This window comes from Marinomonas spartinae (assembly GCF_016461715.1).
Lineage (GTDB): Bacteria > Pseudomonadota > Gammaproteobacteria > Pseudomonadales > Marinomonadaceae > Marinomonas > Marinomonas spartinae_A.
On sequence record NZ_JAEMUI010000009.1, the window covers coordinates 1 to 57671 of the forward strand.

At 43.2% G+C, this 57671-nt stretch carries 46 protein-coding genes and 1 tRNA gene (1 of these 47 running past the window's edge); 21 read left to right on the forward strand and 26 right to left on the reverse strand.

The features are described from left to right. Positions 1–54: 54 nt before the first annotated feature. Positions 55–130, reverse strand: a tRNA-Glu gene (locus JHD45_RS09960). Between the two features lie 139 nt (positions 131–269). Between JHD45_RS09960 and JHD45_RS09965 the strand changes: the two genes are divergently transcribed. From JHD45_RS09965 to JHD45_RS09980, 4 genes are all read left to right on the forward strand, one after another. Further along, positions 270–842, forward strand: coding sequence for a YajG family lipoprotein (locus JHD45_RS09965; protein ID WP_199476370.1), 573 nt, complete (start codon positions 270–272; stop codon positions 840–842). A gap of 185 nt (positions 843–1027) precedes the next feature. Continuing rightward, a complete protein-coding gene (locus JHD45_RS09970) occupies positions 1028–2245 on the forward strand; it encodes a pyridoxal phosphate-dependent aminotransferase (protein WP_325097283.1) in 1218 nt (405 codons plus the stop codon). Between the two features lie 67 nt (positions 2246–2312). After that, positions 2313–3191, forward strand: coding sequence for a protease HtpX (gene htpX, locus JHD45_RS09975; RefSeq protein ID WP_199476371.1), 879 nt, complete (start codon positions 2313–2315; stop codon positions 3189–3191). 162 nt (positions 3192–3353) lie between these two features. Further along, complete coding sequence (locus JHD45_RS09980; protein WP_199476372.1) at positions 3354–4193, forward strand: MOSC domain-containing protein; 840 nt, start codon at positions 3354–3356, stop codon at positions 4191–4193. Positions 4194–4282: 89 nt separating this feature from the next. On the opposite strand, the gene JHD45_RS09985 is transcribed toward JHD45_RS09980, so the two are convergent. Continuing rightward, positions 4283–5869 carry an ABC-F family ATPase gene (locus JHD45_RS09985; RefSeq protein ID WP_067017976.1) on the reverse strand — a complete coding sequence of 529 codons (1587 nt, stop codon included), beginning with the start codon at positions 5867–5869 and terminating at the stop codon, positions 4283–4285. 330 nt (positions 5870–6199) lie between these two features. Between JHD45_RS09985 and JHD45_RS09990 the strand changes: the two genes are divergently transcribed. Next, positions 6200–6691, forward strand: a complete 492-nt coding sequence (locus tag JHD45_RS09990; protein ID WP_199476373.1) for a Crp/Fnr family transcriptional regulator — start codon at positions 6200–6202, stop codon at positions 6689–6691. Positions 6692–6753: 62 nt separating this feature from the next. Here the strand turns inward: JHD45_RS09990 and JHD45_RS09995 are convergent, their stop codons facing one another. The 10 genes from JHD45_RS09995 to JHD45_RS10040 form a co-directional block, all read right to left on the reverse strand. Then, positions 6754–7107 carry a RidA family protein gene (locus JHD45_RS09995; protein WP_199476374.1) on the reverse strand — a complete coding sequence of 118 codons (354 nt, stop codon included), beginning with the start codon at positions 7105–7107 and terminating at the stop codon, positions 6754–6756. A gap of 98 nt (positions 7108–7205) precedes the next feature. Next, a complete protein-coding gene (gene cobO, locus JHD45_RS10000) occupies positions 7206–7814 on the reverse strand; it encodes a cob(I)yrinic acid a,c-diamide adenosyltransferase (protein WP_199476375.1) in 609 nt (202 codons plus the stop codon). A 110-nt stretch (positions 7815–7924) separates the two neighbouring features. Beyond that, positions 7925–11659 (reverse strand): methionine synthase, encoded by a 3735-nt coding sequence (gene metH, locus JHD45_RS10005; RefSeq protein ID WP_199476376.1) that lies wholly within the window; start codon positions 11657–11659, stop codon positions 7925–7927. 293 nt (positions 11660–11952) lie between these two features. Continuing rightward, a complete protein-coding gene (locus JHD45_RS10010; protein WP_199476377.1) occupies positions 11953–13662 on the reverse strand; it encodes a hypothetical protein in 1710 nt (569 codons plus the stop codon). A 192-nt stretch (positions 13663–13854) separates the two neighbouring features. Further along, the gene (pepN, locus tag JHD45_RS10015) at positions 13855–16488 is read right to left on the reverse strand and encodes an aminopeptidase N (protein ID WP_199476378.1); all 2634 of its coding nucleotides are present in this window, start codon (positions 16486–16488) and stop codon (positions 13855–13857) included. Between the two features lie 10 nt (positions 16489–16498). Next, entirely contained in the window at positions 16499–17323 is an 825-nt protein-coding gene (locus tag JHD45_RS10020) for a DUF2797 domain-containing protein (protein WP_199476379.1), read from the reverse strand. Next, complete coding sequence (locus JHD45_RS10025; RefSeq protein ID WP_199476380.1) at positions 17323–17604, reverse strand: YeaC family protein; 282 nt, start codon at positions 17602–17604, stop codon at positions 17323–17325. The genes JHD45_RS10020 and JHD45_RS10025 overlap by 1 nt, the downstream gene beginning before the upstream one ends. Positions 17605–17719: 115 nt before the next feature. Continuing rightward, positions 17720–18601 carry a rhomboid family intramembrane serine protease gene (locus JHD45_RS10030; protein WP_199476381.1) on the reverse strand — a complete coding sequence of 294 codons (882 nt, stop codon included), beginning with the start codon at positions 18599–18601 and terminating at the stop codon, positions 17720–17722. A 51-nt stretch (positions 18602–18652) separates the two neighbouring features. Continuing rightward, positions 18653–19534, reverse strand: a complete 882-nt coding sequence (locus tag JHD45_RS10035) for an NAD(+) kinase (RefSeq protein WP_199476382.1) — start codon at positions 19532–19534, stop codon at positions 18653–18655. A gap of 136 nt (positions 19535–19670) precedes the next feature. Continuing rightward, positions 19671–20666 carry a 1-aminocyclopropane-1-carboxylate deaminase/D-cysteine desulfhydrase gene (locus tag JHD45_RS10040; protein WP_233407748.1) on the reverse strand — a complete coding sequence of 332 codons (996 nt, stop codon included), beginning with the start codon at positions 20664–20666 and terminating at the stop codon, positions 19671–19673. 130 nt (positions 20667–20796) lie between these two features. Here JHD45_RS10040 and JHD45_RS10045 point away from each other — a divergent pair, with 130 nt between their 5' ends. Continuing rightward, a complete protein-coding gene (locus JHD45_RS10045; RefSeq protein WP_199476383.1) occupies positions 20797–23877 on the forward strand; it encodes an FAD-binding and (Fe-S)-binding domain-containing protein in 3081 nt (1026 codons plus the stop codon). An 86-nt stretch (positions 23878–23963) separates the two neighbouring features. Beyond that, positions 23964–24710 (forward strand): spermidine synthase, encoded by a 747-nt coding sequence (locus tag JHD45_RS10050; protein ID WP_199476384.1) that lies wholly within the window; start codon positions 23964–23966, stop codon positions 24708–24710. Between the two features lie 105 nt (positions 24711–24815). Here JHD45_RS10050 and pgm read toward each other — a convergent pair whose 3' ends face one another. Continuing rightward, a complete protein-coding gene (gene pgm / locus JHD45_RS10055; protein WP_199476385.1) occupies positions 24816–26462 on the reverse strand; it encodes a phosphoglucomutase (alpha-D-glucose-1,6-bisphosphate-dependent) in 1647 nt (548 codons plus the stop codon). 216 nt (positions 26463–26678) lie between these two features. Between pgm and JHD45_RS10060 the strand changes: the two genes are divergently transcribed. Next, positions 26679–27851 carry a patatin-like phospholipase family protein gene (locus JHD45_RS10060; protein ID WP_199476386.1) on the forward strand — a complete coding sequence of 391 codons (1173 nt, stop codon included), beginning with the start codon at positions 26679–26681 and terminating at the stop codon, positions 27849–27851. Between the two features lie 95 nt (positions 27852–27946). On the opposite strand, the gene aceF is transcribed toward JHD45_RS10060, so the two are convergent. Together aceF and aceE are read right to left on the reverse strand one after the other, a co-directional pair. After that, positions 27947–29926: a dihydrolipoyllysine-residue acetyltransferase gene (gene aceF / locus JHD45_RS10065; protein ID WP_199476387.1), complete on the reverse strand. Its 1980-nt coding sequence runs from the start codon at positions 29924–29926 to the stop codon at positions 27947–27949. Positions 29927–30015: 89 nt separating this feature from the next. Beyond that, positions 30016–32682, reverse strand: coding sequence for a pyruvate dehydrogenase (acetyl-transferring), homodimeric type (gene aceE, locus JHD45_RS10070; protein ID WP_199476388.1), 2667 nt, complete (start codon positions 32680–32682; stop codon positions 30016–30018). 990 nt (positions 32683–33672) lie between these two features. Between aceE and nadC the strand changes: the two genes are divergently transcribed. The 12 genes from nadC (at position 33673) to JHD45_RS10130 (ending at position 44892) form a co-directional block, all read left to right on the forward strand. Further along, positions 33673–34521, forward strand: coding sequence for a carboxylating nicotinate-nucleotide diphosphorylase (gene nadC, locus JHD45_RS10075; protein ID WP_199476389.1), 849 nt, complete (start codon positions 33673–33675; stop codon positions 34519–34521). 2 nt (positions 34522–34523) lie between these two features. Then, entirely contained in the window at positions 34524–35714 is a 1191-nt protein-coding gene (locus JHD45_RS10080) for an acetate/propionate family kinase (RefSeq protein WP_199476390.1), read from the forward strand. Between the two features lie 38 nt (positions 35715–35752). Further along, positions 35753–37873: a phosphate acetyltransferase gene (gene pta / locus JHD45_RS10085; protein WP_199476391.1), complete on the forward strand. Its 2121-nt coding sequence runs from the start codon at positions 35753–35755 to the stop codon at positions 37871–37873. Between the two features lie 125 nt (positions 37874–37998). Further along, positions 37999–38835, forward strand: a complete 837-nt coding sequence (locus JHD45_RS10090; protein ID WP_199476392.1) for a putative metalloprotease CJM1_0395 family protein — start codon at positions 37999–38001, stop codon at positions 38833–38835. Between the two features lie 71 nt (positions 38836–38906). Further along, on the forward strand, positions 38907–39365 hold the full coding sequence (locus JHD45_RS10095; protein ID WP_199476393.1) for a pilin: 459 nt from the start codon (positions 38907–38909) through the stop codon (positions 39363–39365). Beyond that, the gene (locus JHD45_RS10100) at positions 39366–40322 is read left to right on the forward strand and encodes a GspE/PulE family protein (RefSeq protein ID WP_199476394.1); all 957 of its coding nucleotides are present in this window, start codon (positions 39366–39368) and stop codon (positions 40320–40322) included. Further along, entirely contained in the window at positions 40309–41373 is a 1065-nt protein-coding gene (locus tag JHD45_RS10105) for a type II secretion system F family protein (RefSeq protein ID WP_199476395.1), read from the forward strand. Before JHD45_RS10100 ends, JHD45_RS10105 begins: the two co-directional genes overlap by 14 nt. Next, positions 41374–42168, forward strand: a complete 795-nt coding sequence (locus JHD45_RS10110) for a prepilin peptidase (RefSeq protein WP_199476396.1) — start codon at positions 41374–41376, stop codon at positions 42166–42168. Next, positions 42165–42776, forward strand: coding sequence for a dephospho-CoA kinase (coaE, locus tag JHD45_RS10115; RefSeq protein ID WP_199476397.1), 612 nt, complete (start codon positions 42165–42167; stop codon positions 42774–42776). The genes JHD45_RS10110 and coaE overlap by 4 nt, the downstream gene beginning before the upstream one ends. A 23-nt stretch (positions 42777–42799) precedes the next feature. Then, a complete protein-coding gene (locus JHD45_RS10120; protein WP_418903778.1) occupies positions 42800–43000 on the forward strand; it encodes a DNA gyrase inhibitor YacG in 201 nt (66 codons plus the stop codon). A gap of 25 nt (positions 43001–43025) precedes the next feature. Then, positions 43026–44258 (forward strand): response regulator, encoded by a 1233-nt coding sequence (locus JHD45_RS10125; protein ID WP_199476399.1) that lies wholly within the window; start codon positions 43026–43028, stop codon positions 44256–44258. Next, the gene (locus tag JHD45_RS10130) at positions 44239–44892 is read left to right on the forward strand and encodes a sensor histidine kinase (protein WP_199476400.1); all 654 of its coding nucleotides are present in this window, start codon (positions 44239–44241) and stop codon (positions 44890–44892) included. Before JHD45_RS10125 ends, JHD45_RS10130 begins: the two co-directional genes overlap by 20 nt. A gap of 95 nt (positions 44893–44987) precedes the next feature. On the opposite strand, the gene JHD45_RS10135 is transcribed toward JHD45_RS10130, so the two are convergent. The 8 genes from JHD45_RS10135 to ehuB all read right to left on the reverse strand — a co-directional run bounded on the left by JHD45_RS10135 (position 44988) and on the right by ehuB (position 52349). Next, positions 44988–45686 (reverse strand): sensor histidine kinase, encoded by a 699-nt coding sequence (locus JHD45_RS10135; protein ID WP_199476401.1) that lies wholly within the window; start codon positions 45684–45686, stop codon positions 44988–44990. Positions 45687–45688: 2 nt separating this feature from the next. Next, the gene (locus tag JHD45_RS10140; protein WP_199476402.1) at positions 45689–47344 is read right to left on the reverse strand and encodes a tetratricopeptide repeat protein; all 1656 of its coding nucleotides are present in this window, start codon (positions 47342–47344) and stop codon (positions 45689–45691) included. A 10-nt stretch (positions 47345–47354) separates the two neighbouring features. Next, a complete protein-coding gene (locus JHD45_RS22530; RefSeq protein WP_325097284.1) occupies positions 47355–47972 on the reverse strand; it encodes a GntR family transcriptional regulator in 618 nt (205 codons plus the stop codon). Between the two features lie 21 nt (positions 47973–47993). Continuing rightward, a complete protein-coding gene (locus tag JHD45_RS10150) occupies positions 47994–49166 on the reverse strand; it encodes a benzoate/H(+) symporter BenE family transporter (protein ID WP_199476403.1) in 1173 nt (390 codons plus the stop codon). 208 nt (positions 49167–49374) lie between these two features. Beyond that, on the reverse strand, positions 49375–50148 hold the full coding sequence (ehuA, locus tag JHD45_RS10155; RefSeq protein ID WP_233407750.1) for an ectoine/hydroxyectoine ABC transporter ATP-binding protein EhuA: 774 nt from the start codon (positions 50146–50148) through the stop codon (positions 49375–49377). Continuing rightward, entirely contained in the window at positions 50145–50822 is a 678-nt protein-coding gene (gene ehuD, locus JHD45_RS10160; RefSeq protein ID WP_199476404.1) for an ectoine/hydroxyectoine ABC transporter permease subunit EhuD, read from the reverse strand. The genes ehuA and ehuD overlap by 4 nt, the downstream gene beginning before the upstream one ends. After that, on the reverse strand, positions 50822–51481 hold the full coding sequence (ehuC, locus tag JHD45_RS10165; RefSeq protein WP_199476405.1) for an ectoine/hydroxyectoine ABC transporter permease subunit EhuC: 660 nt from the start codon (positions 51479–51481) through the stop codon (positions 50822–50824). The genes ehuD and ehuC overlap by 1 nt, the downstream gene beginning before the upstream one ends. A gap of 19 nt (positions 51482–51500) precedes the next feature. Next, positions 51501–52349: an ectoine/hydroxyectoine ABC transporter substrate-binding protein EhuB gene (gene ehuB, locus JHD45_RS10170; protein ID WP_199476406.1), complete on the reverse strand. Its 849-nt coding sequence runs from the start codon at positions 52347–52349 to the stop codon at positions 51501–51503. Positions 52350–52777: 428 nt separating this feature from the next. Here ehuB and JHD45_RS10175 point away from each other — a divergent pair, with 428 nt between their 5' ends. Beyond that, positions 52778–53080 (forward strand): ArsR/SmtB family transcription factor, encoded by a 303-nt coding sequence (locus JHD45_RS10175; RefSeq protein ID WP_199476407.1) that lies wholly within the window; start codon positions 52778–52780, stop codon positions 53078–53080. 208 nt (positions 53081–53288) lie between these two features. Here JHD45_RS10175 and JHD45_RS10180 read toward each other — a convergent pair whose 3' ends face one another. The 3 genes from JHD45_RS10180 to JHD45_RS10190 all read right to left on the reverse strand — a co-directional run. Then, on the reverse strand, positions 53289–54806 hold the full coding sequence (locus JHD45_RS10180) for a fumarate hydratase (protein WP_199476408.1): 1518 nt from the start codon (positions 54804–54806) through the stop codon (positions 53289–53291). A gap of 168 nt (positions 54807–54974) precedes the next feature. After that, positions 54975–55658 (reverse strand): response regulator, encoded by a 684-nt coding sequence (locus tag JHD45_RS10185; protein ID WP_325097285.1) that lies wholly within the window; start codon positions 55656–55658, stop codon positions 54975–54977. An 18-nt stretch (positions 55659–55676) separates the two neighbouring features. Further along, positions 55677–57671 carry the 3' portion of a sensor histidine kinase gene (locus tag JHD45_RS10190; RefSeq protein ID WP_199476409.1) on the reverse strand. The gene runs 669 nt beyond the window's last position, so only the last 1995 of its 2664 coding nucleotides appear in the window; its start codon lies beyond the right edge, outside the window; the stop codon is at positions 55677–55679.

Genomic DNA, 57671 nt, shown 5'->3' on the forward strand with positions numbered 1-57671 from the left:
AAATACTTTTCATACAGCACCAAAGAGAAGTAAACTACCATCAATATAATTAGATGGCGTCCCGTAGGGGGTTCGAACCCCTGTTACCGCCGTGAAAGGGCGGTGTCCTAGGCCTCTAGACGAACGGGACATTGATTCACGTCTTGCTGTGTGAGCGGGTGCGTATATTACTGTTACTATTTGGAAAATCAACATTTTTTTTAATAATCTGCTAAGTTAGTAGATTAAACACTTGTTTTACAACAATTTTGTATAAAAATGGAGCAACTATGCTTAATAAACGTCTTATTTTGACTTTTACATTGTCAGCCGCTTTACTCGCTGGCTGTTCAACTACGCACTACATACAAATAGATCCCACTGCAGCTATCCAAAGCGAAAAACTCACTAATAATCGAGTGATTCAAGTCAGTACAACGACAAATATAGGCAACCAAATAGGATCAATCAAAACTGGCTTAAATGAACATGCGGATATATTTACTACTAACGATGTAAAACAAAGTGTTAACCAAAGTATTGTGAATGGTCTTCGCAAGTTAGGCTTTACTTTAGACCAAGGTGTTTTGCCACCGGCGAAAGTCGACGTTGTGATTACAAAAATGAGTTACACCACTAAAGTGGACAATTTAAAAACGATTGCGACGTTAAACTTTGCATTGAATGTGACGGTAACAGCAGGAGATGAAACGTATAAAGCGACATTCGCATCACAAAAAACCGAAGAATACGGCACTCTGCCCTATCAATCTGCTGTGCAAAAAGATATGAATGGGCTAGCGAGTAAAACTGTTACTCGACTACTAGAAGATCAAAGTATCATCAAGCTCCTTCAACAGTAACACCACCCAAGTATTTAAAAAGTTGGGGAGCGCTGTCTGGCCTCCCCCTCTTTATTATCCCCTCAGGTTAACTTTATGGAACCTTTAGCTCTCATCTTGAATGCCTCATGCTAAAAGGTCGTGTTACTATTTGACGACAGAATTTACTACGGACTTTAAGGTTGCCAGCTTAACGAGGAATTAACGTGCACATTCGAAAGTCAAACAAATTATCAAATATCTGCTATGAAATTCGTGGTCCTGTTTTAAAAGAGGCCATGCGCATGGAAGAAGAAGGACAGCGTATTTTGAAGCTTAACATAGGCAACCCTGCCCCATTTGGCTTCGAAGCACCAGATGAAATTCTCGTCGATGTCATTCGAAATCTTCCAACCGCTCAAGGTTATTGTGAGTCCAAGGGATTATACTCTGCACGCAAAGCGGTCATGCAAAAATACCAGGCACTCGGGGTCAAATCCTCAGATGTTAATTATATTTGGATGGGCAACGGTGTTAGTGAACTGATTGTGATGGCGATGCAAGCCTTGCTGAACGATGGCGACGAAATTTTGATCCCGGCACCAGACTATCCATTGTGGACGGCGGCAGCAACGTTATCTGGCGGGTACGTCAGACACTACCATTGTGACGAAGGTGCAGGTTGGCAACCGGATTTACAAGATATTCGCTCCAAAATATCCAATAAAACCAAAGCCATTGTGATTATTAATCCAAATAATCCAACAGGTGCTGTTTATGAGAAAGGTATTCTGGAAGGTATCATCGACATTGCGGCTGAGCATGATCTGCTCATTTTCTCTGATGAAATCTACGATAAGATCTTGTATGACGGTGCTACCCATATTCCAACCAGTACCTTAACTGAAGGGAGAGCACCTTGCATAACTTTTGGTGGCCTATCAAAAGTGTATCGAACAGCCGGTTTTCGCTCGGGCTGGATGATCGTCACTGGCGACAGGTCGGGGATTAAAGATTACATCGAAGGGTTGGATATTTTGAGCTCAATGCGCTTATGCGCCAACGTGCCTGCACAGCACGCGGTGCAGACTGCTCTTGGAGGTTACCAAAGCATTAATGAGTTAATCGAGCCAGGTGGTCGCTTATACGAGCAGCGTCGTGTCGCTTGGGAGGCTTTAGATGCTATTCCTGGCGTACACTGCCATAAACCACAAGGGGCGCTCTATTTATTCCCGAGACTCGACCCTAAAATGTATCAAATAAAAGACGATATGGATTTCATTTTGCGTTTTTTACAGGAAGAGAAGGTGCTGATCGTACAAGGGACTGGATTCAACTGGCCAACACCGGATCATGTACGTTTTGTCTTCCTGCCACATATAGAACAACTCACCCCTGCCATGGAGCGATTTGCCGCCTTTTTAGATCGATTAAGAAAGCGTTAACTCTCTGCTTGAATTTCCACCAAACGGCCCTATCATGCTCCTTAACAATCTTTTAAGGAGCATGGTTATGCGTATCATTCTGTTCTTACTCACGAACTTGGCCGTCATGTTGGTGGCTGGTGTGATTCTCAGCTTGCTGGGCGTTAATAACTATATGACCAGTAACGGGTTGAACTTCACTTCGTTACTCATTTTCTGTGGTGTTTTTGGTTTTACGGGGAGTATCATTTCGCTACTGATGTCCAAGTTCATGGCCAAGCGTGGCACTGGCGCGGTGGTGATTGCACAACCAAGCAACCATAAAGAAGCTTGGTTGTTGGATACGGTTGCTCAATTATCAAAAGAAGCGGGCATCAAAATGCCAGAAGTGGCTATTTTTCCGTCCCACGATGCAAACGCATTCGCTACTGGCTGGAACAAAAACGATGCTTTGGTTGCTGTTTCAAGCGGTATGCTTGAACGTTTTCCACCAGATGAAATCAAAGCAGTGTTAGGCCACGAGATCGGTCATGTTGCGAACGGCGACATGGTAACCCTGACTCTGGTTCAAGGTGTGGTTAACACCTTCGTCATGTTCTTTGCTCGTATCGCCGCTTATGCTGTGGATCAGTTTTTGCGCAAAAATGACGACGAAGGCTCCGTTGGTTGGGGGTACTACATCGCTACATTTGTTTTCGAAATTTTATTCGGCATTCTCGCCTCAATGATTGTTATGTGGTTCTCTCGTTACCGTGAATTCAGAGCCGATGAGGCGGGTGCTCGTCTAGGCGGTAAAGGCGCTATGATTGCTGCTCTGGCACGTTTGCAAAGTGAGCACGAAGAGAGTCACATGCCTGATGGTATGGTTGCTTTCGGAATTAATCGCGGCAAAATGCCAACATTGGGTGAGTTGTTCTCAAGCCACCCACCTATCAACGATCGAATTAAAGCACTGCAGGCTTTATAATCAGATACACAGTTTGATACAACGAAAAAACGCCCGATTCGTCGGGCGTTTTTTCGTTTTCACCTCACGATAGACAAGTGAACAAACGCCCTTAAAGGGCTTGTGTGACGTTACCTTATCGGCATAATAAGAAATTACCCGTTGTAAAAGGAAGAACCTATTGTGCCCTATTCTCTGTCTTCGATTTCTATCTACCCCATTAAATCCATCCACGGCGTGGAATTAGCACAAAGCCAAGTAGAGTGGTTTGGGTTAACTGGGGATCGTCGCTATATGCTCATCAATTCAAATGGCGAATTTATCACTGGCCGAGAGTTTCCCCAGTTGGTCTTGATCAAAGCTGAGCGGCTTACTAATAAAACATGGGAACTGTCTCATCCTGATACTGCTATTAAGCTGGTATTAGACCCTGCGACCCTTAGCTCTACCTATCAAGATGTTGTGATTTGGGAAAAATCACTAAAAGCACAACATTGCTCGGAGCTGGCCAATGCTTGGTTTAGCCAAGTATTAAACAGTGATGTTCGCTTGGTTTATTTTGGTGAGCAATCTGAACGGTTCACCAAAAGAAGGCCCGAAAGTCCTGTGGGCTTTGCCGATGGTTACCCATTTCACCTAACCTCACAAACCTCTCTAGAGGAGTTGAATCGTACATGCCAAGAAAACATACAGATGGCACAATTTCGTCCCAATCTTGTTGTGACGGGCTCTCAGCCCTTTGAGGAAGAGACATGGAAACGCCTGCGGATAGGTGACGTCGAATTTGAGAATGTAAAACCCTGCGCTCGCTGTATTTTTACCACTGTACACCCAGAAACGGCACTACGCAGTAAAAAAGGCGAACCAATGAAAACATTAGGCAAGTTTCGCTTGCAGCCTGAGGAAAAAGCCATCAATTTTGGCATCAATCTCATTGCCCTCAATACAGGGGAGATTCACGTGGGCGACAAAATGGAGGTTTTAGAGTATCAAGAAGCCTTTACTTATCAAGACAAACGCTAATGTCATTTTAGCAGAGATAAAAAGGGAGCCTCTCAATACAGGCTCCCTTTTTATTGTGAATCACTAACGTGTTCATTCAATACAAGACATTAAGCGTCCTGTTTGGCTAAATATTCGTCGTAAGTACCGTGGAAATCGACAATACCATCACTGGTCACTTCAACAATGCGAGTCGCCAAAGAGGAGACAAATTCGCGGTCGTGACTGACAAAAATCAATGTCCCTGGGTAGTTTTCCAGCGCTAGGTTTAAAGACTCAATCGACTCCATATCCATATGGTTGGTCGGCTCATCCATTACTAGCACATTTGGTTTTTGTAACATCAGTTTGCCAAACAGCATTCGACCTTGCTCTCCACCAGAAAGTACTTTTACCGACTTTTTGATGTCATTTTGTGAGAACAACAGGCGACCCAGCGTGCCACGAATCACTTGCTCGTCATCACCCTCTTTAGCCCACTGCCCCATCCATTCAATCAAATCGACGTCTTTGGTGAATTCATGGGCATGATCCTGAGCGTAATAGCCTATATTAGCATTCTCAGACCATTTCACTTCCCCTTTGGTCAGCTCTGTATCACCGACCAAACATTTAAGTAACGTCGTTTTACCAATTCCGTTCGGGCCGATAACGGCGATACGCTCACCGACTTCCACCATCATATTCAGGCCGCTGAATAGCTGCTCATCGTAAGACTTGGCCACATTCTCCACCTGAACGGCCATACGATGTAATTTTTTCTCTTGTTCAAAACGAATAAAAGGACTTTGACGACTTGATGGTTTGACTTCTTCAAGTTGGATTTTGTCTATCTGTTTCGCGCGTGAGGTGGCTTGTTTCGATTTCGAAGCGTTAGCAGAGAAACGACTCACGAACGATTTCAGCTCGTTGATTTGTGCCTTTTTCTTCGCATTATCGGATAATAGACGCTCGCGAGCTTGTGTTGCGGCGGTCATGTATTCATCATAGTTTCCTGAAAACAAACGCAATTCGCCGTAATCCAAATCCGCCATATTGGTACAAACCGAGTTAAGGAAGTGACGGTCATGGGAAATGATTATCATGGTGCAGTTGCGCTCAACCAAGACGCCTTCCAGCCAGCGAATGGTGTTGATGTCCAAGTTGTTGGTAGGCTCATCAAGCAACAGAATATCGGGATCAGAGAACAGCGCCTGCGCGAGCAATACACGCAGCTTCAAGCCTGGTGCGACTTCACTCATCAAGCCATAATGTTGTTCACTAGGGATCCCCACCCCCAATAACAATTCTCCGGCACGCGCATCGGCAGTGTAGCCGTCCATTTCAGCGAATTCCGCTTCCAAATCCCCCGCACGAAGCCCATCCTCTTCGGTCATTTCGGGATTGGCGTAAATCGCATCTTTTTCAGACTTAACGGCCCACAGCTCTGTGTGCCCCATAATCACAGTATCGATAACAGAATATTCTTCGTAAGCGAATTGATCCTGTTTTAATTTACCAAGGCGCTCATTTGGGTCTTTAGACACGTTACCAGAACTTGGCTCTAAGTCGCCGCCAAGGATTTTCATAAAGGTGGATTTACCGCACCCATTTGCACCGATTAGACCGTAGCGCTTGCCTTCAGCAAACTTAACAGACACATTTTCGAATAAAGGCTTGGCACCAAATTGCATGGTGATATTGGCAGTTGTTAACAAGGTATTTTTCCGCTTTTAAAAGTAAATTGAGCGCACCTAAGTTGGTGGCTTGCATTAATGGTCAGCATTATCGCACAGATCTACCTTGCTCTTTAAGGTACTAGATAAAATTACTGATAAAAAATCAAAAACGCTTAAAAACTAACAAAAAATACGCGAGATCAATGGAACAATTGCTTACAATCTTACTCCAATTATTACGACTCAACACAGAAACAGGCTGTCATTAAATGATAGAAGACGCTAAAACTTATAGAAACAGGGATACAAAGCTAACAAACAAAGGATTACTATCGACAGAGAAGAGACATTGATTGACGGGAGACCATAATGAAAACCGTCCTTAAGCAAGACACAAACTATAATCTAGAGCCATCTAAGCTCAAAGAAGGCTCGGTTTTTGGTGCCCTATCGGAACGCTCTATTACGTATTTACTTAACAATGGCGTGCTTATAGAACTGGACGCTGGTGAGCAGCTGTTTGACTATGGAGATAAAGGTGACCGTTTTTACATTGTCTTGGAAGGTCGTTTAGATTTCTACAAAACCCACAATAACCAAACCTCTCATACCAGAACCATCAACTTTGGTGAAGCCGTCGGTTTCGTCTCAATGATTGCTTTGCACGATAAAGTAGGTAAAGCCATTGCCAAAGAGAACAGCATTGTATTAGAGATTACCAGCCAATTGTTTAGTGACTTTCATGATGATCACGCGTTTGACTTTGGTATTTTATTAATGAATTTATCTCGGGATATGGCAAGGTCACTACGGGTGCTCGGTAATGCATTGGTAGAAAATCACATAAGCATCAATACCTAAATGAGGCCTGTTTTATCTTGGGCTTGTCTACCAAAACATTACCGGCGTAATTTACGCCGCGCTTAATATTTCTCTGCTGCTATAACTGAGATCTCAACTAATAACTCTGGACGAGCTAAACGAGCCTCAACACAGGCTCGTGCTGGCGTGTGCCCTTGTACAACCCAAGCATCCCAAACATCGTTCATTGCGGCAAAATCTTTCATGTCGCGAAGATAAATAGTGGCCGATAAAAGATGTTCTTTACTAGAGCCCGCTTGTTCTAATAAGGCTTCCACTTTATCTAACATGGTTTGAGTTTGCTCAGTAATATCTGCATGTGCATCCGCCGCCACCTGTCCACAAAGGTAAATGGTACCATTGTGCTTCACAATACGACTCATGCGTGGCGTGATTTCTTGGCGCTCAATTTTCATAACCCACCTCAATATAAATAAAGCAGAATATTAACAACATTTGAAAAGAATATTCACCTGTAAATCTGCAAAAAAATGGCGTTTTTGACTGCAAAGAACTAAAATTCCAACCCTTTCTGAGCTTTTATGCCACGTTTAAAAGCATGTTTCACTTCCTTAATCTCACTGACGGTATCCGCTAATGCGATTAAAGCGTCACTCGCTCCTCTTCCTGTCACCACAAGGTGCTGACGCTCTGGTCGATTCATTAGCGCTTCCAGAACGTGATCTTCAAAAAGATATTCATAATGAAGTAGATATGTCAGTTCATCGAGCACTACTAAATCGAGGCTTGCATCCGCCAGCATATCCGCTGCTTTTTGCCAGGCCTCTTCTGAAGAAGCGATGTCTGCCTCACGATTTTGCGTTTCCCATGTAAAGCCAGAGGACATAATTTCCCATCTAATGCCGTCTTGCTTTTTAAAAAAATCAATTTCTCCTGTGTTCCACTCACCTTTTAGAAATTGCACTACCCCTACTTTCATACCATGACCCAACGCACGAGCGACCATTCCTAATGCTGAACTGGATTTTCCTTTCCCATTACCAGTTAAGAGTACAAAGGTTCCCTTATCTTCTTGGGCCTTGGCGATACGTTTGTCTACATGCTTTTTGATGTTTTGCATGCGTTTTTGATGTTTTTCTGGGTCTTGAATCGCTTTTGACACAATGGCCTTCCTAGTTGATGTAAATAAACAATGAGAGAGTTAAGAGAGAGTGCCTTATCAATAGGACAGATATTGATAAGGCAAATAATGAGAGTTAACAACCCGTCATACTACACTCTATCATCCTCTGGATCATAGCCAAGATTTGGCGCTAACCAGCGCTCCGTATCTTCTTTACTCATGCCCTTACGCTTGGCGTAATCATCCACTTGGTCAGGACCTATTTTGCCAATACCAAAATACGTTGAGGCTGGATGGGCGAAGTACCAGCCACTGACCGCTGCTGTTGGCAACATAGCAAAGCTTTCTGTAATTTCCATATCAATATTATCTTTGACATTCAATAGTGACCACAGTTTGGCTTTCTCTGTATGATCAGGGCAAGCAGGATACCCTGGCGCAGGGCGGATCCCTTGATACTTTTCTTTAATTAATTGCGCATTAGTCAAACTTTCATCTGGTGCATAGCCCCAGATCTCCTTACGCACTTTTTCATGTAAGAACTCTGCTGTGGCCTCGGCTAAACGGTCCGCAACAGCTTTGATCATAATAGAATTATAATCATCGTGATCAGCCTCGTATTTCGCGACGATGGGCTCAATACCAAAACCCGCAGCGCACGCAAAAGCACCGATATAATCAGGAATCTTCGACGCTTTAGGGGCAACAAAGTCGGCCAAGCTATGGTTATATTTTCCCGGTGCCGTCAGTTCATTTTGTATACGCAAGAAAGATAAACGTTCTATAACTTCACTGCGAGACTCGTCTGCATAAATCTCGATGTCGTCATCGTCTACCTGGTTGGCTGGAAATAAACCCACTATGGCACGCGCCTGTAAACTGGCATTCGCGATCACGTTATCCAACATGGCAAGCGCATCGTTATAAACACGCGTCGCTTCTGCACCAACCACTTCGTCCGTTAGAATGCGTGGATAAGCGCCAGCCAATTCCCACGTTTGGAAAAAGGGTGTCCAATCGATGTAATGTCGCACTTCAGCCAAATCGATATCATTTTCAGTCAGCACTGTAAGGCCGATTTTATTGGGCGTCACTATGCCGCTGGAAAAATCGACGGGGGTTTTATTTAGACGCGCTTTGTCCAGTGAGACTCGACGACCTGCTTTGGCTCGGTCTTTATAGCGCAGGCGTGTTTTTTCATAATCGACTTTGATCTCATCGATAAAGGCTTGTCGGCGGTTTTTATCCTTGCTCAGTAAAGCGCTGGCAACCCCCACGCTGCGCGAGGCATTGGTAACATGAACCACTTGATTTTGTTTATAGTTTTGCTCAATTTTAACCGCAGTATGGGCTTTGGAAGTGGTTGCTCCGCCGATCATTACTGGCAGGTTGAAGCCTTGTCGCTCCATTTCTTTTGCCACATGCACCATTTCATCCAATGAAGGGGTAATCAAGCCGGATAAGCCAATCATATCGGCTCCTTCCTCTTTGGCGGTACGCAATATTTTTTCGGCAGGAACCATGACCCCAAGGTCAATGACTTCAAAATTATTGCATTGCAAAACAACGCCAACAATATTTTTACCAATGTCATGAACATCGCCTTTTACGGTGGCCATGACAATTTTGCCATTACTGGACGATGCGGTGTCCATGTTCAGGCGTTTCTCTTCTTCAATAAAAGGCATTAAGTAAGCAACGGCTTTTTTCATGACTCGAGCCGATTTGACCACCTGAGGTAAGAACATTTTACCTGAACCGAATAAATCCCCCACAATGCCCATTCCATCCATAAGAGGTCCTTCAATGACCTCCAAAGGACGGGCATACGCTTGACGCGCTTCTTCGGTGTCATCATCAATGAATTCAGTAATCCCTTTAACCAAGGCATGGCTTAAACGTTCTGTTACGGGTAAGTTGCGCCACTCTTGTGTTTCTTTTTCTGCGACCTCGCCAGTACCTGCAAACTCGCCAGCAATGGCTAGCAAGTTATCGGTCGCATCCGGCGTACGATTTAATACGGCATCTTCTACTGCATCACGCAATTTAATTGGAATGTCTTCATACAAAGCTAATTGACCAGCGTTGACGATTCCCATAGTCATACCCTGCTTAATCGCATGATATAAAAACACAGCATGGATGGCTTCGCGAACAGGATTGTTGCCTCGGAATGAAAACGACACGTTAGACACCCCACCAGACACCTTGGCATAGGGCAGCTCACGGGTAATGTCTCCCGTTGCTTCAATAAAATCTAACGCGTAACGGTTGTGCTCTTCAATACCGGTCGCTATGGCAAAAATATTGGGGTCAAAAATAATGTCTTCTGGCGGAAAGCCGACTTCATCAACTAGGATTTTGTAAGAGCGTCGACAAATCTCGATTTTACGCTCTCGAGTGTCGGCCTGGCCAACTTCGTCGAATGCCATGACGATAACCGCTGCACCGTATTTCATGAGCTTTTTCGCTTGTTCACGAAAATTGTCTTCCCCTTCTTTCATACTGATGGAGTTAACAACCCCTTTGCCTTGAATCCATTTCAGGCCCGCTTCGAGAATGTCCCATTTAGATGAGTCCAGCATGATAGGCACGCGCGAGATATCGGGCTCAGAAGCGATCAATTTAAGAAAACGTTCCATGGCAGCCTTGGAATCCAGCATACCTTCATCCATGTTGATATCGATAATCTGTGCACCGTTTTCCACCTGCTGACGAGCGACGTCCAATGCGGTATCGAAATCCCCCTCTTTAATCAAGCGTTTAAACATCGCTGAGCCCGTAACATTGGTCCGCTCGCCAACGTTCACAAATAAAGTGTTTCCATCAATATTGAACGGTTCAAGCCCAGATAAACGACAGGCTTTTTCGATAGTGGGAATCTCACGGGGCGCAGATTGGGCGAAGGCTTTAGCAAAGGTTTCAATGTGATTTGGTGTCGTCCCACAGCAGCCACCAATGATATTAATAAAACTGGAATCGACCCACCCTTGAATCTCTTCAAGCATTTCTTCCGGCGTTTCATCGTATTCGCCAAACGCGTTAGGCAGGCCAGCATTAGGATGTGCCGATACATGTGTATCAGCAATGCGCGATAACTCTTCCACATATTGGCGCAAATCTTTTGGCCCCAACGCACAATTTAACCCCACAGAAAGTGGTTTAGCATGCGCAATAGAGTTCCAAAAAGCTTCAGTGGTTTGACCAGATAAGGTTCGGCCAGACGCATCCGTAATGGTACCTGAGATCATAATTGGGTAACGAACGCCTGTTTTTTCGAAATAATCTAATACAGCATAAATGGCGGCTTTGGCATTTAAGGTGTCGAAAATCGTCTCAATTAGAATGAGATCCACACCGCCTTTAATAAGGCCATCAACAGCGACCGTATAAGCCTCGACTAGCTCATCAAAGTGTATGTTACGGAATCCTGGGTCGTTAACATCTGGCGAAATCGTACAAGTTCGACTGGTCGGCCCTACGGCACCAGCGACAAAGCGAGGCTTCTTAGGGTTTTGCTGAGTGAATTCATCAGCGGCCTCGCGCGCCAATCGAGCCGATTCATAGTTCAGCTCATAACTAAGCGCCTCCATATGGTAATCCAACATGGAAATGGAGTTAGCATTGAAGGTGTTTGTTTCAATGATGTCAGCCCCCGCCGCTAAATAGGCTGAGTAGATATCTTTGATGATTTTTGGTTGTGTTAATGACAGTAAATCATTATTTCCTTTTAGCTCGCTCTCCCAGTCTTCAAAACGTTCACCACGGTAGTCTTGCTCTTCAAGCTTGTACGACTGAATCATGGTTCCCATTGCGCCATCAAGAATCAGTACGTTTTGCGCTAAACGCGCTTCAATAATGGAATACGATTTGGACTTTACCACTGTCACTACCTCAAAATGAATATGCGAGCTTACTATACCTAAAACTTAGCCGCTAAGTGTTGAATATTAATAATGTAGAATTGAATGATCTGACTCATCAAAGACACAATGCAAGAAGAGTAAAGTGAACTAATTCCATTGAAAACCCACAGACAAAAAAGCCCTGCTTCTTCTTGGAAAGCAAGGGCTTAGAATGGCTGGCCGCGACACCTATGTCATCTGTTTCTTATCACTAGTTCGTGGTATGGTAGGCCGCTTTATCAACCAGAGAGCGCGTTTGAAAAAATAGCAAATTATGCCTCTTTCTTTCTCCTACTCATATAGCCTGCCCCAAAGCCACCAGCTAACCCAAGTAATATTGCACCAGCCCAGAAGCCATATTTATCCAGTAAGTTATCGTTCTTCAGCGCCATTGTTTCACTACCATCGTACACTTGTCTTAAGATAACTTGATTGTGGTAGTTCATTTCTTGTGACACAAATAAGTTCAATTTAGCATTGGGGCGTTCGTTTAGGCCGTTTAATCGCCAACGCCATTGCAATTGACCATTTTGGAGCGATGCTTCAACTTTAGGGCTGCTGATCATTTGGATGGCACTATCCGTTACCAACTGAGCAACGTAACTTTGCCCTGCTACAGGATTAGCGACGCGGGCGGTGACAACAATCTCGAAGTTATTATGTAAAGAGGCTTCTTTAGGAAGCTGCCAAGTCACACTTTCTAGACTAACGGCTAGCTGATTTTTAAGAGAGGCTACTTCCGCTTGAAACGGAATCAAGTCATTCACTTGAGCCGCCAATTTAGTTCGCTCTGCAGCATCTTTGGCTGATTGTTCTTTTAAGGAGGCCAACTCTTTCTCTAAATTGGCTTTATCTTGTTCTATGCCAGTCAATTGATCCGATAACGATTCGGCTTGAGCCTGGCTTGCTAATAACGCTTTATTGCTGTCTTTTAGCGCCTTGTTCGCATCAACATTCATTCGTTCGAGTTGAGCTAATTGCGACTCTAAAGCCTCTATGTGACGAGCATCAACCGTGTGTTGTGCAAGTTGCTTTTTAAGTGTCTGTACATTCTTTTTATAATCGTCAATCAAACTTGCCTGTGCGTTTAACTTTGCTTCAAGAGTCGCTATCTGGCCCCGAATCTGACTGCTTTCTTGGTTGGTTGCCGTGTCGTCAGAAGACGTTGATTGATTTCTATATTGATCAGTTAATTTAGTCTGTAGGTGCTTTATCATGCCTTCTTGCACATGAATTTTATCCCATAAAGACTCTTGTTGTGCTCTGGCATCGGATATTTGACCTCCCAGCTTTAAATTCTCTGCTTTTAGTGAGTCTAATGCTTTCTGGTCGGATAAATTATCAAGGGTTAATTTGTTATAGCGCTGTTGTAAGCTTTTTTGCTTGCTTTCTAGTGAACGGTATTTTTTTTGCAAGGCGGAATAAGCAGAGTTTAGCGTTTGATAGCTTTTGTTTAGTTTTACAAAATCCAACGTAGCATTTGTGTTGTCTTGATTTTGTGACGCTTTGTTTACAGAAAGGCGGCTTGTAAGTTGTTTTTTAAGAGAGGCATTTTCTGTTTTCAGCTGGGCAATTTTTTTATTAAGTTGGTCATTATCAACCCTAAGCTTAGCGTATCGAGATTCTAAATCACTGCGTAATCGCTTTTCCTTTTCTAGAGCAACCAAGGACTCAGAATTTGATGATGATTTTCCAAGAGCATCTATTAAGGCGTCTTTTTCATCCAGCTGATGTTGCAATTCAGTCAATTTGCTTTGGTTCTTCGCTAATGTCTGCTGCAGCGCTTCAATACGCTGGTTTTTTGCTTGCAATGTTTCTTGAAGGGAGGCCTTCTGGTTAGTGTTTGTCGGATTTTGCTGTGCGGATGCAACGGCTCCAGTTGTGCTGGATTGACCTTGCGATGACGTATTACTCGTCGTGCTACAAGCCGTGGTCATGAGTCCTAATGCAATAGGTATAAACAAAGTAGTGCGACTTATCATTATATGCCCCTAAACAAACCCAAGCTCATCAATTAGTTAATCTGTTATGCCAGAATCCAGAGTGAAATGCAAAAAAAACGTAAATTTTTCACTCTTTTCAATAGCTTCTTTGATTGTAGATGCTGAAATAAAAAATACCCAAGACAAAACGTCTTGGGTATTTTTTTAACTATTGCATTTTATAAAAATAGCTTATGCCAAAGATTTTGAAACCACTTCATAAACATCTTTAGAAAGATCTTCTGCAAGAATACGTTCTAACTGTTGTTTCATCTGATCACTTAACTCTGGCTTGAGTTTTTTCCAGCGTGTTAGTGGTGTACATAACCGAGAAGCCAATTGTGGATTCCGCTTATTCAAAACAATAATTTGATCGGCTAGGAATCGGTAACCAGAGCCATCTTTATGATGGAATCCTGAGATATTTTGACCAAACCCACCCAATACAGAGCGAACTTTATTAGGATTCTTCAAATCAAATGATGGATGTTCCATTAAAGTCTTCACAACACCTAATGCATCATGGCTTTCTTGTGAGGCGCTTAACATCAACCATTTATTGACGACGAGAGGTTCGTTTTTCCATTGTTCGTAGAAAGCCGATAACATTTCTGCTGCACTCGAATGACCCGTATTCACCGCAATAGATAAGGCGGCAAACTGATCTGTCATGTTATTTGCCTGCTTAAATTGTTCAGTTACCGCCGTTTGTGCTTGCAGATCAGTTGATTCAGCCCAGTATGACAGCGCTGTATTTTTCAATGAGCGGTGAGCAATGTCTTGCGCGCTGGCTTGATATTCACCATTGACGAGATGTTTCTTATAGACTTCAGCAAGTTGAGCGGACAGAGCATTGGCAATGGTCACTTTCAAGAAATGACGAGCCGTTTTAATTGACTGAGGGTCAATGACTTCGGCCAGTTCAGACAAATAGGCTTGGCTTGGCAATTCAAGAATCAAAGCCACCATCGCAGGATCAAGTGTTTCGTCTTCTAGTAGTGCTTTAAAGCCCGCCACTAAATTCGAGTCGATAGAGAAAGCTTCACCATGTTCAGCTTGCTTAATCAGTTGGCTCAACTCATTTACCGCCAATTGTTGTGCCGCACTCCAACGGTTAAAGCCATCACTGTCACAGGATAACAATAGAAGCAGCTGTTCAGTGGTGTAATCGTAGCGCAACTTTACTGGTGCTGAGAATGAACGTAACAGCGATGGCACAGGCTTACAGTGCACATCAGTAAATTCAAATGTTTGCTCGTTGTCTTTCAGATGAAGCACGACATCATTTGAGAGCTCATCTTGAAAACCAACCGTTAATGCTTCGCCCTGTTGGCTTAGTAAGCCAACACGAATTGGAATATGCAGAGGAAGTTTTGTTGGCTGGGCCGGTGTTGGCGGCGTTTGCTGCTTAATGGTCAAACGGTAGGTGTTGGCTTGCTCATCGTATTCATCTGTTACGGTTACAACGGGCGTGCCAGCTTGCGAGTACCAACGTTTAAACAAGGTTAAATCCACACCAGAAGCATCTTGCATGGCGGCAACGAAATCATCACATGTTACTGCTTGACCATCGTGGCGCTCAAAGTATAAATCAGAACCTTTACGGAATGCTTCTGCCCCTAACAAGGTGCGGATCATGCGAACGATTTCAGCGCCCTTTTCATACACTGTTAAGGTATAGAAGTTTGAGATTTCAATATAGGAAGCAGGCCGAACGGGATGAGCCATTGGCCCTGCGTCTTCTGCAAACTGTGCCGTTTTCAGAAAAGACACATCTTCCACACGCTTTACTGTTTCAGAATGCATGTCCGCAGAAAAAGTTTGATCACGGAAAACGGTGAAGCCTTCTTTTAGGCTCAATTGGAACCAGTCGCGGCAGGTAACACGATTACCAGACCAGTTATGGAAATATTCATGAGCGACAATGGCTTCCACACGAAGGAAGGTATCATCCGTGGTCGTTTCTGGACTTGCCAGTAAACAAGATGAATTGAAAATATTCAGTCCTTTATTTTCCATTGCTCCCATATTGAAATCATCTACGGCGACAATCATGAAAATATCCAGATCGTACTCGCGGCCATAGGTTTCTTCGTCCCAACGCATAGCGCGCTTAAGGGCTTCCATCGCATAATCCACTTTGTCTATATTATGAGACTCAGTGAAAATCTGCAGTTTCACATCACGCTTACTCATGGTTGTGAACACATCATTCTTAACGGCAAGATCACCCGCTACCAAAGCAAAAAGGTAGGCAGGTTTGGGGAAAGGGTCGTGCCATACGACAACCGTTTTCCCTTCGTCCGTTTTGCTACGCTGAATTTCATTACCGTTAGATAACATCACTGGGTAACGTGACTCATCGGCAATGATAGTGGTTGTAAAAACCGACATAACGTCGGGGCGATCTAGATAATAAGTGATATGACGGAAGCCTTCGGCTTCGCATTGGGTGCAAAACATGGAGGAAGAGCGGTACAAGCCTTCCAAACGCGTGTTGTTTTGCGGCTCAATCAATGTTTCGCAGGTAAGAACAAACGTATCAGCTGTTGCTGTAATAATCAGTTTGTCATCCACCAAACGGTATTCTTCACTAGGGAGTGCATAGCCATCCATTGCAACACCAATTAACTTGACATCTTCCCCCCCATCTAAAACCAGTGGTTGGGTTGATTTGCCACAGGCAGGGTTACGACGCATATGCAAATGCGATGTGACTACCGTGCTAGTCTCATCAAGATCAAACGTCAATTCGGTTTTATCGATAAGAAAAGGAGGAACCTTATAGTCTTTCAATAATATTGCTGAGGGTTGACTCTCTTTCATGTACTCTCTCCTAAAATGAGAATGATGCTTGGTAACCAGTGTATTTGCGAATATTAATGACGCCTGTATCGAGCATCCAATATTGACCTTTAATGCCCATTAACACCCCTTCTATGTCAGGGGTTTTATCGCCATTAAGACTGGTTACCTTCGTTGGGTAGTCTAAAACGGGGTAAGTAAATTGATGCGTTTCGTTTTCATCAGACAAATCGGTAATTGATTGCAAACCGAATTCATTCTGTAATGCATCCAACCCTTCGTATAACAACCCGATTAAACGTTCTTGCTCATATTCTAAATCCAGCTCGGCGGCGTTTCCCTTTAACATATTACGCCAATTGGTTTTATCCGCCACTTGGCTTTTGAATAAGGTTTCCACTAATCCCGACATACGACGATTGTTGACACGAAACAAGGCTCTTGCTTGGGTCGCCCCTTGGTCAATCCAGCGGGTGGGTAATTGATCACCACGGGTAATGCCTACTTTTAAGCCTGATGAGTTGGCAAGATATACATAATGATCTTGCATACAGTATTTTTCACCCCACTCGGGTTCTCGACAAGTGCCTAGATGGAAATGACATTTCTCGGGACTCATAATGCAGGCATCACAAGCGGCCAATTTTTTAAAGCAAGGAAAGCAAAAGCCTTGGTTGAAGGACTTTTTGGTTTGTCGGCCGCAATGCACACAATGAATGTCGCCGGAAAGATTCAATGAGATTTTTTGCCCTAATAGGTCATTTAAAGCAACACTTTCATTCCCTAGAGTCAAAGAATACTGAACTTGGCCAGAGGGAGCCGACACCGACATTTTTTTCAAATTGCCCAATAACATTAAACCTTATCCTTAGGGTCGTTGTTCACCCATTTAACGGTTTCATGCTCATTAGTGCTGGTTTTGCTGTCACAACCTGTATGTACGTTGCGATCAATGTACCCTACTCGGCTTTCTTCTGGCTTATTGCTATAGTCGTAGGTAATGACGGCCTGCAAGCAAAGCTCTTTTTGCTCTTCTGTTAAGCGCACACCATTTGGCCACTTACCCAATTCGACAGCTTGCTTCAAGCGAGCATAGACCTCTGGGGACATGTTATCGATCATTTCTTTAAAGTTCATCACACACTCTCATTGCCGCTATGACACACGGCCTTTATAAATAACGGGCCAAGCCAATCCGCTTGTCGGATAGGCTTGTCGGATAGGCTTGGCATTTTAAATCTGGCGACTAGGTTTACAATTGTCGTAATGGCCGATGTTTGGTTGCCACCCAGTAAACAAGGCTTAATGCTAATCCAGCAAATAAACCAATCGTATGGGCTGTATTGGCAATGCTTCCTAATCCCAGAGACTCAGGAATTTGCGTATAACCGATTCCCAGCCATACCATAAAAAAGATCATCAAGGGTTTACTGACAATAACTGGCCAGTCTTTGCGTAGTATCGGCAACAGCCAAGCAAAGCCGATTAACCCGTAAACGACTCCTGATAACCCACCAAATAGAGGATTAGAATCAATTTCAAACTGCAATATATTGCTGAATATCGCAATAACAATAACGCCTACTATCCAAGCAAGTGAACCAATCATTCGTTCTAAACGACGCCCCACATCCCAAACCCATAAAGCGTTAAAAACGATGTGCATGACACTAAAATGAATCAATGCCGGAGTCAGTAAACGCCAGTATTCCCCTTGAGCCAGCACATCTGATAATGAATAGAAACGAATCTGACCGCCAAGAACGGTAAAAGGCGAAATGGTAAAATAACGCACCATTGAAAGATCCGACCCTAGCTGAGTCACAAATGCAACAATGACCGCCGCTAACAACACACCGGCTGTGGCTGGTGCGGCTTTTATTTGTTCAACAATACTGGATGAAGACTGAGGAATGGGTTGACTAGGATCGATTTCGACTTTATTGAGCATCTGGGGATCATCAAGCCAAATCTTCACTAACTGTGCCGCAGGTTCTTGATGGGATGGATGATTCACCCAAAGTTCACGATGCCCATCATTCACAATGATCCTATGAGACATTTTTAATCGCCACAACGTTTGGCTTAATAAAGATGGGTCTTCATTCGCTGAAAATTGATAAACTAGATACATGGTCTGAGTGACACCTCTTATCCTATTGTTAGATACAACGTTAGACAATCGCTAGGATTTATAACTGGACTGCCAACCTAACTTGTCACGACATACATCGTAAAAATCATGGGTTTTAGGGTGTATTAAGCGAATGCCACCTGCTTTTTTAGTGATATGAATTTCATCCCCAGGTGCCGTTGTTATATTCAATTGGCCATCACAGCTAACACTTGGGTAGGTGAGATTTGTCTCACAGACCACGATGCGAATGCGCGCATTCGCATCAATAACAATCGGGCGATTACTCAATGTATGTGGGTGCATAGGCACTAATACTAGGGCATCTAATTTAGGTAGCATAATAGGGCCACCTGCTGACAGAGCATAAGCAGTAGAACCTGTTGGAGTGGCAACAATCAGACCATCTGACTTTTGGTTCATGACGAACTGGTCATCAATGAATAAATCAAAGCGGATCATCCGCGCCGATTTGCCTGGATGAAGCACCAAATCGTTTAATGCGATACCTTCACCACTCGGTCTATTTTGACGCTTTATCTTCGCTTCGATCATAAAGCGTTTTTCTTCGTAGTATTCACCACGAAAAATAGGCTCTAACTCTTCTTTCAATGCATAAGGCGAAATATCCGTTAAAAACCCTAGCGTGCCACGGTTAATACCAATAACAGGAATGTCATAATTACAAATGGCTCTAGCCGCACCGAGAAAACTTCCATCTCCTCCTACGACCATGACCAAGTCACATTCATTCCCCAACTCCTTTAACGGAGAAGAAGCCACCTTAAGGCCAGGCATCATGGCCGCTAATCCTGTTTCAAGTACAGGTTGTGAGCCCTTCTCGGCAAGGTACTCCATCAAACTTTTAACTGTCTCTAGGATTTGTGACTTATCTAATCGAGCAATTATGCCAACACGTCTAAAAAGACTCATTTAGTATTCTCTTTCTCATCTACTGGTGTCATTCGTCTGATCTAGCAGGGGATTGTTATGCTCTTTTTATTGCCTGCGTGCCGCGCCACTTTAACATGAAGCAGGCTATGACCGCTATCTGGTGATCTATCTTGTTTTAGGCATAACCACGCCAACCTTGCAACCCGCCGGTATGAATTAGCAATGTTCGTCGATAGGGCCAGTCTCCTTTATGCCATTGCTTCATAACATAAAAAAGGGTCTTGCAAGTATATATTGGATCTAACGGCAGGTCTGGATTCACCGCGTTGCATTCGTCAATAAATTCCAGCAGAGACCCACTGTGTTTGGCAAACCCACCTTCATGAGCCTCGGAGTGAAAAAATAAGCGTTTGTCCAAGGCCAGTTCAGTCTGTGTGCTATTCATTGTCTTTAATGACAAGGCTAGCGCTAAGATATCAGCTCGTTGATGCTCAGCTCCTTTTAAGGCACTGATAACGTGTAGATCAACCGGTTGTGGATGTGATAATAACCCTGCTGCGGTCGTCCCCGTTCCGGCAGATACCACCCAAGCATCATATTGATTATCTAAGGCCTCAATATGTTTTGCCCAATCAAGACAGCCTTTGGCACCTAGCTCACCGCCACCACCTTCTGGAATCCAATAAACATCGCCGTATAATGCATTAATTTGCTTTACCACATCCGCATGCAAGCCACGCTTATAGTCTCGCCTTAACGCAGGCCACAGTTCAACACCATTCCAAACCACATCACGTAATGTTGGTGTTAACCGTGGATGGAGTTCTCCTCGTATCACGGCAAGTGCTTTAAATTCTAGGTGAGTATTAAGCGTCTGGGCGAATGCATGAAGATGATTTGAGTATGGGCCCCCTAATGAAGCTATGTACTTCGCTTGGCGTGCTTGAGCTTCTAACAGATGATATTTCAGTTTATGCCACTTATTACCCGGCGCATAAGGGTGTTCAAGATCACCACGATAGACAAAGAACTGGCCTTGCCTATGCAGATTTTCATAACGCTTAGGAATGATAAAGGGTTGAATAATGGACAAAAAAAAGCCTCGATGGTTAGTCGAGGCGAATTCTAGCACATATTGAAGGGAGCAAAATAAGGGAATATTCCACTGCATTCTCGTTATTTGACCTCAGCCCTTAAAATAAGTTCAACAGTAAGGCAAAGATAATAGAGAACAAATGTCCCTATGCATGGCATTTCTTTGTTAAAATTTTGGCAGTCATCATTAACGGAGTAAAAGATACATGATTCCATCTCTTTCTGAAGTCTCGCCCGTTCAGGCTAAATACCTCTCGTTTATTGAGCGCCTGAAGGCTTCAGGATTTTCAGGGGATACCAATCCTGATTATGCTAACCGGATTGTCTTGTCAACGGACAATTCCATTTACCAAATCTTGCCTCAAGGGGTTATTTACCCCAAATCCGCTGAAGATCTGCAATGTCTAGTTAAGCTGAGTAATGAGGACGCTTTTCACGATATTGTGCTCAGTCCTCGTGGTGGTGGCACTGGTACGAATGGTCAATCTCTCACGGATGGTTTGATTGTTGACTTGTCTAAATACATGAATCGTATTCTTGAGATCAATGTAGAAGAAGGTTGGGCGCGTGTCGAAGCGGGAGTGGTAAAAGATCAGCTCAACAAAGCTATTAAGCCTCATGGGTTATTTTTTGCGCCTGAATTATCGACCAGTAACCGGGCCACGATCGGTGGTATGATCAATACTGACGCGAGTGGACAAGGCTCAGTAATGTATGGCAAAACGCGAGATCATGTACTGTCACTCAAAACGGTTTTTTTAGATGGTACATTACATGAGTCGGCTGCCATCAATGATGATACATTAGAGAAAATTAAGTCTGGAAGCGATTACGTTGCCCATGCCCATCGGGTAATTGATTCGATTCAAAAAACGAAGCAGCAAGAGATCAGTGACACTTTCCCTGAATTAAATCGTTGTTTAACGGGTTACGACTTGGCCCACATCCGCACGGACGATGGAAAGTTTAATTTAAACTCAATTCTATGTGGTTCCGAAGGCACGTTAGGGTTTATTGTCGAAGCGAAAGTTAACTTGCTGCCGATCCCAACCTATGCGGCCTTAGTGAACATCCGCTACGATAGCTTCGAGGGCTCCCTTCGCCACGCTCGGGAATTATTAGCGGCCAAACCGGCCTCTATTGAAACAGTCGACTCAAAAGTGCTGGGCTTAGCGAAAGGCGACATTATTTGGGGTTCTGTCTCTGAGTTCTTTCCCGAAAATGAAGATGAAAACATTCAAGGAATCAATCTTGTTGAATACACGGGAAATGATGAGCAGGAAGTCGCTAAGCGCATCAAGGTGCTGACAGACAAGCTAGATGACGCGAATAAAGAAGGATCTGGAAGTAGCGCTCTAGGCTACACCGTTGCTATGGGGCATGAAAATGTCAATAAGCTTTGGGCAATGCGTAAAAAATCCGTTGGACTGTTAGGCAATGCCAAAGGAGAAAAACGTCCGATTCCATTTGTTGAAGACACCGCCGTGCCTCCGGAAAATCTCGCGGACTTTATCATGGAATTTCGTGCTGTCTTAGACAGTTACAAGGTTCAATATGGCATGTTTGGTCATGTTGATGCAGGTGTTTTACACGTTCGCCCTGCGTTGGACTTAAAAGATGAATCCCAAGAACCGATGATTCGCGAGATCACCGATAAAGTGGTCGCTTTAACACAAAAGTATCATGGTTTGCTCTGGGGGGAACATGGTAAAGGGGTTCGCTCTGAATATTCGCCCTCCTTCTTTGGTGAACTTTACCCCAGCATTCAACAAGTCAAAGGAGCCTTTGATCCCAGAAACCAGCTCAACCCAGGTAAAATAGCCACGCCATTTGAACTGGGTGCTGATCTTCTTAAAATTGATAACGTGCCGTTACGCGGTCAATTTGATCGACAAATTCCCTTGCACAATCGAGATCAGTTTAAAGAAGGTATGTACTGTAATGGCAATGGCGCCTGTTACAACTTTGACCCCAATGATGCCATGTGCCCTTCTTGGAAAGGTACACGCGATCGTCGTCATTCGCCAAAGGGGCGAGCTTCACTGATGCGTGAATGGCTGCGCAGTATGAGTGAACATGGCGTGGATACGCTAAAAGCGAGTCAAGACATAAAAAACAGCCACTTTATATGGCGGTTTATTCCTCGCTTAAAAAATACGCTGGCCAAGCGTCGTGGACAATATGACTTTTCTAACGAAGTGCATGAGTCGATGATGGGCTGCTTGGCATGTAAATCTTGCGTTGGGCAATGTCCTATTAAGGTTGATGTGCCAGAGTTTCGCGCCAAATTCTTAGAGCTCTATTACAGCCGCTACCTACGTCCTGCAAAGGATTATCTCATTGGCTCTCTCGAGTTTATGATGCCAACGCTCTCCCTGTTTCCGCAGCCATATAATTGGCTGGTTAAGAACCGTTGGATCAATCAACTGAGCAGTAAATACTTTGGCTTAACTGATAGTCCGGCGTTGAGCACGCTCAACCTAAAAAAAGAAATGTCGCGTCGAGGCATACGCTTGGCTACGCCTATGGCCATCGAATCACTCAGCCCTAAAGATAGAAAGCGTGCCGTTATCGTTGTCCAGGATGCCTTCACCAGCTATTTTGAGACGGAATTGGTGCTGGATACTATGGAAATGCTGACCCGCCTTGGTTTCCAAGCCTATCTTGCCCCTTACCTACCAAATGGTAAACCCCTGCATGTTCATGGTTTCATGAAAGCGTTTGAGAAGGCCGCCCGTAAAAATCTCGACATGTTGCAAAGCTTGTCGTTTTACGGCTTGCCTTTTGTTGGTATTGATCCTTCAATGACCCTTACTTATCGATCAGAATACAGCAAAACCTTTGGCGATAGCCGTCCAATCCCTACGGTTCAACTCATGCAGGAATGGTTGGCAGAGCAAGCCGAACATTTACAAAATCAGCCTCTTTGTGGAGATGGCAGCACTTACCATTTGATGACTCATTGCACGGAAAAAACCAATGCAGCAGGATCGATCAAGAATTGGCAAGAGGTATACAAACTGCTTGGCTTGACGCTAAAGGTTGAAAATGTAGGTTGCTGTGGTATGGCTGGAACCTACGGCCATGAAGCCAATAACGTAGACACTTCTAAAGTCATTTATGAACTGTCTTGGAAAGAAAAAATACATGACCCAACCCTTGCTGGTAAACTTGTTGCTACAGGGTATTCTTGCCGTAGTCAGGCAAAGCGTTTGGATGATGCAGCACTCCCCCATCCTGTCCAGATACTGCTGAAACATATTAAACAATCGGCGGTGACTTCGTAAGGCAGAGCGTCTCATAAGGATGTCTCTAACTTGTTCTTGCTAATCGAGCCAGTTGATATCTGGCTCGATTTATTTAAAGGAAAACCATGAATTATCTTAATTTGCTTCATGACAGTGCGGACGAGTTCGGTCCCATTCGTGTTTATGACGATGGGAAGTTTCGTATTTTATCTTTTGCTGATGGGGACGAGCAAAGTCGTATCAAATTAGCGACGCCCCATATATTGCAACATGAGTACACGCAGGCCATGACGCTAACCTTATTGTTTTGTCAACAGCCCAAACGAGTAGGCATATTAGGTTTGGGGGGCGGAACCTTGTTAAGTGCGTTTTACCACGCAATACCCAGCATACAAATTACCGCAGTAGAATTAAGAGAAGAAGTGATTGAATCGGCCAAAATGTACTTCAAGGTACCACAAGGCAAACGTATTCAAATCGAACACGCTGATGCCCAAGAGTACATTAAAAAAGGTTTTAATCGAAAGGTCGACATTCTAATGACAGACCTTTATAACACAGATGGCATGGAGCACGGTGTTCTAGAAAAAAGCTTTATTGAAAACTGTGCCAGACAGATCAAAGAAGACGGTTGGTTGGCTCTTAACTGTTGGTTAAGCCATAAAGATGACCCCCATTTAGTGTCGACATTAAAAGCCTCATTCTCGGATATTCGCGCATTAGACACAGGTAGTGGTAACTGGGTCGTGTTAGCAGGCAAAATTAAGAATGAGATGAACAGCAAAGAGCTAAAGGCCATCGCTCAGAAAGTAAGCCAACAGCTTGGTTTCCCACTCAATAAGTGGTTATCTCGGCTTTACACTATTGAATAACAATAACTTTTCGCTTACTTATGCATGACACCCTAAATAATACAAAAAGGACGCATGCGAGCGTCCTTTTTGTATCTCATGTAGAGAGAGCATTGTTTATGTACACTAAGCAGGCAGAACACTGTCAACTAAGGCTTTCGCTTCTGTTTCCAGTTCCGCTAAATGCTCTTCTGAGATAAAGCTTTCCAAATAAATTTTATAAACATTTTCTGTTCCTGATGGGCGAGCAGCAAACCAGCCATTTTGTGTCGACACCTTCAAACCACCAATGGCGGCATTATTCCCTGGTGCATGAGTTAATACACTCACAATATCTTCACCTGCAAGCGTTGTTTGCGTAACGTCTTTTTTATCTAGGGCACCAAGAATGTTTTTTTGCTCAGGAGTGGCGACCACATCAATGCGTTTATAATAGGGTTTACCATACTTAGCCACTTGCTCTTCGTATAAGGTTTGTGGATCTTTGCCTGTCACCGCTAAAATCTCAGCAGCCAGCAAGGCCATAATAAATCCATCCTTATCTGTCGTCCAAACTGATCCATCGTGACGCAGGAAAGAAGCGCCAGCACTCTCTTCTCCTCCAAACGCCATCGAGCCATCAAAGAGCCCCTCAACATACCACTTGAAGCCGACAGGAACTTCGCATAACTGGCGGCCTAAGCCTTCGACCACTCTGTCTATCATGCCACTGGATACGAGGGTTTTACCAAACTTAATGTCTTTCGACCAAGCCGGACGATGGGATGACAAATACTCAATTGCTACCGCTAAATAGGCATTGGGGTTCATCAAACCAAAACCTGAACAGACAATGCCATGGCGGTCATAATCAGGATCATTGCCCACGGCAATATCAAAATTATCTTTCAATTTCAGCAAGTTCTGCATGGAATACGGGGATGAACAATCCATGCGAATTCGACCATCTTTATCAAGTGGCATAAAACGAAATGTTGGGTCCACTTCATTGTTTACGACAGTGATGTCTAATCCATACTTCTGCGCTATAGGGCCCCAGAAATGAATGCCTGAACCACCCATTGGATCAACACCAATTTTAACGCCAGCCTTAGCAATCGCAGGCATATTAATTACGTTTTCAAGGTCATCAACATAATGTTGAATGTAATCAAACTCTTCGACCAGCCCTGAGGCCACTATTTCTTCATTCGAAAAAGATTTCACATCGAGCAGTTCACTTGCCAACAAAGCATTGGCCCGCTTAGCAATCCAATCGGTAATATCTTTGTCAGCCGGGCCCCCTTTTATAGAATTATATTTAAAACCACCGTCTTCTGGTGGGTTGTGTGATGGCGTAATGACAATACCATCACTTCTATCGGCCTGGGGGGCCTTGGCATTATGCGTTAATATGGCATGAGAAATAACCGGTGTGGGCGTAAAGCCACCGCCTGTTTGCACTCGTACCCGAATACTGTTTGCCGTTAAAACACTTAGTGCCGTTTGAAAAGCTGACTCAGATAACGCATGAGTGTCTTTCCCTAAATACAAAGGCCCTTGAATAGCCTGACTTTGTCGATAATCAGCGATGGCTTGGCTAATGGCTAAAATATGATTCTCATTAAAGCTAGACTGGAAAGCACTGCCACGATGTCCAGACGTACCAAAACTTACCTGTTGAGATGAAACCGAAGCGTTTGGTTTTTCCATAAAATATGCCGTCATTAGTTCTGGAATATTCACTAATGAGCCCTGTTCGGCCAACAGCCCAGCACGTGGATGAATTGCCATGTCTCAAATGCCTCTTAAGAAAATGATACGAATTAGTGTGTCTTATTATTATGACGGTTTCAACGGCCATGCCAAGTGTTTTCCATGATGACTCAATCACTTACTGGGATGATTGCATTACAAAATAATCCAAAAATACGATGGAAACCTTCTTTCCCGACTTTCCTGAGAGCACGACTTAAGCCATACTCAGAATAAAAAGGATGGTTTTGATCTATGATGAATCAAAATGCGCTTATTCTTTCAGGGGGAGGAGCTCGTGCGGCTTACCAAGTTGGCGTGCTTTCCGCTATAGGTAGAATGGTGGTAAAAGGCAGCCCGCTTCCTTTTCCAATTCTCTGTGGCACTTCCGCCGGAGCCCTTAACGCTACTATGTTGGCCACCAATGCAGGGAACTTTACCAAAGCCGTTTCTAAATTAGCTTTTGTCTGGCGTCATTTAACCCCGGAAAGAATCTATAATATGGGGCGTTGGCCGATTGCGACCTCGATTACCAAAACACTCATTTCATTATTTCATACACAAAACCACGCAACACCAATAGCCTTGATGGACAACGCTCCGCTAAGAGAGCTTCTCGATAATTTTCTTGATTTTTCAAACATTGATACCGCTATTGCAAACAGGAATTTAATTGCATTGGCGGTCACCGCCATGAGCTACAGTACAGGGGAATCGACTACTTTTATGCAGGGCTCGGATATGATAGGACCTTGGCATGACAACAGGCGGCGTGGCATTCTCGAGAATATCACCACTGAACATTTGTTAGCGTCCAGTGCAATTCCTGGCATCTTTCCCGCCCAGAAGGTTCAGAATCACTTTTATGGAGATGGTGCCATCAGACAAAAATCGGCGATTTACCCTGCCATTAAAATGGGAGCGAAAAAACTCTTTATTATAGGGGTCAGCGGCAACCGTCGAGCCAACCTTCAATCCGATCTCCCCGACGAATACTCAGCGCCAAGTGTCGCGCAAATATTAGGCCAGCTACTAAACAGTGCGTTTATTGACAACCTTGAGGATGACATTCATCAACTGGAGATTATGAATCAGTTAATTCAAGATATTCCGAAAGACAAGCGTGGGCCTTACGAACTCCCTTCAGAAACGTTGATAATTTCACCATCAGAAGAAGTAAACGCCATTGCGGAACATTACATCGACACCCTTCCTAAAAACATTCGAGTACTTATTAAAGCAACGGGGGGATCTATTTCCCAAACGGCCAGTTCTGCAGCCAGCTACTTACTCTTCACGCCAGAGTATTGTAAGGCCATGATGGAGCTTGGTTATAAAGATGCCATGCTTGAAAAAGAGAACATTCTTAAATTTTTTGAAAACGACGAACAGAATACAACTTCTAGTAATAAAGCAATGGTTTATTAAGTCGGCTAAGAAGTTTGAACGGACATATCGACAAAGTAAAAACAAAAAAAACCGCTCAGTGAGCGGTTTTTAGTGTCGAATTTAGCGAAACGACATCACAAGGTTAAGCGACGTAAATCGCTAAGCAATGAGTTAAGATAGGTCATAAAGCGACCTGCATCGCCACCATTGACTGCTCTATGATCATAAGACAAACACAGAGGCAGCATAGTGCGAGGTTCAAACTCTTTACCATTCCAGCGTGGTTCAATATCGGCTTTAGAAACCCCAAGAATACCCACTTCAGGCGCATTGACAATAGGCGTAAAACCTGTGCCGCCAATAGCCCCAAGACTAGAGATAGTGAAGCAGCCACCCTGCATATCTGCGGTTTTCAGTTGCTTATCCAGAGCTTTCTTAATCAGCTCATTGGCTTCTTTAGCAATTTGAACCACCGATTTTTTATCCGCATCACGTAATACAGGTACCACCAATCCAGCGGGTGAATCCACTGCAATACCAATATGCACATAATGTTTTTGAACATAGCTTTCGCCGTCGGACATCAAAGAGACATTAAACGCGGGGTTGGCAACCATCGCTTGTGCCACCGCTTTAATAAGGAATGGAAGAGGTGTTAATTTCACACCTTGTTTTTCCATTTCGCCTTTTAGCCCCTTACGGAAAGCTTCAAGATCAGTAATGTCAGCTTTGTCGAACTGCGTTACATGAGGGACAACCAATGAGTTGCGAACCATGTTTTGCGCCGTCAACTTCTGGATTTTGCTCATTTTAACGACTTCAACGTCGCCAAATTTGCTAAAGTCCATATCTGGTACTGTCGGTAGACCTGAACCAGTTGTTACCGCGCCAGCGACAGGAGCAGACGCAGCTTTTTGAACAGCCGCTTTGACATAAGCATGCAAGTCTTCTTTCGTGATACGGCCACGAGGACCTGTCGCACGAACAAGCGTTAAATCTACGCCCAATTCACGAGCTAACATACGTACAGCAGGGCCTGCATGAACGTTTTTAGCTGGCGAACTTAGTACCGCAGACTGATCCGCTGCTGCCGCTTTTTGAGGCGCAGCTTTCGGCGCAGTTTCTTTTTCTGACACCGTGTTTTGCTTAGGTGATTCTGCTTGGGGGGTTGGTGCAGCAGCACCCTCCACTTCTATCTCAAGAACAGCGTCGCCTTCAGAAACCTTATCACCCTCTTTCACAGAGACGGATTTTACCGTGCCTGATTTTGGTGATGGAATTTCCATGGAGGCTTTGTCTGTCTCTAGAACGATGATGGAATCCCCTTCAGAGATCTTATCGCCAATAGCAACACATACTTCAATGATATCAACGCCTTCTGCGCCACCAATATCAGGAACAGCAACTTTTTCAACACCGCCAGAAGTAGCTTGCGCTTGAGGAGTAGCATTAGACGACTCTTCACCAGAGGCTTTGTCAGAAGATGGCGCTGACTCAGATTCAGCTTGGGAAGGCGCTGACGAGGTTGTCGCCGTGCTTTCCGTCATCAAGACAAGAATCTCATCTCCCTCAGAAACGGTACCGCCTTCTTTAATCAAAAGCTTCTTCACTTTACCGCTTGCTGGTGCTGGTATGTCCATAGAGGCTTTATCGGTTTCAAGCACGATGATGGAATCACCTTCTTGCACTTCATCGCCTTCTGCAACGCACACTTCAATCACGTCTACACCCGTCGCACCACCAATGTCTGGTACAAACACAGTTTGCTCGGAAGGTGCTGACATGGTCGTTTTTTGAGCAGGCTTTTCTTCTGCCGTTGGAGTTTCTTCTTTTTTGGGTGTTTCTTTCTTTGGCTCTTCAGAAGCGGCTTCAGCTGCTTCAACTTCAAGCACAAGAATGTCATCACCTTCGGAAACAGTATCGCCTTCTTGTACTTTAATAGAGGTAATTTTACCTGCTATAGGAGAAGGCACGTCCATAGACGCTTTATCTGTTTCTAATACGATAATAGATTGGTCGACCTCAATAATGTCGCCAACTTTTACGCTGACCTCAATTACATCGACGTCAGTCGCACCACCAATATCCGGTACTCGAATGATTTCAGTACTCACGGAAATCTCCTTTGTCATATAGACGCATCAAACTGATAAATTTATCTGACTCGATCACTATCGAGTCAGATACCTAGCTTGTTATATAATTAGCAAATAACAGGGTTTGGTTTTTCTGGATCCAAACCAAACGTCTTAATGGCTTCGCTAACTACAGATGCATCGATTTCACCGTCTTTTGCCAACGCACTCAGCGCAGAAACGACAACCCAATAACGGTTAATTTCAAAGAAATGACGCAATTTCGCACGCGTATCGCTTCGGCCAAAACCGTCTGTACCGAGTACATTATAAGTACCCTTCACAAATGGGCGAATTTGGTCAGCAAACAATTTAACGTAGTCTGTTGATGCAACAACAGGCCCTTTATCTGCTAAACATGTTTCAACGTAAGACTGGCGTTGCTCACTTTCAGGGTGAAGCATGTTCCAACGGCTTACATCAAGACCCTCACGGCGAAGTTCATTGAATGAAGTCACACTCCAAACATCCGAATTTACACCGTAATTTTCAAGAAGAATTTCTGCTGCCGCTTCCACTTCACGAAGAATCACGCCAGAACCAAGTAGTTGCACTTGTTTCTTATTGCCTTTCTTCTGATGAGTATGAAGCTTATACATACCTTTAATGATGCCTTCTTCAACACCGTCAGGCATGTCTTCATGAGCATAGTTTTCGTTCATTACTGTTAAGTAATAGAAAACACTTTCTTTCTCTTTATACATACGACGTAAGCCATCTTGAACGATAACCGCGACTTCGTATGAGTAAGTTGGATCGTAAGACACACAGTTTGGAATCAAGCCAGCTTGGATATGAGAATGACCATCCTCGTGCTGTAAGCCTTCACCGTTTAGCGTTGTTCGACCTGCTGTTGCACCAATCAAGAATCCACGAGCTTGTGAATCCCCTGCCGCCCAAGCTAAGTCACCAATACGTTGGAAACCAAACATTGAGTAGTAGACATACACAGGAATCATTGGCAGATTACTGTTGCTATAAGAGGTTGCTAGTGCAAGCCACGCTGAGAATGCGCCAGGCTCGTTGATCCCTTCTTGAAGGATCTGACCTTTCGCATCTTCTTTGTAATACATGATCTGCGTATGGTCATGTGGTGTATAACGCTGACCTTCAGATGAGTAAATACCCAGCTGACGGAACATACCTTCCATACCAAACGTACGTGCTTCGTCTGCAACGATGGGCACTACCCGTTCACCGATATTCTTGTCTTTAACCATGACGTTAAGAGTGCGAACAAAGGCCATGGTTGTCGAAATTTCACGGCCTTTTGTACCAGCAATTTGAGATTTGAAGGCTTCCAATGATGGAACTTCAAGTGCTTCACACTCACGACGACGAACAGGGAAATCTCCATGCAGCTCTTTACGGCGGGCACGTAAGTATTTCATTTCTGGACTGTCTTCCGCTGGGCGGTAGTAAGGTAAATCCTTCAGTTCTTCGTCACTGATAGGAATGCCAAACTTGTCACGGAATTGCGCCAAAGACTCTTCATCCAGCTTCTTAGTTTGGTGGGCTGTATTCTGTGCTTCAGCCGCTTTAAACATACCGTAGCCCTTGACTGTTTGAGCCAAGACAACAGTAGGCTGACCTTTATGAGAGGTTGCTTCCGCATAAGCTGCATACACTTTATACGGGTCATGACCACCACGGTTAAGATTCATGATGTCATCGTCAGACATGTCCTTAACCATTTCGAGCAATTCTGGGTATTTACCGAAGAAGTGTTCGCGAGTGTAAGCGCCGCCATTGGCTTTGTAGTTTTGAAGTTCGCCATCGCAAACCTCATCCATACGTTTAACCAATAAGCCCTTGTCGTCTTTTTCGAATAATGGATCCCAATGACGGCCCCATAAACATTTGATGACATTCCAGCCAGCACCACGGAAGACACCTTCCAATTCTTGTACAATTTTACCGTTACCACGAACTGGGCCATCAAGACGTTGAAGGTTACAGTTGATAACGAAAATCAAGTTGTCTAACTTTTCACGTCCAGCAAGTGCAATTGCCCCTAGGGATTCTGGCTCGTCACACTCACCATCCCCTAAAAACGCCCATACTTTACGGTCACCTTGATCAATCAAGCCACGGCTATGCTGGTACTTCATAACGTGTGCTTGATAAATCGCTTGTATTGGTCCAAGTCCCATGGACACCGTTGGGAACTGCCAGTAATCCGGCATCAACCATGGGTGAGGATAAGAGGAAAGACCCTTACCGTCCACTTCGCGGCGGAAATTATCCAATTGCTCATCCGTTAAACGCCCTTCTATATAAGAGCGAGCGTAGATACCTGGTGAAATATGGCCTTGGAAGAAAACCATATCCGCTTCCTGCTTGCCATCAGCCCCACGGAAAAAGTGGTTAAAGCCAATGTCATAAAGCGTTGCGGCAGAAGAGAAACTGGTGATATGACCACCAAGAGTTGAATCCTGACGATTCGCTTTCATTACCATTGCCAATGCATTCCAACGAATTATGGAACGAATACGACGTTCCATAAATAAATCTCCCGGCAATGTCTTCTCATTTTGAGGAGCAATTGTGTTTCGGTAAGACGTTGTAATGGAGGCTGGCATTGGTGTGCCTGCTTTCGCAGCCTCTTTTGTTAAACGATCCAAGATGTATTGTGCGCGCTCTGGCCCTTCTTCTCGAAGGACAGACTCGATTGCATCAACCCATTCTTTAGTTTCGATCGGATCGATATCTTCGAGGATATGCTGCTCCGTCATAGTGTTAATAACCCCCGCTATTAGGACAGATCTTCAACCTACCAAGGATTTTATTGGTTAACCTTGGAGGCTACTTAAACGAACCCGCGAAATTTATAGCAATAATGCGACAAAAACCAGTCAACATAAGAAAAACGATGTCTTACTTTTGCAATGAAGGCATCGTTTTTCCATTTATCTAAGTAGGTATTTGTTATTTTTGGAGACACTACCTATGCTTTCGATCACCAAAAATATCACTGAGTTCGTTTCCAAATAGACTTGTTTTTTCAAGTCTGCTGTTCGCTTTTTGTGGACATTACGTCTCGTTGTTCAAGACACCATAAAAAGCATAAAAATTCTTGCTAGCAAACCATGTAATGAGTGGCATTTTTCTCTCAAACACGGCCGCTGATCCGAGAAACCGTCTTAGCGATAAAACGATTTCGAGGCTCTGATTTTCTATAAACACTGCAAAATCAACCGTTAGGTTAACACTGAATGCCAAAATAGCCTAGAGTGTAGCAAGCATATCGGCATCGGATACCCCATAAAAATGCATAATTCAACAAACCTAAATCAATACTTACGTGTAAAAAAACAAGCTCAGACCTTTAAAATCAACATATTTATCGTTAACATTCACGCAAGACATCATAGCCATAAATTTTATGAATCTCGGGGCTAATTGCTTATTTTTTATACTTAAATCCCCCTTTCAATGGAGATTTAAACAGTGTAGAGATGGAGGTATGGTCATCTTCATAAACTAAACTGCGTGTTAAACAGACTGTTGCAAGCTTTAAACAATTGCTTATAAGGCGTTTTAATAAGCCTTAAGAAGGCCCCTTAGATGGGAGACAATGCTATATACTCCTTACTTATAAATTATTCAACAATAAATACCAACTATAACGGCACATAAGACCTGTATAATCACCATCATGACGTGCCTTTATGATGGCGCTACAATGACAAGTTTTCATCAAAGTTTTTATTTAAGGAAACAATATGACACCCTTTACAGCGGATTTGAAAGAGCACATTCAATCCAGCGTTGCTTTCTCTCTAAAAGAAGATATAGGGTCAGGTGACATCACCGCCCAGCTCATTCCTGATGATCAGGAAATTACTGCTTCCGTTATTTCAAGAGAACCCGCTGTTTTGTGTGGACAAGCTTGGGTTGAAGAAGTATTTCGTCAGCTAGGAAAACATGTATCATTAACATGGCACAATAATGAAGGGGATTTTTTAGAGCCTAATCAGCCCTTTCTGACATTAAAGGGACATGCTAGAAGCATCCTAGCAGGTGAACGTGTTGCCTTGAATTATCTGCAAACCTTATCCTACACAGCCACAATTTCTCGACAATATACTCAAGATGTTTCCGCCACCAACTTAACCATTTTAGACACACGCAAAACCCTCCCTGGTCTTCGTTTAGCGCAAAAACATGCCGTAAAGGTTGGTGGTAGTAGCAATCATCGTATCGGTTTATACGACGCTTTTTTAATCAAAGAAAATCACATCATGGCTGCTGGCTCGATTGCAAACGCCGTTGCAATGGCAAAAAAAATTGCTCCTGGTAAAACCATTGAAGTTGAAACAGAAAATTTAGATGAAGTCGCAATGGCAGTAGAGTCAGGTGCAGACATCATCATGCTAGATAACTTCTCTTATGAAGATATGGCAACTGCTGTCGAGCAGCACAAAGGCAAAGTCAAATTTGAAGCATCCGGCAATATGGATCAAGAGAAATTGATTATGGTCGCCAAAACGGGAGTGGACTATGTCTCCATTGGTGCCATCACCAAGCATGTACAAGCAATCGACCTTTCTTTACGAGTACACCAGGAGTAACAATGGCAGACAGCATCTTAGTAATTAATTGTGGCAGCTCTTCACTCAAGTTTGCCATTTTGTCAAATGCTGGACAAACATTAATAGTAGAAGGCATTGCTGAACGGTTAGGATCAGATAATAGTTCTATTAGCTTTAAATTTGAGGGGGAAAAAACGGTCATAGCGCTACAAGACAGCAGCCATAAACAAGCCGTCACCCAGATCAAACATTGGCTAGAAGAACACCCCCACATCCAAAAAAACTTAGTGGGCATTGGGCATCGTGTGGTACATGGTGGTGAAACCTTTACCCACTCTGTTCTGATTGACCAAAACGTTATTCAGGGTATTGCTGATTGCTCGCAATTTGCACCGCTTCACACCGCCGCACATGTCATTGGTATTGAAGTTGCTATGCAAATTTTTCCTGGACTACCTCAAGTCGCGGTATTTGACACAGCATTCCATCAAACGCTTGAACCAGTGCAATACCTTTACCCTATTCCAATGGCAATGTATCGAGATCACCATTTCCGAAAATACGGTTTTCATGGAACAAGTTATCGATATATCAGTCAGCGTCTCGCAGAGCTGGATCCCAAAAGTCATCAGCAAGGTGTTCTTGCTGCCCATTTGGGTAATGGCGCCAGTACCTGCGCAATCAATAAAGGAAAGTCATCGGATACCAGCATGGGGATTACCCCTCTAGAAGGTCTCATGATGGGAACACGCTGTGGAAGCTTAGACCCAAGTTTAATTTCGTTTATTAGCAAGGCAGAGCACATCTCATCCGATGAGGCGCTTGATATTTTAAATAAGAAAAGTGGCTTGTTAGGCATTTCGGAACTTTCCAATGATTGCCGTACTCTGGAAGAAGCCATGGTTTCTGGTGACAATCGAGCAAAGCTTGCCTTGGATATGTTTGCAGCACGTACCGCAAAGTATTTAGCAAGCGTTGCAACGACGTTAGAAAGTATTGATCACCTAGTTTTTACAGGAGGTATCGGTGAAAACTCATCCTATTTACGGCACGTTATTTGTCAGAACCTAAAAGCATTCAATATTTCCATTAACGAAGATAAAAACAATAATGCGCCTCGCGGTATGGCCAGTGAAATACATACAAGACATAGCAATACAAAGGTGTGGATCATCCCGACTAACGAAGAATTAGTCATCGCGCTTGATACCTTTAGTCTAATTAACAACTAACAATTAGTGCGTCTTACGCAGATACAGGAAGTGAAATTATGTCAACCAATGTCTTGATGACAGTACCAACGGGGCCGGGTGTTGGTTTAACATCCGTCTCTGTTGGACTCGTCAGAGCCTTAGAACAACAAGGCTTGAAAGCCAGTTTTTTTAAACCGATTGCCCAGCCTCATCCGGGTGACAATGGGCCCGATAAATCCACTGCCATGGTCGCTCAAGGCTCCACTCTTAGTCCAGCCGAGCCTATCCCTCTCCATGAAGCTGAACGCTATTTGTACAATGATAATATCGAAGAGTTAATGGAAGAAGTGGTTGGCCGCTTCCAAGCCAGTGTAGAACCCGACTCCACGGTTATAGTAGAAGGTCTTGCTCAAATTCCTGGCCACCCTTATGCCACTCGCTTAAACAAAGCTATTGCACGGACCTTGGATGCTGGACTTGTTCTAGTAACAGCGCCAAATAATATGCGCGTTAATGAATTGGAGCACCATGTGGAAATCGCCGCTGGTTCTTACGGTGGTATTAAAGCGCCCGATGTGATTGGTTGTATTCTTAATAAGACGATTCCAGGCTCTTTGGGAGTAAAATCCTACGGTGACTTGTTTGCTCAACGGGCTATTTTTAAGCGCAACTTTAGTTTACTTGGTCAAATCCCTGTTTCAGATGAACTAACCTACCCTCGAGTAAAAGACGTTGCAGACTTTTTACAAGCCAAAATAGTCAATGCTGGAGATTTAGAAACGCGACGGGTTCAATCCTATACCTTATGTGCTCGTGGTGTTGAGAACATGTTAGAAGCGTTAAAGCCTGGCGTGTTGGTTTTCACCCCAGGTGATCGTACGGATATCATCATGGCGACAGCGATTGCCGCACTGAACGATACAAAAATTGCTGCCCTCGTGCTAACAGGTGGTTATCAGCCAAGTGAAGCCTTAATGACATTATGTGGTAAAGCCATGGCGAAAGGTTTGCCTGTTTTGTCCGTTGACTCCAACAGTTGGGAAACAGCCATCACTATGCAATCGTTCAATCAAGAGATACCGCTTGATGACAAAGAGCGCATTCTTACTGTAAAGGAACACATTGCACGCTGTATTGACCATGATTGGATTAATTCGTTTGCCATGAATCAAGACGAACGCAAACTGTCCCCTCCGGCGTTCCGTTACCGTTTAATTGAACAAGCGCGCTCACTAAATAAACGTATCATCCTGCCTGAAGGCGAAGAAATTCGCACCATTCAAGCCGCTTCTATTTGCGCGGAACGGGGAATTGCCCGCTGTACTCTGCTTGGCAACGAAGCTGAAATTATACGCATTGCACAGAATAACGGTGTAGAACTTAGCCACGGCGTTGAAATTCTCGATCCAGCAAGTATCCGTGAACGCTATGTTGCTCCGATGGTTGAGCTTAGAAAGCACCGGGGCTTAACAGATATTGTTGCCCGTGAGCAGTTAGAAGACAACGTTGTACTCGGCACTATGATGCTGCAAGCTAACGATGTAGATGGGTTGGTTTCTGGAGCGGTTCACACCACCGCCAATACAATTCGCCCTGCTCTCCAGCTGGTGAAAACCTCCCCCAATGCATCACTCGTTTCTTCTGTCTTTTTTATGTGTCTACCAGATCAAGTATTGGTCTATGGCGATTGCGCGATCAACCCTGATCCAACCGCAGAGCAATTAGCTGAAATTGCCATTCAAAGTGCTGACTCAGCCACAGCTTTTGGTATTGCTCCGAAAGTCGCGATGATCAGCTACAGTACAGGCGGATCAGGTAGTGGTAACGATGTAGACAAAGTACGTGAAGCTACAGCCATTGCCCAGAAGCGCCGCCCTGATCTATTGATTGACGGCCCTCTGCAATATGATGCAGCGATTATGGAAAAAGTCGCCAAACAAAAAGCGCCGGATAGCAAAGTCGCTGGCAAGGCAACCGTATTCATCTTCCCTGACCTAAATACGGGTAATACCACATACAAAGCCGTTCAACGAAGCGCTGACGTTGTTAGTATTGGTCCAATGCTTCAAGGTATTCGTAAGCCCGTTAACGACCTGTCTCGTGGCGCTTTGGTTGATGATATTGTTTATACAATTGCGATTACCGCGATTCAAGCTGGACAAGCTTCGGCCTTAGCCGCTAAAGCGGACAAACCGTAAGCTATACATAGTATCGGCAAACAATAAAAAGCAAGGCTATGATGCCTTGCTTTTTATTGGACATTTTTTGATCTATCTCGTATTCTAAAGACGTAATAAACTGGTACTTTTATAGGTCAACTCTCATGTCTGGCAGCCTTCCTCATGCCATTTCAAGTCATACCATGATGAACAATCCGTCATCAGGCTATTCTGCGTTTGACCAACGCCACGATGACACCAATGATCAAACTTCCCTCAATGCAGTAAATGCTAAAGCTTCCAGTGATTTTGTGATTCGCTTGTCCGAACAGGGCCAGGCTTTGTCTCAAAACAACAAAGAGCCTGCTCGTGTTAACGAAAAAACAAATGACGATAAAGAACAGCAAAAGCAACAAAAAGAAGGCTCAACCAAAAATGGGTTAAATCAGAGCAATGATTTAACCCCAGAGGAAGAAAAACAATTAGAGAGTCTCAAACGTCGAGACCAAGAAGTAAGAGTTCACGAGCAAGCTCATGCTTCTGTTGGCGGAGCCAAAACGGGCTCCCCTTCCTATACTTACACCCAAGGCCCTGATGGTCAGCGCTACATTACAGATGGCGAAGTCTCCATCATTGTTAGTCCAACTTCACAAGATCCTGAAAAAACCATTGCTGATATGGAGCAGGTGTATCGTGCAGCTTTGGCTCCTGCCGAACCTTCCGGTGCCGATAGAAAAGCCGCAGCCGAAGCACAGGCTATCATCCAGCAAGCAAGACAAAAGCTGGCTAAGCAACAGCAAGAAAAACTTGCGACTCAAAATAGCCGTCTAACGGATTCAAATGTCAACGACACTCGCAACCAGTCAGACACCTCAGAGGTCTCAGCCCCCAACGTCACTTCACCTCAAACTGATATCACCTCCGGCATGCAAAATAGCAGATTCAACGTATATAAAGACGACACCAGCCGAAGGGGTGATTTTTTAAATCAGATCGTTTAAGGTATTTGGCCATCAAAAAAAGTTAGCAGGATGCTAACTTCTGATTTACCAAAGACTTCAAGGAGCGAAGCATGGCCACGTCCCCAACTAAACAACAGGGTTTTACCCTACTAGAGCTAATGGTGGTTATTGCCATCATTTCGATTTTGGCGGCATTCAGCGCCCCCACTTTTGTTCGTCAAATCACCAAGGCAAAATTGGTTGAAGCTCAAAACCTAGCCACACAAAATCAGTCTTTAGTGGAAGAATACATTCTTCTAAACGGTAAATTTCCAGCAGAACAAGCCTTTAAAAAACTTGTCCAGCCCCTATCTGATGATTCAATTGCCAAAAGCATTGCAGTGACAGACCCAAGCGAAGCAACGGGAAATATCGTCATCACACTCAATGAAAATACGGGGATAAAAGCAGGGCAAACTATTACTTATACCCGTGATGAAAATCGTCAATGGCATTGTGAATCCGATTTAAATGCATCGGTACTACCCCCTAAGTGTACCAGCATTGCAACAACTTCGGAGGGCAATTAAATGACCCTTGAAGAGATTCTTCTTAATGCCATTCAATCTAATGCGACAGACATACATATTGAGCAAACCAAAGAACATATTCAGGTTTCTCTGCGCCACCTAGGACAAGTATCGCCGCTGACCAAGCTAGATGCGTCCAACACACTTATCAACCGAGTAAAAATGCGTTCTAACTTAGACTTATCTGAAACACGACGCACGCAAGAAGGCCAATTTACCTTCTCTCATCAGCAGCTCGATACCTTCGTTCGAGTGAGCATCATTGCTACCGTAAAAGGCGAAAAAGTGGCACTGAGGCTGTTACCTGAAAAACGTCGCTTTGATCTTGGTAAAATTGGCATGCAGCCCTCATTACTTAAGAGCTTAAAGCACTCTCTCGATATGGGAAATGGCTTAATTTTAGCCTGTGGCGCAACTGGTGCAGGGAAAAGCACAACACTTTATTCTTGCCTAAACTACCTAAGTAAAAGGGGAAATAAAACACTCTTTACTATAGAAGACCCCGTAGAGCACGAGATCCCGAATGTCTACCAATGCGAACCAAACCCAAACATTGGTCAACATCCAACGACTTTACTCAAATCGTTGTTACGACAAGATCCAGATGTCATTATGGTCGGCGAAATAAGAGATGCCGAAACGGCAAACCTTGCTTTAACAGCCGCTTTAACAGGTCACTTGGTCTTAGCAACATTACATACCAACTCGGCGTTAGACGCGGTTTATAGATGTCATAACTGGAATGTAGATTTTTTCTCATTTGTTAGTTCTGTTCGTTTGATCATCCATCAAAACATGAGTTATCAAAAAGACAGTCAACACGCATTATTCACCGCCATTGCTCCAACATGGCGAGACACCTTGCCCCCAGATTATCAAACTTTAGTGTCCTCACCTAAATTCTGGTGTGTCTACAATAAATCCAATATACATAGTGATGGCGATGCCTTGGTATAAAATTCAGCATCAAAAAGAAGAAAAACAGTACCATTTTTTTGACTCAGAAAAAGACTTACAACTTTTTCTTATTAACCGTGGTACTTTGCGAGTTAAGTGGAGCGTTTGGCAACCCCAAAAATTTAACTACAAGCGCTTATTGGCGTTCTATCAGGAGCTGCAAAGTGCGCTGCAGTCAGGGTTTCAACTTAATCAAGCAATAGACAATCTATCGCAGATAACCAGTGACTCTCACCTATCCAAAAACTGTCAAGCCATTCTAGAGGAAATGAAAAAGGGCACCGACTTTAATCGAATCATTTCGAGTCTTAGTACTGCTCACGCCCAAGCTTATTGCAAACTGATCCGTCCTGACGGCTCTAGAGAGGACTTGGAACAAGGGTTATCCGTGTCGATTTTGCAACTAGAAACGCTGTTAAACTGGTCAAATCGGCTATTGAAAAGCATTGCCTATCCTTTTTGTATTATTCAAATTTCTCTCATCATGAAAATACTCCACACGCTCTTCTTGAGCAAAGCGACAGATCATCATCTACTTGATATTACGTTGGCGGGAAGTATATATGCTCTCACCAGTCTGATACAGGCTAGTGTTGCCATTAGCCTAGGCAATGGCAATGCTTGCAACCTATTTGAAAAACTGAATCCACATTTTCGCCTTGCGAAATTATTTGCCCTTTTAGAGACCACGCGTAAAACAGGTTATCCTCTACAGCAAGCACTTTATTCAATGCCCCGTTACTTTGAACACAACGGCATAAAGCGTGATATTTTAATGGTCTATTACAAGTTAAAACTTGGACAAGACTACCAACAAAGCTTCCCAATGGGGTGGTTTCCCAATGAAGCAAATGTTGCATTGCAATCTACTTCACAAGGGGGCAGCATAGAGCGAGCGTTAAAGCTGGCAACACTCCAACACACCAAAAAATGGTCGAAAGCCGTATCTTTATATGAAAAAGTCATTCCTGCTTTATGTCTGATCATTGCAGGCGGCTTTGTTACCTCTTCTTTGTTATCACTTTATAGACCGTTATTAGAGATTCCCTAAATGCCTTTCACCCCAAGCCAAGTTGTTTCATTTGTTCTTATTATTCTTTGTATTGGCAGCTTTGCAGCTTTATTTACCATTCGCTGGCCACGCCTAAGTGAGTATTTGTGGCAAAAAGAAGCGCATAATACGTTAGGCATTCCTTTTGAATCCACAATGCCAAAAGGCATATCGGATGGACGTTCTCGGTGTGAGAGCTGCTATTCCCCTCTTCCTTGGAAAGACTTAATCCCCATTCTGAGCTATTGCTTGTTACAAGGACGCTGTCGTCATTGCCACATGAGGATTTCGCCACTCTATGTTTTGATAGAAAGTGCTTGTTTGTGCATTTGTTTGCCACTTTTATTAACATGCCATGATCTAATGACATTGGCACTTAATAGTCTCTTGATATGTTCCCTATTTACGGCAGCCATTATCGACTATCAGCATCAACTCATTCCTGATGAATGCTGCTTAATTGCTCTCGCTGCCGCCTTATTCCTAGGCATTCACTCTGATGCATTGGAAAATACAGTTCTTGGTATGATTGTGGGGTATAGTGCTCTTTACCTACTACGTTGGGGGTACTTAAAGCTTAGAAATATTGAAGCCATTGGGCTGGGAGATGTGAAACTTCTGGCGACGCTTGGAGCTTGGCTAGGAGTATTACATTTAACTACGCTGTTACTCTATGCTAGTTTAATGGGGATATTGTATATTTCACTGTACCACGAAAAAAACAATGAACCGATTCCTTTTGGACCGTTTTTGTTTCTTTCAGGGATCATCCACTACTATTATTTGAATTTATGACTGTAGAAAAAAAAACACCTATTGTTGGCCTTGCTGGTGGCATAGGCTCTGGTAAATCCACTATTGCGGTTTTTTTTAACCGACTTGGAATACAAAGTGTTGATGCCGATGACGTTGCCCGTGATGTTGTTACTGTGGGATCCTATTGTCTCAATGAGATTCAGAAGCATTTTGGCAAAAAAATATTACAACAAGATGGCAGTTTGGATCGCAAAGCCCTTCGCGACATTATTTTCAAACAGCCTAAAGAGAAGCTTTGGCTTGAATCTTTAACCCATCCAATTATTCGCGATAGCCTTACAACGAAATTGGCTCATGCAACTTCGGCCTATGTATTATTGGTTCATCCACTTTTATTTGAGACGAAACAAAATACTATCTGCCAATTGACGATAGCTGTAGACACTTCCGCGCAAACACAAAAGGAAAGAGTATTAGCAAGGGATAGCGTATCCCCAGGACAGATAGATAGCATCCTAGCAAGCCAGTTGACTAACGAAGAGCGTTTAAAAAAAGCGGATCTCATCATTAAGAATGATAGCAATGACATCAATGATTTGAGTAAAAAAGTCGAACAATTACATAATCGAATTTTAGAGCTATTATAAGAGAACGAGTATTAAAAATGACTATGATCGCATGCCCTACTTGCCGAAAAAAAATAGAATGGAGCACAGATAACGTTGATCGCCCATTTTGCAGTGCGAAGTGTAAATTAATTGATCTAGGAGAATGGGCCAGTGAGTCTTATGCTATCCCACAACAGACATCAGATGAAGAGGAGATATTTTCTGAGACGCTAGAAGTAGACCCAAATAAATCATTTCTTTAACTCTTTAGACAAAACGGGTCCGGGTATGGATAGTAGCGATTTTGCAAGTAAAAAAGCTTTGCTTATAGAAGATATGGCAGAAGCGCGCATCATGCAAAAGAAAATGCTAAGCGATTTTGGCTTTCGTCACATTGAAATAGCGATGAAAGCAGAAACCGCTATGGAGCTACTAAAAACACAATCTTTTGATGTTATTTTATCGGATTACAATCTTGGTAACGGTAAAGATGGTCAGCAGCTGTTAGAAGAAGTCCGACATTCCAACCTCATTCCTAATACCGCAACCTATCTTATGGTAACGGCGGAAACCTCTATCGAAATGGTAATGGGAGCCATTGAATTTCAACCTGATGGCTACATCACCAAGCCATTTTCGCAAGCGGTTTTGCAGCGCCGCTTAAGCAAACTGTTAGAAATGAAAAACCGCCTCTATAAAGTCAATAGAGCCTTGGATCAGAAAGACTACGATAAAGCGATGGAAGAGGCTAAACAGGTTATGGAACAACACCCTTCATTAGAGGGAAAATGTCAGCGAGTTATCGGTGATTGCCTGATAGAAAAAGAGCAGTACGAGCAAGCTCTAGCCTTGTTTAGTAACATCTTGAAGGACAGAAAAATGCCATGGGCTCTCTTTGGCGAAGCCAAGGCTTGCTTCTATATGGGGATGCTCGATAAATCCGAAAACAAATTTCGACAATTGATGCTTGATAATCGTTTTTTTGTTAGTGCTTATGATTGGTTAGCAAAAATAAAAACCGCACAAAAAAAATATCATGAGGCGCAATCCATTCTAATAGAGGCCCTGCAACGATCGCCCAAAAATTTATTGAGACAAATCCACCTTGGCGAGCTAAGCTTTACCATCGGTGATTATTTAACGGCTGAATCGGCTTTTCGACGCGCTGTGTTTCTCGCCAGGCACTCTTGCTACAATACATCGGATGTTTATCTTCGCCACATTGAATCTATCATCAAGCTCGCAGAGTCCACACCGCTACAAAGCAGACAAAAAGAGCAATTTAATATTACACTTAAGAAAATACACCGTTATTTTTTTGAAGAGTCAGATACCAGGGCAAAAACCTATTCTTATCAGCTAGAATTAGCGTTACTAGAGAAAGACTTGATAACAGCAAAGGGCTTTTTGAAACTTTGGCAACAGGAAGCAGAGTCTGGTGAGGCAACAGCACCAACCGATCAACAACTTACTCATTATCACGCCGCTTTTGGGGAAAAAAATGAAGAAAATGGACATTAGCACTATCTTAGCAAGCGCCATTCACGAGAGTAAAAATCAGGTTGGCACGCTTCTGTATCAGCTTCAAGGGCTCAAAGAGTCCATTCCTGAAAGTGATAGCAAAAATAAAAAAATTACGATAATCGAGGAATCTTTAAAAAAACTCAACGATGAGTGGGTGGAATACCTTTACTTATATAAACTGGCCTCGGATGGATATCAGCTTCATGTAGATACCTTTTCTATTGATGAATTTTTAGACGATCAAGTCTTTGCGTTACTCAGCTCTGCAAATGCGAAGAATCTCAAGCTAACATACGCATGCCCCGAAAACCTAATGGGTGTATTCGATGAAAGGTTGATGACTGCCGTCGTGGGAACCGCCGTCTATAATGCTCTGCGGTTTGCTCGCAGTACAATAGAAATCAATGCTAGCATAGAAGATGGCTATCTTATTATTGGCATTGATGACGACGGACATGGGTTTGATAACAGTGAAGAGGAAGATTTAGTCGAATCCAACACGGGACTTGGCCTCTATTTTGCGCAGCTCTCAGCCAGTGCCCACATCAGTAAAGGTAAATCTGGCTTCTTGAAAAAAGAACGCTCGCCAACCCTAAAAGGCGCCCGTTTGGCCATTTATCTACCTCAATAAACTGGGCCTCTAGCCACATAAGTAAAAACTTAGTGGCACGTGTGCTTAAGTCGTTAAAGGTCAAAGTAGGAAGGACTACCCATTAAAAAGCCACCTCAGGGAATAAAAATCTGGAAACGGCTTCCACCTAACTGACCATCATTATCCAACTTCACCCAGCCTTTTACTTTTTTGCTATGGTGCATATGCGCGATACTATGACAAAAATACCAAGCCAACATTTGATTCGTTAAATTGGCCAATTCTTTTTCGTTTATCACATTCGAAAAATCTTCTAAAACAAAATCAGGATACCCTTGACCATTATCTTCCACCGTAATAATGGCACCATTTTCAACAGGAGAAACCTTGATATAAATACGATTATTGGTATATCGAGCCGCGTTAACCAGCGCAATATCTAACACCTGAGAAAGCATTGCTGGATCACTATAAACGTATATTTGTTCATCGATATCAAAGTCAACTTGTACGTTAAATCGTGATAAGAGTGCGGCATGAGAAATCATTCTTTCTTCAATCAACTCAAGTATATACACTTCCTTCAGCTGCAAACTCAATTTGTCATTTTCAAGCAAGTAAAGACTATAAAGCTGCTCGGTGCTATTTTGTAACCGAGTGACTTCGTAGTGCAATGTCTTTGCCTCTACCTCATCTAATGAAATCCCTTTATCGTCCGTTGGCATTTTTTCAAGCGTATGCTGTAGCAAATTTAGAGAGTTTTTCATATCTTGGATAGACGCATCCATCACATGATAAAACTCGTTTTTTGTTTCTACGTCGTTCATGCCCATAATCACTCACTTTTTGAAATTAGCTTTTTCAACTTAATATAACGAGAATACTGCTTATGAGTCGATGTGATATGACCCGCTCTCGTTAAGGCTTGTTTACATTCTGCTAATAAAAATCCATCCGTCGTTTTTTTTCCCATCTTTTTTAGAGCAGCTTGGATATAATTCATATTAAGCCCTGGATGATGGGGGGAAATTTTTATTGCCTCTTCAAATAGTTCAATGGCTTGATCAAAATCATTTTGCGCATAAGCGGCCAAGCCGCTGCCATTAATCGCTTTCGCCTTACCTCTTGCCCCTATTGGAATGGGCTCATCTAAGAAATCTGACATGGCTTTAGATTGATCGCTTGTTAGCGTATTATTGGCCGCTAATTCTTTCCATTCTTGTTTAGCTTCTTCTTCTCTTCCTGCTAAATAAAGCGATTTACCTAATTGAATGCGAACATCGATTGTATTTGCCTCGGGTGATTGTTCGATTAGTTTTTTTGCAGAAGCCAATGTGTCATCACGTAGTTTTGTTTGCCCTTGTCGAGCATAGATACGACTTTCAGACAGTGCCTTTTTGATACGAATTTCATGATCATTCGTATATTTTTTAGAAACCTTAGTGAGGGCCGCCAAGGCTTCTGCTGCCATTCTTTTTTTATCCGATCCGGTTAACTCTGTTGCCGCTTCTGATAAAATTTCAGCCAATTGAAAATACTGTTCAGGGGATTCATTAATAGTGTTTGTCACAAGCTTAAGCGTTTGTTGACTCGCTTTGACGGCACTTTGTGAGTCACCATTCTCCAAACTGATATCAACCATTTTTTGCTGACGTTCATGACGAAGCGGAGAGATTTTTAAGGCAGACTCTAACACCTCTTGTGCCTGAGTATGCATCCCTTTTTTTTCAAAGCTTAGTGCGAGTAGGTCATAAGCTTGAATGCACTGTGGAAACTTTTGAACCAAGGTCTGGGCTGATTTAATCGCTTTATTCCAATCTTCCTTGACAACATGCATACGAACCAACCCCAGCAAAGCCCAGTCTATATCCCGCACAGCTAATGTTTCTTCACATAACTCTGTCAGCTTTTCCCATGACTTTAATTCTAAATAGGCATCAATGAGGGTACGTTTGCACCAAGGAGAATAACGACCTTCGTGTTGAATATGCGCACTACAAAGCGTCACAACTGTTTCATATTGCTTATTCGAAATCGCCTTTTTTATGTCTTCTAACTCAACATTTTGGGCAAATAGGCGCTCTATTCGCTTACTTAGCACCCCCTCTGTAAAAGGCTTTCCAAGGTAATCATCTGGTGAAGACTCCAAAATGCCAAACACAATATCACGACTTGTTTCAGCGGAAATGATGACAAAAAAAGCGGATGGTTTGATCAAATCTAATTGTCGCAGCTCATCTAGAACTTGCAGACCATTTTTACCTGTGCCCAAGCGAAAGTCACATAAAATCAGATCGTATTTTTTGGCTCGGCACGCATCAATCACACCTTTACCCGTTGCGGTTTGATCGATCTGACCGATACCGATCGTCGTTAACATTTGCTTAACCGATTTTCGAGAGTTTTCAAACTCATCAGCAACCAACGCTGAATAATTCGCGTAAGATGTAAAAGCTTGGGCGCTTGTCTTTTTAATAGCGTCTTTATTCACTTCATACCTATCAATCTATTGACTTTAAGAACCTTGTCAATTCCTCACCGGCTTCTTCAATGTGCTGTTTTAACAAAGAGAGCGCGGCAGACTTCTTTTTTAACCGAATCAATTCCAGTAGCTCATAATGATCTTGTTGGCTTTGACTTTTATACCCCATCGGCCCATATTGAAAGCCAATATAACGTGTCACTTGTTGATTAATGCAGGACACTGTCTTATGTATGCTTTGCTTATCGGCAGGCAGATATAAAATTTCATGAAAAAGCCAATTTAAATTTCCCTTCTCAATTAAGGTTATCTCATCTTGTTCAAGGGCCACTAAAATCTTATGTGCATTTGTTACATCTTTTTGCCTAATAAAATCAAACGCAAATGACAAAAGAAGAACCTCTAATTGTGATCGCATTAAATACAGTTCTTCTGCTTCTTTCCAATGTAAATTAGGCACCATCAGGCCGGCTTTACCATGCGGAACAAGCCAGCCCTCTGCTTTTAATGCGAGTAACGAGTCTCGTATTGGTATTCTACTCACACCATAGCGTTTTGATAACTCAACCTGCCTCAGAGGTACTCCCTTAGGCAGTACATTGTTAAGAATATCGTCTTTTATTTTCTCTGAAAGCACAATCACACTCGCCTTGACTTATCATTTTTTGAAAACCTTAAATGCCAACAGAAAGACGGCACCTAGAACAATCCCCCAAAAGGCTGAAGCGATCCCAAAGAAAGAGACACCAGATGCCGTGACCAAAAAGGTAACTAACGCTGGTTCTCTACATGTATCATCAGACATAGCACTCTTTAGATTCATCGCAATCGTTCCAAGTAATGCAATACCGGCTAATGCGGCAACCATTGCTTGAGGGAAAGCAGCAAAAAGAGCAACCACTGAGGTTCCAGCTAATCCAGCCGCTATATAAAAAACTCCAGCGGATAAACCAGCAATATAACGACGCTTAGGGTCTTTATGGCACTCATCCCCCGAACAAATGGCAGCAGTAATGGCTGCTAAGTTAAAGGCAAATCCTCCTAATGGAGCTAAGAGAATCGAAGTGAATCCTGTCCAACTAATCAGGGGAGAAACAGGTGTATCATAACGGTTGATTCTCATGACGGTCACACCAGGAATGTTTTGTGATGTCATAGTGACAATAAATAGTGGCACACCAACGCCGATTAAAGCACTAAGATTCCATTGCGGCCAAACCCAAACGAACTGCCCTATACCAAGAGGAACATTTGCCAATAAAGTGCCATGGGTTCTCACTAAGGCATAGACGGTACCGACGATTAACACCGCTAGCACAACATATCTAGGCAAAATCAATTTAACAAGCAAATAAGTGGCTATCATGATGGCAACCAAATAAGGATCGCTTTTAAGAGAGGTAAAGATGCCTAAACCAAACTCAAACAACACACCAGCAAGCATCGCCGAAGCAATGGGGACAGGCACTATCCGCATAAACTTTTCAAATACCCCGGAAACGCCTGTCAATAGAGTCAGTACACCTGCAAAAACAAAAACACCAATGACATCCGCATAGCTGATACTTCCTAAACTGGTTGCTAATAAAGCCGCTCCAGGAGTTGACCAAGCAGTAATAACAGGCGCTTTATACCATAAAGAAAGCATAAAACAGGTAAACCCCATACCTAAACCTAGCGCCATAATCCAAGACACGATGACATGAGCGTCTGCACCTGCTGCTTTTGCTGCCTGAAAAACAATTGCAACAGAACTAGCAAAACCGATCAGAACCGCGACAAGTCCCGCTGTCACTGCACTAAAGCTAAAGTCTTTGAGTATAGACTGCATACCGATATCCCCAAACCACATGATAGAAAAAGACAACCATATCTGAAAGAAGATAATTTTTGTATACATTTTTTATTTCAACCATAAAAAAATCAAATTCAAATCGCCCATGTATCATTGGGTGACCCAAATTTGATTGATTTATTCGTCTGATAAGACTTGAATCAAGCTGATAAAAATATAATAAGTCTCAAATAGTTATTAAAAATTATTGACCTAAATAGGCATTCAAGAAGGCTTTTGTTCTCTCATGTTTAGGAGCGGTAAAAATTTCCTCAGGCTTGCCCTCTTCCACTATGGTGCCTTTATCAAAAAAACACACCCGATCACTAATTTCACGGGCAAAGTACATTTCATGCGTCACCAGTAGCATTGTAAAGCTGTCTTCTTTAACTAGATTACGAATCACATCAAGCACTTCATCTACCAACTCGGGATCAAGAGCAGAAGTGATTTCATCTAGCAACAAAATGGAAGGTTTCATTGCTAAGGCCCTAGCAATGCCAACCCGTTGTTTTTGTCCCCCAGATAAATCGTTGGGGTAGCTATCGGCTTTATCAGCTAATCCAACGAGATTAAGCAGCTTTTCTGCAGACTCTTCAGCTTCCTCACGTGACATTCCCTTAACACGCATAGGAGCCTCTGTAATATTTCTCTTCACACTCATATGAGGAAACAAATTAAAATGCTGAAACACCATTCCTAAGTGATTACGCATTTTATGTAAATGTTTGCTGTTTGCTGGAACATACTGACCTTGCCAGTACATATGCCATAAAGACTCCCCTGCAACATTAATGTAACCACCATCAATTCCCTCAAGCGTCATTAAAATTCTCAGAAGTGTACTTTTGCCTGAACCGCTGGGTCCAATAATAGAGACAATTTCATTTTCTTCTACTGTAAAGTTAAAATCACTAAAAATGGTTGTGTCGCCAAAGCGTTTTTTTACGTTTTTAAATTCAATAATAGGCGTACTCATTTTAGGGTAAATCCTTCTTTTGGAAAGCGTTTTTCTATTTGATGAATACCGTAAGCCGCGACGATACTAAACACTAGGTATAAAATTCCAACTAAGGTGAATGGTTCCAAATAGCGGAAATTTTCAGAGCCAATAATTTTCGCGACCTGCAACATTTCTAATAATGTAATGGCCGATAACTGAGGCGTTTCTTTAAACATTGCAATAATATAATTGCCTGTTGCGGGGATCATTGGACGAATAGCCTGAGGTAAAACGATATCTTTGTAAGTATCTATTGTTGTTAAATTCAACGCCCGAGCGGCTTCCCACTGACCTTTTTCAATTCCATCAATCCCGCTTCGAAATACTTCTGATAAATAGGCGCCATAGTGTAGGCCAAGGGCAAATACCCCTGTCATTAAAGGAGACATACTGATTCCAAACTCGGGCATCACATAATATAGAAAAAAGATTTGCACCAACAAAGGCGTACTTCGAATAAATTCCACTAACCAATATATACTATTGCGGAGAATTCGACTTGGGCTACGGCGTAACAGAGCAAACACAAGTCCCATGAAAATGGCAAAAATACTACCAAGCAAGGTTGCTAACAACGTCACTTTAGCGGCTGACAAAATCATAGGAAGCACTTCCCACGCAAATGCCCAATCCCAACTAAAACCATTCATCAATTAATACCTCCGCGCCCCAAACCTTTACTTAAGCGTTTTTCTAACAATTTAAATAGAAGTGCTAGTGCTTGAGACATGATGAAATATAAGAATAAAACAACACCGAAAATTTCCCCTACTTGCAATGTTGTGTCCGCGAGGGATTTCGCTTTAAAGGTTAAATCACCAATTGTGATTAAAGAAACCAATGATGTTGCTTTAACAAGTTCGATGGCTAAGTTCCCAAAAGGTGGAATCATATTAACAAAGGCTTGAGGTAAAATTATTCGCCAAACTCTTTGCCTCGCCGTAAAGTTTAATGCGATAGACGCTTCATATTGCCCCTTCGGTACGGATTGCACTGCGCCTCGCACGACTTCCGTTCCATAGGCGCCAATATTCAGCCCTAACGCCACCACCGCTGCTGTCATAGCATCAATCGTAATACCGAAAAATGGCAGTACAAAATAGATCCAATAAAGCTGAATTAACGCTGATGTTCCACGAAAAAACTCAATGTAGAAAATAGCAATCTGCTTAAATGGTGCGGGTGAATAGAGCCGTATCAAACCAAAAATAAAGGCCATTACTGCTGCGAGCGGCAATGCCATTGCCACGATTTTTATCGTGACAACAGCGCCCTGGAGTAAGACGGAGACTATTTCTCCAAATTCCATGAGTCTGATTCCTCCTATATTATTGACATAGTTTTGCCGCCGTCATATTGCCAGGTAAGGTGTACTTACCAAAACCATATGGTTCAATCATAGCAAGGTGTGCTTTTGATCCAATAAAGCCCTTTAACTCTTTGTTAAAAGCATTACGTAGCGATTTATCTGATGGACGGAAACCAAAACCACCATAACCTTTAATCGATTTACCTTTGATCTTCAATGGCGTGAAAGGCTGTGCTAACTCAACATGGTTGTCCTTCTTGGCCAACGACGCCATAGTTAGGCTGGTGCCTGCAAGCGCATCAATTCGGCCAGATTTAAGCGCTGCCACACCAGATGGATAATCCGGTAGAACGACAATTTTGCTCAAACCTATGCCGAAGTCGCGAGCATAACCGTATTCGACAGAACCGGACATCACCCCTAACTTAACATCATCCTTTTTGACATCGCCGTATCCATGAAGATTGGCAGGGTTACCATTTTTAACCAGAAAACCTTCACCAATACTGTAGGTTGGGTTAGAAAACAGAATTTGTTTGCAACGTTTTGGTGTGATGTACATGCCTGCGGCAATCACATCAAAACGCCCTGCACGAAGCCCAGGAATGAGAGAACCAAATTCTGTTACCACCACTTTAACGTGCTTAACACCCAACTCATGCAAAACATGCACTGCAATCGTTGGCGCCTCACCTGCTGGCTTCCCTTCCGGTGTTGTGTAACCATAAGGAACCTCGTTTGCCACACCAATGGTTGCCGTTCCGCTTTGTTTGATTTTTGATAAGGTATCCGCAGAGGCTGATACAGCAAAAAAAGCCACCGCAAAAGTCATTAGAGATATAATATATTTTCTCGATATTCTTTTCATTTTACCCTCTTCCGTTTGTGATTTATCGCTGGAATTTCCAGTAAATTACTCTATAACACTAAATAAATTATAGAGAATGATCAAGAATTAATTAGTTCTGTAATGTTTTTAACTGATAGATTTTGACATTATGTCATGTATTTTAACGAGTTAAGATGTGGCTAAGAATGGCTGCCAAGGCGAAAGAAAGGACCAATAACGAGAATGGCTAACAAGAAATAATGTCATGCCAAAAAACACAACTTTTTATGATATAGCCTTAGATGAACAGCATTGTGGGAAAGCACGACTTATTCGTACCTTCCCTGTTCAAGAAGCGGTATAATACGATACTACAAGATAGAAATACGGTATGACGCTTTTCAATAAGAAGCCCACTGTGTAGATCAAAAACTAACGACGTTAAGCCATCAGTTCAGGTTCCCCCAATGACACCAAATGAATTAGACAACATCATAAAATCGCTTTCTAACCCAGCCAGAAGAGATATCCTAAGCTGGTTAAAAACGCCTCATTTGGAGTTTCAAGGTCAATCCAGTTGCCAGTTCGGTGTCTGTGTCGGTAAAATTTTTGAAAAATCTGGCTTGTCACAATCGACCGTGTCATCTCATTTAGCTAATCTTCAACGTGCCGGGCTCGTCTCATCAACCCGTCAAGGTCAATGGGTCTATTACCAGAGAAATGAAGCGGTTATTGAGGAGTTTGCCGAACTTCTGAAAAAAACACTATAAATTATGTATTTATGGAGCTAAATTCACTGAATACACCAAGGAGAAAATCTATATTTTGTCAATGTTGACAACAGCAAAGCGGTAGTTTTCATGTCACATTATGGCCTGTGGCATATCGTTAGGTGATCGTAAGAGTAAAACTAAAAAGGCCATCACCTTTTAGATGATGGCCTTTAAAAGCCCTATCAATAAAGCGAACAAATAGCTGTTATTTAATTTCTAGTGCTTGTTCTTCAATGCGAGCTTTCCACTCAGCTGGCCCTGTTACATGCACAGATGTGCCTTTAGAATCAACGGCAACAGTAACAGGCATATCGACCACGTCAAACTCGTAAATCGCTTCCATTCCCAATTCTGGGAAAGCAACTACATCCGCTTTTTTAATGGCTTTTGATACCAGATAAGCAGCGCCACCCACGGCCATTAAGTAAACCGCACCAAATTCTTTAATGGCTTCAATGGCAATTGGGCCACGCTCGGCTTTACCAATCATACCAAGCAGACCCGTTTTCTCTAAAACAGTGCGAGTAAACTTATCCATACGAGTAGAGGTAGTCGGACCAGCGGGACCAACTGCTTCATCACGAACTGGATCAACAGGCCCCACGTAGTAAATAAAACGTCCTTTCAAGTCTACAGGCAGCTCTTCCCCATTGGCCATCATTTCGACCATTTTTTTATGAGCCGCATCACGACCAGTTAGCATCTTACCGTTTAATAATATGGTTTCGCCTGGTTTCCAGCTTTGAACTTCTTCTGGCGTCACTTCGTTCAAGTTAACGCGACGTACACTTTCTCCGACTTCCCAAGTAATTTCCGGCCAATCATCCAAAGAAGGAGGCACTAAATCAGCAGGACCGGATCCATCCAATACAAAGTGTGCATGGCGAGTCGCCGCACAGTTTGGAATCATTGCCACAGGTAAAGAAGCAGCGTGGGTTGGATAATCCATGATTTTCACATCAAGAACCGTTGTTAAACCACCAAGACCTTGCGCTCCAATACCCAAGTTGTTGACTGCATCAAAGATGGCAAGACGAAGCTCTTCCACACGGTTTTGAGGGCCACGCTCTTTAAGCTCGTGAATATCAACAGGCTCCATCAGAGATTCTTTTGCCATGACCATGGCCTTCTCTGCGGTACCACCAATCCCAATCCCCAACATACCTGGAGGACACCAGCCTGCTCCCATAGTAGGAACCGTCTTCTTGACCCATTCAACAATATCGTCAGAAGGGTTCAGCATTGCCAGTTTGGATTTGTTTTCTGAACCACCTCCTTTTGCGGCAACATGAACTTCTACCGTGTCACCGGGCACCACTTCCATATGTATTACCGCAGGGGTGTTGTCTTTCGTGTTTTTGCGCGCTCCAGCAGGGTCTGCCAAAATAGAGGCTCGCAGAACATTTTCAGGAAGTGTATACGCACGACGCACCCCTTCATTGATCATGTCGGAGACGCTCTTCGTTCCTTCCCATTGAACGTTCATACCAATTTTTATAAAAACAGTTACGATGCCAGTGTCTTGGCAAATCGGACGCTTCCCTTCGGCGCACATACGAGAATTGATAAGAATTTGCGCCATTGCATCTTTCGCCGCAGTACTCTCTTCTCTTTCATAGGCTTCATGAACAGCTTTAACGAAATCTAACGGATGGTAATAGGAAATAAATTGCAGCGCGTCTGCTACGCTATCAATCAAATCACTCTCTTTGATAATGCTCATGCATCTCTCCTGCTGAGGATTACGAATCAATCGAAGGCAAAATGGTAAAAGATGCGCGAGCGCAAAGAAAGACCTAGAGTCTATTTAGACAAGATATACAGTGCATTCATAAAATAAATATAGTGATAATACAGGATACCCTCGCGGCATTGAGCAAAAAACAACCAGTCATTCTTCTAAACAGAAACGATAACCAACCCCTGCTTCGGTTTTTAAATATTTTGGATTAACAGGGTCATCCCCTAATTTCTGACGAAGATGACTGACAACAATACGCAGGTAATGCGTATCTTCAATATGACTCGGCCCCCAAATCTCTTTGAGTAGTTGTGTTTGCGTAATAACACAATTAGGCGAACTCGCTAGAATCGCCAATACGCCATACTCTTTAGGGGTGAGAACAATTTGAGCATCATTAAGACGAACCTCGCGCCTTGATAAATCGATGTATAACTTACCATCATCGATAACAGCCAGTTGATCAGGCTTAATATTATCTCTTAAACACACCCGTATTCGAGCAAGCAACTCGATGACGCTAAAGGGTTTCGTGATGTAGTCCTGAGCACCGGAATCCAATGCTGCAACTTTTTCCTTATCATGATTTCGTACTGATAATACAATGGTCGGCACCGAACTCCATGAGCGCATTTCACGTAATACCTGATGCCCATCCATATCTGGCAAACCAAGATCAAGAATGACCAAGTTAGGTTGATGACGAACAATGGCCATCAGCCCTGCTTCGCCATTCTCAGCTTCAATCACTTCATAACCTTCGCTCCCAAGAGCAACTCGTAACATGCGACGAATCTGAGACTCATCGTCAATCACTACTATTTTAATGCCCACAAACTACCGCTTTAATTGTTAAGAATTTGGTTTACCATACTCTAAAGGCAATTCGACTATAAAACGAGTCCCCTTGCCTCCAGCCCCGTTACGGGCACAGACTGTTCCACCATGCGCACCAATCATGCCACGGCAAATAGCCAAGCCCATACCTGTACTTTTACTTTTTTTGTCGCCATCTGAAACAATATAAAACATGTTAAAAATGTGCTCCTGCTCATCCTTTGGAATTCCTGGTCCTTTATCTTCTATGGTTATTCGACAGGTTTTAGCGTCCACAATAAGCTTCACAGTAATCGCTTCTTTTTCCGGAGAATAACGAACAGCATTTTCCAAAATATTAAACAAAGCCTGCTCAATCAGTGCTGCATGTACATACAACACTGGAGCGTCGTCCGTTACAGCCCAATTGACTTTTGCATGAGAAAAATAACGTTTTAATCGATTTAAAGCACTGCCAATAATATCATCAACCGAAACCCAATCTCGTTGGATTTTCAAGCCACCATAACCAAGTCGAGTCATGTCTAGAAGATTCTGAATGTAACTGTCTAAGCGATGGCTTTCTTGTAAAATCGTATCGACCAATTCTTCCTTGTCGCTAACACTCAATTGCTTATCCAACATTTTCAAACTTTCAGCCGCTCCCATCATAGCCGACAAGGGGGATTTAAGGTCATGGGAAACAGACGATAGCAAGGATGAGCGAATTTGTTCCACTTCTGTCTTAACACGAGCTGATTCTAAATCAGACACCAACCGCACTCGGCGCCAAGTACTGGCACCTTGCTGAAGCATAGATTCGACCAAATCCCTTTCAAAAGGAAGAAAATGTTCTTGCTCCGCTGACCAACGAATCAATAACCCACCAATCACTATATTTTCTTGTTTAACTGGCAAAACCGTAATACGGGACGCATTTAATGTTTGTGTGAATCGACCTGCTTGCTCGCCGTGTGTTAAAGACCAAGCTATTGCGGATTCTTCCACTTGCGATAAAGAAAAATTTACCTGTTTAACATGCGATTCATTATCACTACCTTCGGGGTAGGCAAAAAAACATTTCGCACCAAGCAGAGAGGATGCTTTCTCACACAGTGAATCCCAAAGAGTCACTTCACTTTCAACAACGGACAGTCGTTGAGCCATGTCTTTTAACGCTTCGGTATAACGGTTTGACTCTTTCAGTAAAATAAATTGATTTCGAATACGTGATGCCGCTGGACCACTCAACATGCCTAATACCACTAAAAACACCAAGGTAGCAATATCGTCTTGTTGGTTAACCTTAAACGTATAAATCGGCTCTGTTAGAAAGAAATTGAAGCTTAAAAAAGCCCAAATCGCCGTCGCCAACGCAGGTCTGGTGCCATATTTAAGCCCCACCAACACAATCGAAATAACATACAATAAAACTAAGTTACCACTGCTTAAAAATTGCTGAAGAGGCCAAGCAATGAGTGTCGCGAGCGCCACACCTATAACACCATAAATATGCCCACGATAATCCCCGAACAAAGTACCACGACGCTGCCAGTTCGTCTTTTGCGATACGATCTCAGGGGATCGGTACACACACACTTCAAGTGGTAAGTTGGACTCTATCAACTGTTGGTAAAGGCGTTTTTTCCAAAACCCCCAGCGATGTTTGGCTCCACTGCCCACCAACACGGTATTCACTCTTTGCTCTTCTAGATAAGGTAGGATGGCAGCATAGCAATTCTCACCTCTTAACGTATCTACCTGCGCTCCCAGATCTTTCGCAAGATTCATCACATTATTTAAGTGCTTTCGTTGTATGGCATTTTGGGTAATGCCTCTATCCACCCATACGACACACCAGGCTATCTGGCGTCTTTCGGCAATTTGTCGTCCAAGACGAACCAAATAACAATGATCGCTGCTGGCGCTGACCAAGACAATTAACTTATCTCTAATAGCGTATTTTTGAGCGCTGCTTCCTTGCATTAAGGCCGTCTCCAAATAGCTATCTACTTGATGCATGGCTCGTTT

Coding starts and splice junctions, on each gene's coding strand:
- ehuA (WP_233407750.1), bottom strand. CDS start 50,148: ATGAGTACGCCTATTATTGAATTTAAAAACGTAAAAAAACGCTTTGGC.
- JHD45_RS09965 (WP_199476370.1), top strand. CDS start 270: ATGCTTAATAAACGTCTTATTTTGACTTTTACATTGTCAGCCGCTTTA.
- JHD45_RS10060 (WP_199476386.1), top strand. CDS start 26,679: ATGATGAATCAAAATGCGCTTATTCTTTCAGGGGGAGGAGCTCGTGCG.
- coaE (WP_199476397.1), top strand. CDS start 42,165: ATGACTGTAGAAAAAAAAACACCTATTGTTGGCCTTGCTGGTGGCATA.
- JHD45_RS10135 (WP_199476401.1), bottom strand. CDS start 45,686: ATGGGCATGAACGACGTAGAAACAAAAAACGAGTTTTATCATGTGATG.
- JHD45_RS10090 (WP_199476392.1), top strand. CDS start 37,999: ATGTCTGGCAGCCTTCCTCATGCCATTTCAAGTCATACCATGATGAAC.
- aceE (WP_199476388.1), bottom strand. CDS start 32,682: ATGACGGAGCAGCATATCCTCGAAGATATCGATCCGATCGAAACTAAA.
- pepN (WP_199476378.1), bottom strand. CDS start 16,488: ATGAAAGAGAGTCAACCCTCAGCAATATTATTGAAAGACTATAAGGTT.
- ehuB (WP_199476406.1), bottom strand. CDS start 52,349: ATGAAAAGAATATCGAGAAAATATATTATATCTCTAATGACTTTTGCG.
- JHD45_RS10095 (WP_199476393.1), top strand. CDS start 38,907: ATGGCCACGTCCCCAACTAAACAACAGGGTTTTACCCTACTAGAGCTA.
- JHD45_RS10120 (WP_418903778.1), top strand. CDS start 42,800: ATGATCGCATGCCCTACTTGCCGAAAAAAAATAGAATGGAGCACAGAT.
- JHD45_RS10130 (WP_199476400.1), top strand. CDS start 44,239: ATGAAGAAAATGGACATTAGCACTATCTTAGCAAGCGCCATTCACGAG.
- JHD45_RS10180 (WP_199476408.1), bottom strand. CDS start 54,806: ATGAGCATTATCAAAGAGAGTGATTTGATTGATAGCGTAGCAGACGCG.
- JHD45_RS10080 (WP_199476390.1), top strand. CDS start 34,524: ATGGCAGACAGCATCTTAGTAATTAATTGTGGCAGCTCTTCACTCAAG.
- JHD45_RS10025 (WP_199476380.1), bottom strand. CDS start 17,604: ATGAACTTTAAAGAAATGATCGATAACATGTCCCCAGAGGTCTATGCT.
- JHD45_RS10045 (WP_199476383.1), top strand. CDS start 20,797: ATGATTCCATCTCTTTCTGAAGTCTCGCCCGTTCAGGCTAAATACCTC.
- ehuD (WP_199476404.1), bottom strand. CDS start 50,822: ATGAATGGTTTTAGTTGGGATTGGGCATTTGCGTGGGAAGTGCTTCCT.
- JHD45_RS10150 (WP_199476403.1), bottom strand. CDS start 49,166: ATGCAGTCTATACTCAAAGACTTTAGCTTTAGTGCAGTGACAGCGGGA.
- JHD45_RS10110 (WP_199476396.1), top strand. CDS start 41,374: ATGCCTTTCACCCCAAGCCAAGTTGTTTCATTTGTTCTTATTATTCTT.
- JHD45_RS10100 (WP_199476394.1), top strand. CDS start 39,366: ATGACCCTTGAAGAGATTCTTCTTAATGCCATTCAATCTAATGCGACA.
- JHD45_RS10030 (WP_199476381.1), bottom strand. CDS start 18,601: ATGTATCTAGTTTATCAATTTTCAGCGAATGAAGACCCATCTTTATTA.
- pta (WP_199476391.1), top strand. CDS start 35,753: ATGTCAACCAATGTCTTGATGACAGTACCAACGGGGCCGGGTGTTGGT.
- JHD45_RS09990 (WP_199476373.1), top strand. CDS start 6,200: ATGAAAACCGTCCTTAAGCAAGACACAAACTATAATCTAGAGCCATCT.
- JHD45_RS10040 (WP_233407748.1), bottom strand. CDS start 20,666: ATGCAGTGGAATATTCCCTTATTTTGCTCCCTTCAATATGTGCTAGAA.
- JHD45_RS10125 (WP_199476399.1), top strand. CDS start 43,026: ATGGATAGTAGCGATTTTGCAAGTAAAAAAGCTTTGCTTATAGAAGAT.
- JHD45_RS10050 (WP_199476384.1), top strand. CDS start 23,964: ATGAATTATCTTAATTTGCTTCATGACAGTGCGGACGAGTTCGGTCCC.
- JHD45_RS10175 (WP_199476407.1), top strand. CDS start 52,778: ATGACACCAAATGAATTAGACAACATCATAAAATCGCTTTCTAACCCA.
- htpX (WP_199476371.1), top strand. CDS start 2,313: ATGCGTATCATTCTGTTCTTACTCACGAACTTGGCCGTCATGTTGGTG.
- ehuC (WP_199476405.1), bottom strand. CDS start 51,481: ATGGAATTTGGAGAAATAGTCTCCGTCTTACTCCAGGGCGCTGTTGTC.
- pgm (WP_199476385.1), bottom strand. CDS start 26,462: ATGGCAATTCATCCACGTGCTGGGCTGTTGGCCGAACAGGGCTCATTA.
- JHD45_RS09995 (WP_199476374.1), bottom strand. CDS start 7,107: ATGAAAATTGAGCGCCAAGAAATCACGCCACGCATGAGTCGTATTGTG.
- JHD45_RS10010 (WP_199476377.1), bottom strand. CDS start 13,662: ATGATAAGTCGCACTACTTTGTTTATACCTATTGCATTAGGACTCATG.
- JHD45_RS10020 (WP_199476379.1), bottom strand. CDS start 17,323: ATGTTATTGGGCAATTTGAAAAAAATGTCGGTGTCGGCTCCCTCTGGC.
- JHD45_RS10105 (WP_199476395.1), top strand. CDS start 40,309: ATGCCTTGGTATAAAATTCAGCATCAAAAAGAAGAAAAACAGTACCAT.
- nadC (WP_199476389.1), top strand. CDS start 33,673: ATGACACCCTTTACAGCGGATTTGAAAGAGCACATTCAATCCAGCGTT.
- JHD45_RS10035 (WP_199476382.1), bottom strand. CDS start 19,534: ATGAGTCTTTTTAGACGTGTTGGCATAATTGCTCGATTAGATAAGTCA.